The following is a 51,019-nucleotide window of genomic DNA, read 5'->3' as shown; positions in this document are numbered from 1 at the left end:
ACCTGCGACCAATTGATTAAAAGTCAACTGCTCTACCAACTGAGCTAACGACCCGGCTTGGCGGGCTTGCTTAAGCACCCCTGCCAACGGCGGCCTATATTACGGATTTAATTTTACGACGCAACAGCTAAATCATCATTTTATGCTGCTTGATTAAGGAACAAGCGACTCTCTCAAAAAATCGCCAAAGCAGCCCCTGTTTCAGAGGCCGTTGATGTTTTCCTGAGCCAGCCGCGCCGCGCCGGTATTGCCATACTCTTTCAAGACCTGATCAAAGTACTGCCTTGCCTGATCCTTGTCACCCTGTTCGCGGGCAATCAGACCCAGCTTGAGCAACGAGTCGGCCCGCTTGTTGGAATCCTGATAGGCTTCCACCACCCGGGCGAACTGGGCCTTGGCCTGATCAAATCGTTTCTGGGTGAACAGCAGCTGCCCCAGCCAGTAATGGGCGTTGGGTACATAACTGGATTGGGGATACTGGGTGATAAAACGGGCAAAGGCGGGAATGGCGGCGTCGTAGTCCTTGTCCTGTAACACCAGATTGACGGCATTGTCATAGGCCGCCTGTTCATCACCGCTGGCCGGGGTGGCTGACTCCTTGCTCTGCCGGGTCTGAGCAGACGTTTGCTCGCCACCAGACTGAGCCGCCGCCGAGGGCGCATTCTGCGGTTTGTCGGCCGCATCCTGCTGAGCCATCAGCAAGGTACGCTGGCGCTCAATCACCTGCTCCAGACGATAGCTCTGTTCTTCCAGCAGACCGCGCAGCTCGCTCACTTCCTGCTGCATGGCATTCAACTGCCGCTGCTGATCGATTTGTGCCTGGCTTCTGGCGCTGAAGGCCCTTTCCAGCTCAGCCAGGCGATCATTGACGGAACCGCTGCTACCCACACTGGTCACTGGCGCCTGCGCCCAGCTCGATGTGGATAAAACAGCGGCCATCGAAATGGCCGCTAATTTAAATTTCATAACGTCGGATTAAACCTTAGTAAACCAGGACCGCACGACGGTTCTGGGAAAAGGCGGACTCGGTGTGAGAAGTATCAACCGGCTTCTCTTCACCATAGCTGACGATAGCCAGCTGAGCACCGCTCACGCCCAGGCTCTGCAGGTAGCTGGTCACGGCCTTGGCACGACGCTCGCCCAGGGCGATGTTGTACTCGGGAGTACCGCGCTCATCCGCATGACCTTCAACCAGGATGCTGACGGACGGGTTGGAGCGCAGGAAGTTGGCATGGGCTTCCAGTACCTGAGCGTAATGACCGGTCACTTCGTCCTGGTCGAATTCGAAGTAAATCACGTTTTCACGACGCAGTGCTTCGTACTGCTGACGCATCTGCTCTTCGGCTGACAGAGCACCGCCTGCACCACCGGTCAGGGCGCCGCCATTCTGGTAGCTGCCGTCGGTACCGGTCATCGCATCAGAATCGCTGGTAGAGCTACATGCGGCCAGGGTTAACATCGGAAGTGCAACGGCCAGACCTTGAAGCAGTTTTTTCATTTGCATTATTTTTCCTTAGAAATTGCAACGGATTAATTAAGATACGGTGACCATGCCGGTGCACGAACATCACCACTTCGTGCGGGCAGCCTGGCCTTAAAGCGACCATCCATAGACACCAGAGACAGCACCTGGCGTCCCTGATAGGTGGTACTATAGATGATCATAGTGCCGTTAGGTGCAGGGCTTGGCGATTCATCCAGCTGGGTTTCTGTTAACACCTGCAGTTGACCTCCATCCAGCTCCTGACGAGCAATTCGGTATTGTCCCTGTGAGCGGCTGACCAGTACCAGACTGTTGCCATCGCCGGTCATACGGGGACCTAAATTAGTATCACCCTGAAAGGTAACACGACGCGTGTCACCGGAATTCAGATCGGTCCGATATACCTGGGGCCGACCGCCCCGTTCGGACACAAAATAAATCGCCTTGCCATCCGCCGCCCAGGTGGGTTCGGTATCGATGGTACGATTATTGGTCACCCGGTTCAGCTGACGACTGGCCAGGTTGAGCACATAAATTTCCGGCTGACCGTCACGGGACAATACCAGCGCCAGCTTGCTGCCATCCGGTGACCACTGGGGCGCACCGTTGATGCCCGGCTGAGAACTGACCACCTGGCGCTGCTGGCTGTAAATATCCTGTACCACGATTTCGGCTTTCTTGTTCTCGAAAGAAACATAGGCCAGCTTGCGTCCGTCCGGCGACCAGGCCGGCGACATCAGCGGCTCGCGCGAACGTAACAGTACCTGTTCATTGAAACCATCGTAGTCGGCAATCATCAGCTGGTAGGGATACTGGGCCCCGTGCTGCACATTGACGTAGGCGATGCGCGTCAGGAAGGCGCCCTTGATGCCGGTCAGCTTTTCAAACACGATATCGGCAACCCGATGCGCATACTGGCGCAGCTGGGCGGCAGGCACGGTGGCACTGCGGCTTTCCAGCAATTGTGCTCCGTTGCGTCCCAGCACATCGGCCAGTTCGAAACTGATGCGATACTGATTGCCTCCGGCCGGCTCTATGGAGCCCACCAGCACCGCCTCGACCTGATGCGGCCCCCACAGGGTTGCATTCAGCTCGGAGGCCGCAGCCACCTGCTGCGGCAACCGGTTGCGATCCATTGGCCGGAACATACCGCTGTTGCGCAAGTCGTTACCAATCACCTCGGCCAGATCCTGAGGCACGGCACCGCCGCCGGTCCACCTAAACGGTACCACCGCCACCGGGCGGGCACTGTCGATGCCGCCGGTAATCACGATATCCAGTGCCGCCTGTGCCCGACCTGCAAGCAGGATCAGCGGCAACCATAACCATATCCATCGTTTTGTCATCACTAGAGCCTCGGTATCAGCGTCAGATTCAGATTTTGTAATTGCTTGTTCACATCAGGATCCTTCGGCATCGGCAGAGTACCGGTCTTGCGAATCGCCAGCTCGGCCGAACGACACACTTCCGAATCTCCCTGACCGTTGCCTATGTTCAGGATCAAACCGTCTGCAGCGACCCTGATATTGATGCGGCACTGCTTGCCTACCATGGTAGGCCCCACCAGCCAGTTGCGCTGAATGGCAGCCACAATCATGCCGGTATAGCGGTCTACCTCTGCCGCCGACGCCGCTCGTGAAGCACCACCGGCATCCGCTCCCATCAGGCTTCCAGATCTTTCAGCGCCTGCTCGGCTTCGGCCTTGCTTTTCGCTTCCGCCGCCTTGGCCTCGGCCTGCTTCTTCGCTTCCGCCGCCTTGGCCTCGGCCTGCTTCTTCGCTTCCGCCGCCTTAGCCTCGGCTTCTGCCTGCTTTTTGGCGGCTAACGCCTTGGCTTCTGCTGCCGCTTTGGCCTCGGCCGCCTTTTGAGCCGCTTCGGCTTCCGCTTGTTTCCTGGCTTCTGCCGCCTTGGCTTCGGCCTGTTTCTTCGCTTCCGCCGCTTTCTGGGCCGCTTCCGCCTTGCGCTGTTGTTCTACTACCTGTTGCCGTTCAGTCTCGGCCTTGGCTTGCTGAGCGGCTAATGCTTTCTGCTGTTCGGCCAGACGCTCGGCCTCCCTGGCGGCCTGCTGCTGCTCGGCCAACCGAGCGGCCTCTTCTGCCGCTTTCTGTTCCGCTTCGGCGCTGGCCTGTTCTGCCGCTCTCGCTCGCTCCTGCTGAGCCTGCATCTCGGCCAGACGTTCGGCCTGCGCCGACACCATGCCGTCATCGATCATGGTCGCTTCGATGATCGACACCGCCTGGGCTGGCCGCTTGGGTGCACTAAAGTCGATCCCGACCAGCAACACCACCCCGATCAGCAGATGTAACGCCAGCGAAATCAATAACGATTTGCGAATACCGCCTTGCTCCGTCATGAGTCCGCTACTGCTCCGGTTGAGTCATCAGGCCAACCGTCGGCACCCCGGCCGCCTTCAGGGTGGCCATCAACTGGATCACGGCGTCATAGCGCACATTGGCATCCCCTTTCACCACCACCGGTGCCTTGGGGGTGGTATTCAGCTGCGTTTGCACCATGGCCGCCAGCGCCAGCAAGTCCACCGCCTCGTCCCGGCTGTCACCGATATCGAGGAAGTAACGCCCCTCCGCATCGATAGACGCCACCAGCGGCTTGTCGCTGTCTTCCGGCATCATCTCTGCCTCTGCCTGAGGCAAGTCGACCTTGACGCCCTGGGTGATCACCGGTGCGGTTGCCATGAAAATAATCAGCAGCACCAGCATTACATCGATATAAGGCACCACGTTGATCTCGGCAACGCGTTTACGACGTCTGCGTTGATAACCGTGCATCAGTGGCTACCCGCCGCCACCTGGCGGTTGAGAATGGTGGAAAACTCATCCATGAAGTTGGCCAGATGGTTTTCCTGCCGCTCAACCTGGTAGCTGAACCGGTTATAGGCAATGACCGCCGGAATCGCGGCAAACAGGCCCAGCGCCGTGGCGATCAGCGCCTCGGCGATACCGGGCGCCACCATCGACAGCGTCGCCTGCTGTACTTCCGCCAGCGCAATAAAGGCATTCATGATGCCCCATACGGTACCAAACAGACCGATATAGGGGCTGATGGAACCGATAGTCGCCAACAGCGACAGGTTGGTCTCGAGGCGATCCACTTCCCGCGACAGCGCCACGCGCATGGTGCGGTAAGTGCCTTCGAGCATGCTCTCCTGCGAGCGCCCCTGTTTTTGCAGGCGGACGAATTCCTTGAAGCCGGCGTAAAAAATCTGCTCCATGCCGGCCAGGTTATCACGGCGGGCATTGCTCTCATGATAAAGGCGGCTCAGATCGGAGCCAGACCAGAACTTGTCCTCGAACAACTCGGAGTCACTCTGGGCCGTGGTCAGGATCTTGCGCCGGTTGATGATCATGGCCCAGGACAGAATCGACATGCCCATCAGCAACAGCATCACCAGCTTCACCAGCAAACTGGCTTGTAAAAACAGACCTATAAACGATATTTCAGCGTGCACCTGACAATACTCCCATCAGCGGCTCAGGAATGGCAAAGGGTTTCATATGAGCAATTTGGACGCAAGCAATCTGCACCGTCCCCCGAACCAGCGAAAGGCCGGCATCATCCAGAATTTCCTGCTCAAATACAATAGAGGCACGTTTCAGTAATTTCACCGTCACGGTGACTTTTAATGCATCATTGAAACGCGCGGGCCTGAGCAGATCCAGCTCCACTCGCCGCACCACGAAGGCGACCCCCTGATCGAGCAGACTGTCTTGCTCGATGCCCAGGTGACGCAGCCACTCGGTGCGTGCTCTTTCCATAAATTTCAAATAGTTGGCGTTATAAACAATACCACCGGCATCGGTATCTTCGTAATAGATACGCACCGGCCAGCTAAATGTTGTATCAGACATTGTTCGCTCAGCCATACGGCTAAAAAAGATGCCGTTACTATACCTGAGTCAAATTTAGGAAAGAAGAGAGGGCCTTGTCGGCCACGACAGGCGATGACCCGGTAGTCGCCGGAAAAAAGTGGGACTGGGTGACCGGGTACCCAATCCCGGTTTCCTAGCTCCCGAGCCTTGATTCCGGCAAGTCGAAGCCGAAGTGCAGGTAGGCCCGGGGTGTCGCGATACGGCCACGGGGAGTACGTTGCAGAAAGCCCTGCTGGATAAGATAAGGCTCGATCACGTCCTCGATGGTTTCCTTTTCTTCGCCGATGGCTGCCGCCAGGTTGTCCAGCCCCACCGGGCCGCCCATGAACTTGTCGAGCACCGCCACCAGCAGTTTGCGGTCCATGTAATCGAAACCCTGCTTGTCCACGTCCAGCATGTCCAGCGCCTGGGCGGCAATGCCGGCGTCGATGTCGCCACTGCCCTTGACCTCGGCGAAGTCCCGCACCCGGCGCAACAGCCGGTTGGCAATGCGGGGGGTGCCCCGGGCCCGGCGCGCCATCTCGAAAGCGCCATCGTCGTTGATGGTCAGCCCCAGCTTGTCGGCGCTGCGACTGATGATGTGTGCCAGATCCGCCACCTGATAAAACTCCAGTCGCTGCACGATGCCGAAACGATCACGCAACGGCGAGGTCAGCGAGCCGGCACGGGTGGTGGCCCCCACCAGAGTAAAAGGCGGCAGCTCCAGCTTGATGGAGCGGGCGGCCGGGCCTTCGCCAATCATGATATCGAGCTGATAGTCTTCCATCGCCGGATAGAGAATTTCTTCCACCACCGGGCTCAGGCGATGAATTTCATCGATAAAGAGCACATCCCCCGGTTCCAGATTGGTAAGCATGGCCGCCAGATCGCCGGCCTTTTCCAGTACCGGGCCCGAGGTGGTCTTGATGCTGACCCCCATCTCGTTGGCGACGATATTGGCGAGGGTGGTCTTGCCGAGCCCCGGCGGGCCGAAGATCAGCAGATGATCGAGCGCCTCTTCCCGCCGGCGGGCCGCCTCGATGAAAATTTCCATCTGGCTGCGTACATGATCCTGGCCGCGATAATCCGCCAGCGCCTTGGGCCGGATGGCCCGGTCGATGACTTCTTCTTCCCGCTGGGGCGCCGGGTTGATAAAACGATCCGCTTCTATCATGCCTTACACCATGCTGCGCAGGGCTTCGCGAATCAACTGCTCCGCATCCAGCCCGGGTTTGGCGATTTTCTTGACGATCTGCTCGGCCTGGTTCGCCTTGTAGCCCAACGCCTGCAGGGCGGCGATGGCCTCGTCCTTGGCTCCTTCGGCCTGGCCGGCACCGGTAACGGACTCGGGAGCCGGATTGAACAGGTCATAGCCGCCGAAGCCCTTGAGCCGGTCGCGCATCTCCACGATCAGCCGCTCGGCGGTTTTCTTGCCCACGCCAGGCAGCTTGACCAGGGCACCAATTTCGCCCTGCTCGACGTTGTAGATAAACTGATCGGCGGTCATGCCGGAAAGAATGGCCAGTGCCAGCTTGGGGCCGACGCCGTTGGTCTTGATCAGCTCGCGAAACAGGGCCCGCTCGGTCTTGGTATTGAAGCCGAACAGCAGCTGGGCGTCTTCTCGCACCACGAAGTGGGTCAGAATTGTCGCCGCCGCGCCGACATTGGGCAGTTCGTAAAAACAGCTCATCGGCAGCGTCACTTCATAACCGACCCCGCCCACCTCCAGCAGAATTTCCGGTGCCTGTTTTTCGCTGATAATACCTTTCAACCGACCTATCACTGGGGATCCCCGCTAACCAGACTGAATTGTGCCAAGAATAATAAATTACTGGATAAATATCCATGTATCAAAAAAGGGTTTCAACGCAGCCGTCCACGTACCGTGCCCCGGACCTGGCCAGCCATGCTGACCAGACTCTGACGAGTATGGCCGTGACACAGGGCCACCGCCAGGGCATCGGCGGCGTCAGCCTGGGGCGTGCCGGGCAGGCTCAGCAGCTTGACCACCATGTGCTGCACCTGGGCCTTGTCGGCCCCGCCCTGCCCGACCACCGCCTGCTTGATCTGGCGGGCGGAATACTCCGCCACCTCCAGCCCCGCATTGGCGGCGGCAACGATGGCGGCGCCCCGGGCCTGACCCAGCTTGAGTGCGGAGTCCGGGTTGCGGGCCATGAACACCTGTTCGATGGCGAACAGGTCGGGCCGGAACTGCAGCACGATTTCGCTGACGCCGTCGTAGATTTTCTTGAGCCGTGGCGCCAGCTCATCGTCGGTCATTCGGATGCAGCCCGAGCCAGGTATTCCATTTTATTGCCGCTCTGGCGCACCACACCGTAGCCGGTGATGCGCGAGCCGGGATCGATACCGAGAATAATGGACATAAACGGGAAGCTGCTCTTTGGTCAAAGGGTTAAGTCGGATGTTCAGCCGCGTAACTTCGTCGGCCAGAAGGTGCTGCTCAATACAGCACGGCGTCAGTCCGGCGACAACGAAAGCAGACGAAGCAGTAGCAGGGATTGCCGCAGCCGACCATCAAATGCCAGGGATGGCATTTACCGAGCGACACAGGGATGTGCTCGAAGCGTGTCGGCGCAGGCAGCCCTGCTGATGCTTAGTGAGGCTGACCGGTTACAGCTTCTCGGCCAGTTCGTCGGAGATCTCGCCGTTGTGGTAGACCTCCTGCACGTCGTCGGCGTCTTCCAGCATGTCGATCAGGCGCATGAACCTGGGTGCCGTCTCTTCATCAAGCGGTGCGCTGGTCGAGGGGATCATGGTGACTTCGGCATTGTCGGACTCGAGGCCGCTGGCATCCAGCGCATCCTTGACGCTGCCGAACTCGTCCCACTGGGTATAGACGTCGATGGAGCCATCGTCGTTGACCACAACGTCATCGGCGCCGGCTTCCAGCGCCGCTTCCATCACGGTTTCCTCATCGGCATCCGAATAGCTGATCACGCCCTTCTTCTCGAACAGATAGGCCACGGAGCCGTCGGTGCCGAGGTTGCCGCCGTTCTTGGAGAAGGCATGACGCACGTCGGACACGGTACGGTTGCGATTGTCGGTCATGCATTCCACCATCACGGCGGTGCCGCCCGGGCCATAGCCTTCATACACTATGGTTTCCAGCACCTGACCGTCCAGCTCGCCGGCGCCGCGCTTCACCGCCCGGTCGACGGTGTCGCGGGTCATGTTGTTGGACAACGCCTTGTCGATGGCCGCCCGCAGCCGGGGATTGGCCGACGGATCCGAGCCGCCTTCGCGGGCGGCGGTGGTCAGTTCACGAATAAGCTTGGTGAAGATTTTGCCGCGCTTGGCATCCTGCGCCGCCTTGCGATGCTTGATATTGGCCCATTTACTATGACCTGCCATCAGTCTCGTCTCCCTTGTTCTTGCGTGAGTTCTTGCGTGAGTGCTCTCATTGTTGCCGGCGCTGTATCAGCCTGTCGATGGCCAGCTTGTTGGTCCAGGAACTGGCCTGCTCCCGGGCCTCGGCCAACGGCAGCCAGCACTGGGAAAGGTGCTCGGTAAGACACACCTCTCGCGGGCCCGGCAGGTGCAGATGAAATTCGTATTCCCAGTTATGGGTCACCCCGGGGCGGTAACGGTGCCGCCAGCGGGGGTAGATTTCAAAGCGCACCCGGTGTCCGGTTTCCACCAGCCGCAGTCCGTTATCGAGCCGAAGACCGGTTTCCTCTTCCAGCTCGCGCGCCGCCGCCTCAAAGCGGGTTTCGCCCGGCTCCAGGCTGCCGGTAACCGACTGCCAGAAGTCCGGGTTGTCCTGCCGTTGCAGCAACAGTACCTGCTCCTCGGTATGAATGAGGATCAGTACCGATTCCGGGTGCTTGTAAGCCATGCCTTAGCTGTCTGCCTTGTCTGCTGATTCGGCTGCGGATTGGCCTGTCTTGGCCGCCGGCAGTTCGGTACGAATGGCCAGCTCCGTCAGCGAGTCCGGGTTGGCCAGGCTGGGGGCATCGGTCAGCAAACAGGAAGCGGTGGTGGTTTTCGGGAAGGCAATCACATCACGAATGTTGTCGGTGCCGGTCAGCAGCATCACCAGACGATCCAGACCAAAGGCCAGACCGGCATGGGGCGGCGTGCCGTACTTCAGGGCGTCGAGCAGGAAGCCGAACTTCTCCTGCTGCTCGTCGGCGTTGATGCCGAGCAGACGGAACACGGTTTGCTGCATCTCGTTGTTGTGGATACGCACCGAGCCACCGCCCACTTCGTAACCGTTGATCACCATGTCGTAGGCATTGGCCACGGCCGCGGTCGGGTCGGCTTCCAGCGCCTCGGCACTGATGTCCTTGGCGGCGGTAAAGGGGTGGTGCATGGCGTACAGACGGTCGTCTTCTTCCTCGAACATCGGAAAGTCGACCACCCACAGCGGTTTCCAGCTGTTTTCAATCAGGTCCAGATCCTTGCCCAGTTTCAGACGCAGCGCGCCCATGGCATCGCTCACCACCTTGGCGGAGTCGGCACCGAAGAAGATGGCATCGCCATCGGTGGCGCCGGTGCGGGCCAGCAGCTCGGTGACGATCTCTTCGCTCAGGAACTTGGCGACCGGCGACTGTACGCCTTCCAGCCCCTTGGTGGCGTCGTTCACCTTGAGCCAGGCCAGGCCCTTGGCGCCGTAGATACCGACGAACTTGCCGTACTCATCGATTTGCTTGCGCGACAGTGCGGCACCGCCGGGCACCTTGAGCGCGGCCACGCGGCCTTTGGCATCGTTGGCCGGGCCGGCAAACACCTGAAAGTCGACGTTCTTCACCAGATCGGCGACATCCACCAGTTCCATGGCGATACGCAGATCCGGCTTGTCGGAGCCGTAACGGCGCATCGCCTCGGCATAGCTCATCACCGGGAATGGGCCCAGATCCACGCCGGCCACGTCCTGCCACAACTCGTGCACCAGCTGTTCCATCACTTCCCGCACCTGCTCGGCGCTCATGAAGGAGGTTTCCACATCGATCTGGGTGAATTCGGGCTGGCGGTCGGCACGCAGGTCTTCGTCGCGGAAGCACTTGACGATCTGATAGTAACGGTCGAAGCCGCTCATCATCAGCAGCTGCTTGAACAACTGGGGCGACTGGGGCAGCGCGTAGAAATAACCCTTGTGTACCCGGCTCGGCACCAGATAATCGCGCGCGCCTTCCGGCGTAGCCTTGGTCAGCATCGGGGTTTCGATATCCAGGAAGCCCTGCTCGTCCATGAAACGGCGCACCCGGCTGGTGACCCTGGCGCGGGTTTTCAGGTAACGCGCCTGCTCGGGACGGCGCAGATCCAGGTAACGATACTTGAGACGCTGCTCTTCCGAATTGTTCTGGTTGAAGTCGAGCGGCAACGGCTCGGCCTTGTTGATGATGGTCAGTTCGTGGGCGAAGATTTCCACCGCACCGGTGGCCATGTCCTTGTTCACCTGAGACTCGGGACGGGCACGTACCACGCCGGTCATCTGGATACAGAACTCGGCACGCAGCGACGACGCCTTGTCGTAGGCCTCGGCCTTGTCCGGATCGAAGAACACCTGCACTATGCCTTCCCGATCACGCATGTCGATGAAAATCAGACCGCCCAGATCACGACGGCGATGTACCCAGCCACTTAACGTCACGCTCTGGCCAACCAGGGCGGCGTCAACCTGCCCGCAATAATGAGTGCGCATGGAGTCTTCCTATGGTGTTGTCACGCAGCCAACCGGCCGCGAGGCATGAATTTGTCAGTAAATAGCGCGCTAGTATAATGGAAAACCCGAAGGGCCGTAAAATCATGTCTTTATAAAGACGGGAATGGGGATTAGGGACTGGGCAGTGGCAAGTACAAACACGCCGCGGGTTCCTGATCCCGATTCCCCAGTCCCGAGTCCCGTTGTTGAAAGGAAAAACATGTCGTTATATCTGGGCCTCAGCCAGTGGTCCCATCCCGCCTGGCCCGGTCAGCTGCTGGGCCGGGAGCTCAAAGCCACCGAGCATCTGCTCGACTACGGCCGCGTGTTCAATGCGGTCGAAGGCAACACTAGTTTCTATGGTGTGCCCGATGGCGCCAGCCTGCAGCGCTGGGCGGCGCAGGTGCCCGAAGGTTTTCGCTTTACCTTCAAGTTTCCCTCCACCATCAGCCACCAGGGCCGGCTGGCCGACAACATCGCGCCGGCACTGGACTTTATCGAGCAGCTGGCACCGCTGCGCCGGCAACTCGGCATGCTGATGCTGCAGCTGCCCGCCGCCTGCGGGCCCGAGCAACTGGAGGGGCTTGAACAACTGCTGGCCGCGCTGCCCGACGACATCGACTACGGGGTGGAAGTCCGTCACCCGGCCTTCTTCGCCAAGGGCGAAGCCGAGCGTATGCTCAACCGGCTGCTGCTGGAACGGGGGGCCAACCGCATCATCATGGACTCGCGCCCGGTGTTTTCCCGTCCCCCGACCACCCCGGCACTGGCCGATGCCCAGCAGAAAAAACCGAAAGTTCCGGTGCATATCATCAGCACCGGCAACACACCGGTCATTCGCTTCATCGGTCACCCCGAAACGGAGCTGAACCGTCCCTTCTGGCAACCCTGGGTACCGCGCATCCAGGCCTGGCTGGAGGAAGGCAAGTCTGTGTACCTGTTTGTACATACCGCCGACAACCGGCTGGCCCCCCAACTGGCCGCGGAGATAGCGAACGCCCTGCACCAGCCGCTGCCCGAGTTTCCCGGACTGGCCCCCGGGCCTCAGGGCTCGCTGTTTTAAAAAATAAATGTTTACCGCCCCTTGTCACCTGCAAGACATCACCCCGCGCTTCTTTTACAATAGCCGCCATTGTGTGCAGCCACTGCTGCCGTACGCCCAAGGCCGTTATTACCAAAACCATGCAATCTAAAGATCACATCTTCGCCGCTCCCATCGCCCAGCTCGGTGACTTCTGTTTCGACCAGAATGTCGCGAGGTGTTTCCGGACATGATCAAGCGATCCGTGCCCGGATATTCCAATATCATCTCCGCCATCGGCATGATGACCAGCCGCTTCGCCCAGCCCGACAGCCAGCTCTATGATCTGGGCTGTTCGCTCGGCGCCGCGACCCAGGAAATGCGCCGCAACCTGAGCCAGCCGGGCTGCCGCATCATCGCCGTGGACAATTCCGCCGCCATGCTGGAACGGGCTGCCAGCCACCTGGCCGCGTTCAAGTCGGAGGTGCCCGTCACCCTGACCGAAGCGGACATCTGCGACATCGAGATCGATAACGCCTCCGTGGTGGTGCTGAACTTCACCCTGCAGTTCATTGCGCCCGAGCAACGCGAAGCCCTGCTCGGCAAGATCTACCGCGGGCTGAAGCCCGGGGGCGTGCTGATCCTGAGCGAAAAGTTCATCAGCACCGACGACACCGTCAACGAGCTGCTGATCGACCTGCATCACGACTTCAAACGTGCCAACGGCTACAGCGAGCTGGAAATCAGCCAGAAGCGCACCGCGCTGGAAAACGTGATGCGCCCGGACACCCCCGACCAACACAAGGCGCGGCTGCGTCGGGTGGGCTTTGCCCATGTGGATCTGTGGTTCCAGTGCTTCAACTTCGGCTCCATGGTGGCCATCAAATGATCGATTTCAGCGATTTCTATCAGCAGATTGCCAAAAGCCGGCTGAGCCACTGGCTGCACTGCCTGCCCGGACAATTGCACGACTGGCAAAAAACGCACCTGCATGGCGATCTGGCGCGCTGGGTTCGGGCTCTGCACAAACTGCCGAAGATCACCACCGAGCATATCGAGCTGGTCGATGGCGTCAGCATCGGTCGCGAGCGAAATAAGCCCGGGCGAACAAAAGAAAATCGAAAACCTGCTCGGCCAGTTTCACCCCTGGCGCAAGGGGCCGTTCGACATCTACGGCCTGCACATCGATACCGAGTGGCGCTCCGACTGGAAATGGGACCGACTGGTACCCCACATCAGCCCGCTCAAATATCGTTATGTGCTGGATGTCGGCTGTGGCAGCGGTTATCACCTGTGGCGCATGATGGGTGCCGGCGCCAAAATGGCGGTGGGTATCGACCCTTCCCAGTTGTTTCTGTGCCAGTTTGAAGCGATAAAACACTTCGCCAATGGTTATAACGGGATCCAGGTATTACCCTTGGGCATAGAAGAGCTGCCCGAACTCAGGGCCTTCGATACCGTCTTCTCCATGGGTGTGCTCTATCATCGCCGCTCGCCCATCGACCATCTGCTGCAACTCAAGGCGCAGCTGCGCGGTGGTGGCGAGCTGGTACTGGAAACGCTGGTCATCGACGGCGACGAGCATCAGGTGCTGGTGCCGGGCGAGCGCTACGGCAAGATGCGCAACGTCTGGTTTATTCCAAGTTCCGCCGCCCTGGTCGGCTGGCTGCAGAAATGCGGTTTCGAAAACATACGGGTGGTGGACGAAAGCACGACCACCCTGCAGGAACAAAGACGCACCGACTGGATGCGCAACGAATCGCTGGCAGATTTTCTGGACCCCCAGGATGCCAGTAAAACCATCGAAGGCTATCCGGCCCCCAAACGGACGATAATCATCGCCAACAAGCCGGTAGACCCACAATACCAACAACAAGAGGGAAGCTATGAATAACGTCGCGACATCACTGGTATTACCGCTGTTGCTGACCGCCTGTGTCAGCCAGACGTCACCGATGGACGCGCAGCCCGAGCCCCAGCCTGTAACCCAGGCCCAGCTCGATGCTACCCTCGCCAGCTTCGAAGCCCGGCTGGAAGACACCATGTTCCAGCAAAATGCGCAGCTCAGCAGCAACCATCATGCCTTTATGACGGCACTGCAACAGGATATCAAGACATTGAAAAAACGTATCATGACGCCGCCTCCCCTCCCTCCTCGGCCAACTGCTCCGCCGCCGCCAGACACGGCCGAGTACCCGGAGAATGAAACCCGGGACGGCAAACTGGTAGTAGGCGAAACCGAAACCGTCTGGCTGGATGCGGTCAGCGACAGCTTCCCCGCCCGTATCGATACCGGTGCCACCACCTCCTCGCTCAGCGCGCAGGACATCACCGTATTCGAACGCGACGGCAAGCCCTGGGTCAGTTTCAATCTGGCCCACGAAGGGGTGGAAGAAAAGTTGTCGGTCGAAACCCCGCTGGTACGTTATGTACGTATTCGCCAGGCGTCTGCCGACAGCGCCGAGCGTCGCCCGGTGGTGGCGCTGACCATGCGTCTGGGCCGACTGTCGGAAAAAACCGAGTTCACCCTGACCGACCGTAGCCAGATGACCTATCCGGTGCTGCTGGGCCGGGAATTTTTAAAAGACATCGCCGTGGTCGATATTGCCCGCCAGAACGTGCAGGGCAAGCCTAAGCGTCCGACTTCAGCCAACGAGTAACCCTAATGTACTCACGCAAACCCTTTTATATCATCGTCGCCGCCCTGTTCCTGGTTGGCCTGGCATTGATGCTGCACCGTCACTTCGTGTACGAGGTGCCCTGGCTGCCTGGCGAAAAACGCCAGATCTGGTCCATTGAAGCCAAGGTGGAATTTGAAGCCGATGGTCAGCCGGTGAAGGCCTCGCTGGCCATTCCCGGTAGTCAGCCCGGCTTTACCCTGATGAACGAGTCCGCCGCCTCCCCGGGCTACGGTCTGTCGTTTATCGAAGCCAACGGCAGCAGCCGGGCCGAGTGGTCTATTCGTACCGCATCGGGCCCCCAGGAATTGTATTACAAGGTCGACATGATGCTGGATCCCTTCGCCAGGGGGCCACTGTCGACCAAGATCCCGGCCATGATGCCGATAGACGTGGCCGAGCCCTATGCCACCGCCATGGATCAGGTGCTGTCGCTGGCCAAGGAGCGCTCCTCCGATGGCATCACCCTGACCCGGGAGCTGCTGAAAGAGCTGAACAACCGTGGTCAGAATGCCGAGTTGCTGGCCCAGTACAAGGCACCCGGCCCGCTGCTGGTTGAGCTGTTGCACCGCGCCGACGTGCCGGCGCGGCTGCTCAAGGGGCTGCAGCTGGAAGACGGTCGCCGCCGTCAGCCGCTGATCAACATAGTGCAGGTGTACAACGGCGACCAGTACGAAATATTCAACCCGGTCACCGGCGTGCAGGGCCGTCAGGAACAGCTGCTGCTGTGGGAATATCATTCCGCACCGGTACTGGATCTGGTGGGCGGCAGCAGTTCCCGGGTCACCTTTACCATGCTGGAGCAGGAGCAACCGGTAAACGTAGCACTGGCGAAGAAATTCGATCAGCCGCACTGGATCAACGTGTCACTCTACAACCTGCCGCTGGAAGAGCAGGCCCTGTTCAAGGGCATATTGCTGATCCCCATCGGCGTCATGGTGGTGGTGTTCCTGCGTATTATCGTCGGCATCAAAACCTCCGGCACCTTCATGCCGGTGCTGATCGCCATGGCCTTTATCCAGACCAGCCTGCTCACCGGCCTGGTCGGTTTTCTGCTGATCGTCGGCACCGGCCTGGTGCTGCGCTCCTACCTGTCACACCTCAACCTGTTGCTGGTGGCGCGAATATCGGCGGTGATCATCATGGTCATCGGCATGATAGGCTTCTTCAGCATCGTCGCCTATCAGCTCGGCCTGACCGAGGGCATGAAGATCACCTTCTTCCCGATGATCATCCTGGCCTGGACCATAGAGCGGATGTCGATTCTGTGGGAAGAAGAAGGTCCCAAGGAAGTGGTCAAGCAAGGTGGCGGCTCGCTGATGGTCGCGGTAGTGGCGTTTCTGGCGATGAACAGCGAGCTGGTACGCCACCTCACCTTCAACTTCCTCGGCCTGCAGTTGATCGTGATGGCAGCGGTGCTGCTGCTGGGCAACTACACCGGTTACCGCCTGACCGAGCTCAAGCGTTTCAAGCCCCTGGTTGACGAACTGCATGTTGACGAAAAAAAAGTCGGGTGAGCAGAAGCATGATTAAGCGCTGGCTTGAACAATACGCCTCCCCCTTCGCCCTCGGCAAGATGGGCATCATGGGCATGAACCGGCGCAATATTTCCTATATCAGCCGCTATAACCCGCGCCGGCTCTATCCGCTGGTGGATAACAAGCTGAAAACCAAGGAAATTGCGCTGAATGCAGGCGTCACTGTGCCGGACTTGATCGGCGTGATCGAATTTCAGCATCAGGTCAGTCACCTGTGGGAGATGGTCAAGGACTGGCCCGGCTTCTGTATCAAGCCCGCCAAGGGTTCCGGCGGCAAGGGCATAGTGGTGATCGTCAACCACGACCGGCAAAGCTTCGTCAAACCCAGCGGCAAGGCAGAAACTATCGGCGATCTGGAACGGCACGTGTCCAACATTCTGGCCGGGCTGTTCTCGCTGGGCGGCAAGCCGGACGTGGCGCTGATTGAAGCCTTGATCAACTTCGATGATGTGTTCGACGGTTTCTCTTATGAAGGCGTGCCCGACACCCGGGTGATCGTGTTCAAGGGCTTCCCGGTGATGGCGATGATGCGGCTGTCGACCGATGCCTCCGACGGCAAGGCCAACCTGCACCAGGGTGCCGTGGGAGTGGGGCTGGACATCAACACCGGTCGCGCCATCCGCGCGGTGCAGTTCAACCTGCCGATCCGCTATCATCCGGACACCGGCCGGGACCTGCTTGAACTGAAAGTCCCCTACTGGGAACAACTGCTGAGCCTGTCGTCGTCCTGCTACGAGATGTCCGGCCTGGGCTATATCGGCACCGACATGGTACTGGACAAGCAGAAGGGCCCCATGCTGCTGGAGCTGAACGCCCGCCCGGGGCTGGCGATTCAGACCGCCAACGGCGCCGGCCTGGTGCCTCGACTGCGCAAAATCGAAAGGCTGGGCAAGAAGATCACCCTGACCCCGGAAGAACGGGTCGCCTTCTCGCGCAAGGAGTTTGCCAGCGAAGTCGAGTCGTAAGGCGCCCACTAATACGCCGTAAACCAGTAACACGGCGTAAACCGGCCGTCCCCCGTCATCTCCGCGAAGGCGGAGATCCATGGCCTAGAGCACTGGACTCCCGCCTTCGCGAGCATGATGACAAAAACGCCTGACGCGCAGTCGGCTTACAAAAACGGCGCCGGGGTTGCCCCCGGCGCCGTTTTTTCACTTCACGCCTAACACCTCACGGGTTTTACCCCTCCGGGGTTTTACAGCCGGGTCTTGCGCTTCTGGCGTTGGCCGGTGCTGCGCGCGCGGGCCGGGGCGGGCTTTTTCGGGGCCGCTCCGGCACCTGCGCCCTCGCCTTTCACCCGGGAGTTATGCTTGCGTACCGCCTTGCGGATTTGCGCCACCTGCTTGTAACGGTCGGAGGCGTGCACATCGACCTTGCTCTGCTCTTCGGCGGTCAGTCCCACCTCATTACGCAGGTAGTTCACCTGCTCCAGCGCCATTTCGGCCCAGCCGCCACGCGGCAGGTTACGGGGCAAATCAATCTTGCCATAACGCACCCGGATCAGCCGGCTGACCTGCATGCCCTGCGATTCCCACAACCGGCGCACTTCCCGGTTGCGGCCTTCTTTCAGGGTAACGTGGAACCAGTGGTTCATGCCCTCGCCACCGTTGTACTTGATGGTGTCGAACTTGGCCATACCATCTTCCAGCATCACCCCCTTGCGCAACCGTTGCAGCATGGCTTCGTCCACTTCACCGAACACCCGCACCGCGTATTCCCGGTCGATTTCATGACGCGGGTGCATCAGCCGGTTGGCCAGTTCACCATCGGTAGTAAACAGCAGCAAACCGGAGGTGTTCACGTCCAGCCGGCCCACCGCCACCCAGCGTGCGCCTTTCAGCTTGGGCAGACGGTCGAACACCGTGGGGCGCCCCTCCGGATCCTTGCGGGTGCTCACCTCGCCTTCCGGCTTGTGGTAGGCCAGCACCCGACAGATGATCTCGCCTTCGGGCTGGGTGTCCACCACATGGCCATCGACCCGGATTTGCTCGCTGCCGGTGACTCTGTCACCCAGATGCGCCACGTTGCCGTTAACACTGACCCGTCCCTGGCTGATCAGCGTTTCAATTTCGCGGCGTGAGCCCTTGCCCGCGCGCGCCAGTACTTTCTGCAGTTTTTCAGTCATGTCATTCACTTATTCAAAGGGACTAATATCGCCGGCGCCTTCGCGCACGATAACGGGAACATCATCATACAGGTCCACTACAGTGGTCGGCCTGGGATCCAGTACGCCACCGTCGATAATGAGATCCACCTGTTTTTCCAGCTTTTCACGGATCAGATGCGGATCGTATTCCGCCTCGGTTTCACCGGGCAGGATCAGGCTGCAGGACATCAGCGGCTCGCCCAGGGCTTCCAGCAGACCCAGGCTGATGGCGTTGTCGGGCACCCGCAGGCCGATGGTCTTGCGCTTGGGGTTCTGCAGCCGCTTGGGCACTTCCTTGGTGGCCCGCAGAATAAAGGTGTAGGCACCGGGAGTATTGTTTTTCATCAGCCGGAAGGCGACATTGTCGACCCGGGCGTAAAACGACAGCTCGGACAGGTCCCGGCACACCAGGGTAAAGTTGTGTTCCTTTTCGATTTTGCGGATACGACAGATACGCTCCATGGCGTTCTTGTCGCCCACCAGGCAGCCGATGGCATAGCCCGAGTCGGTGGGATACACCAGCACCCCGCCCTGACGAACAATGGCCACCGCCTGATTCATCAGCCGTGCCTGGGGGTTGTCGGGGTGCAGTTCAAAATATTGGCTCATAATTCCTCCCGGAATGATTTAGATAAAGCGTGTCCATACGGCAGTGGCTTCCTTCGGCAACCACAGCTGCCGACCCAGCTCCCGCCACTGGCTGGGGTAATGAAAGTCGGAACCTACCGAGGCTTCCAGCTGATGTTCCTTGCTCCATTGCCCCAACGTAGCACGTTCTTGCGGACTCTGCTGGGCCATGGAGACTTCCATCGCATCGCCACCCGCCTCGGCGAAGGCCGCCAGCATTTTCTTGATCCATTTGTTGGATAACTCGTAGCGGGTCGGGTGCGCCAGCACCGCCACGCCGCCGGCCTGATGAATGGCCGCAATGGCGTCATCGAGCGAACACCAGTTGGGCGGCGCATAGCCGGTATTGCCCCGGCTCAGAAATTTCTTGAAGATCTTGGGAATCGAATCCGCGGCTCCCTGGCTCAGCAGCCACTTGGCCATGTGGGTGCGGGTAATGGGCGCGTCGCCCGCCAGCGCCCGGGCCCCTTCATAGGCGCCGGGAAAGCGCGCCTTTTCCAGCCGCTCGGCCATCAGCCGGGCCCGCTGATCACGGCGCAGCTGCTGTTCGGCCAGCAGCCCATTCAGGCCCGCATGGTGCCGTTCGACATTGAGCCCCACTACATGGATTTCCAGCGCCTGCCACAGGCAGGAGATTTCCACACCGTTGATCAGGCGCACGCCATGGGCGTCGGCCGCCAGGGCCGCTTCTTCCAGTCCGGCGAGGGTGTCGTGGTCGGTCAGCGCCAGCACATCCACCTCTTTTTCGGCGGCCCGGGCCATCAATTCGGTGGGCGTCAACTGGCCATCGGAGGCGGTGGAATGACTGTGCAGATCGATTCGCATAAAAAATCCTGTGTTCGGGGTTGACTTGCACCCCCGAATATCGTTTTACTGTACCCAGTTTCTGATTAACGAGAAGAGCGCGATGTTTAAGCAAAATTCCACTCTACGCATTATCTGGTGGTGGCACACTCCCTAATCGCGGGTGGTGTGATTTGCTGTATTCGTCTTAAAGTCTCAGCGAACATAAAAGCCCGCAACCTTGCGGGCTTTTTTATTATCCAGCAAAAGGTGATGCGATGAAACCGAGCAAGACAGTTTTTTGGCGATGGCAAGCCGGACCGATGCATACCCCGACACAACCGATGTTTGTGTCCATCACCGATGACGACATTGCCAGCCAGGTGATCAGGCAAATCCCTGATGACCGCGACTAACTAAAAAAGGAAAACAAGATGGCGCATGGTCAGCTCCACGTATTACTGCAAGATGCCCCTTATACCGACGATCCGCTCGCGTTATTCGCAGCCCTAACCCACCCCGGCGACAACAGCATGCTGCTGGAGTCCGCCGAAATCGACACCAAGGCCGGTACCCAGAGCCTGCTGATGCTGGATGCCTGTGTGCGCCTGGTGTGCCAGCATCACCAGGTGACCCTGACCGCCCTCAACGCCAATGGCCTGCCCGCCCTTGAGCTGCTCGAACAGACACTGGGCGGCGAACGCCACCAACAACAGCTGGTGGTGACCCTGCCCCAGGCCGACGCCAATCTGGACGAAGACAGCCGCCTCAAGGCCCCTTCCGTGCTGCAAACCCTGCGCCTTATCCTGACTCGCTTCACCGCCAGCCAGGGCCAGCAGCACCTGTTCATGGCCGGCACCTTCTCCTACGACCTGATTGCCTCCTTCGAGCAATTGCCGGAGGTGAATGAGGGCATCAACCACTGCCCCGATTTCTGCTTCTATCTGGCCGAAACCCTGATCACCCTGGATCACAAGCAGGAAACCGGCCGGCTGTCTGCCTGTGTGTTCGACCCGGCCGAACAGGCCCGGCTGCAGGCCCGGCTGGATCAACTGGCCACCGCCTGTGGCCAGACACATCCGGAGCCCCAAGCCGGCGAACGGCTACAGGGCAAGATACAGGCCAGCAAGAGCGATGCGGAATTCCGGGCCGACGTCGAGAACCTCAAACAGCACATTCTGGCGGGCGATATCTTTCAGGTGGTGCCGTCGCGCAGCTTCAGCCTGCCCTGCCCCCATCCGCTGGCCGCCTATCGCAAGCTCAAGCAGACCAACCCCAGCCCCTATCTGTTCTATGTGAACGATCAGGACTTCACTCTGTTCGGCGCCAGCCGGAAAGCTCGGTCAAGTTCGACCACGACAGCCGTCAGGTAGAAATGTACCCCATCGCCGGCACCCGCAAGCGCGGCTTCAACCCGGACGGCAGCATCAATCTGGACTTGGACGGCCGCATCGAGCTGGACTTGCGCCAGGACGCCAAGGAAACCGCCGAACACCTGATGCTGGTGGATCTGGCCCGCAACGACATCGCCCGCATCAGCGAGCCGGGCAGCCGCTATGTGAAGGATCTGCTGAGTGTGGATCGCTACAGCCACGTCATGCACCTGGTGTCGCGCGTGGTGGGTACCCTGCGCCATGATCTGGATGCCCTGCACGGCTACCAGGCCTGCATGAACATGGGCACCCTGACCGGCGCCCCCAAAATCAGCGCCAGCGAGCTGATCCGCCAGGTGGAGCAGCAACGCCGGGGCAGCTACGGCGGCGCCGTGGGCTACATCAACGGCCAGGGCGACATGGACACCTGCATCGTCATTCGCTCGGCCTTTGTCAGCAACGGCGTGGCCCACGTACAGGCCGGCGCCGGCGTGGTGTACGACTCCAACCCCCAGTCGGAAGCCGACGAAACCCGCAACAAGGCGGCGGCGGTGCTCAATGCCATCGCCCTGGCCCACGGCACCACTCTGGCGGAGGTGAGCCATGACTAATACTGCTGTTAGTACCGTATTCCTGCTCGATAACTACGACTCCTTCACCTACAACCTGGTGGATCAGTTCCGCACCCTGGGCGCTACCGTGCGGGTATATCGCAACACGGTGCCGGTGGCACAGTTGCTGGCCGCCATGGAACAGGCCGAACGTCCGGTGCTGGTGCTCTCGCCCGGCCCGGGCAAACCTGCCGATGCCGGCAACATGCCGGCGCTGATCAGGGAATGTCAGGGTCGCTTCCCCATTCTGGGTATCTGTCTCGGCCATCAGGCGCTGGTGGAACATTACGGCGGCACCGTGGAAAGCGCCGGTGAAATCAGGCATGGCAAGAGCTCGCTAATTTCTCACAGCGGCAAAGACATGTTCGCCGGCCTGCCCCAGCCACTGCCGGTGGCTCGCTATCATTCCCTGGTGGGTACCAATATCCCCGCCGGCCTGGAAGTGATTGCCGACTATCAGGGCATGACCATGGCGGTACAGGACAAAGCCAACCGGGTGCTGGGCTTCCAGTTTCACCCCGAGTCCATCATGACCACCGACGGCGCCCGTCTGCTGGCCCAGAGTCTCGATTTCATTACCACACAGGAAACTGCCGCATGAACCAGGCCATGGAACAACTGTATCGGGGTGAAAACATCAGCCGGGAGCAGTCTCAGGAACTGTTCGGCCAGTTGCTGCGCGGCGACATGGACCCCATCGTCATCTCTTCGCTGCTGACCGCGCTCAAGATCAAGGGCGAAAGCCCGGAAGAAATTGCCGGCGCCGCCAGCGCCCTGCTGGCCGCCGCCAATGCCTTTCCGCGGCCGGACTACGCCTTCTGCGACATCGTCGGCACCGGCGGCGACGGCATGAACACCATCAACGTGTCCACCACCTCGGCGCTGGTGGCCGCCGCCTGCGGCATCAAGGTGGCCAAGCACGGCAACCGCGGCGTATCCAGCAAGTCCGGCTCGTCCGACCTACTGGAACAACTCGGTATCCGCCTCGACATTAGCCCGGACACCGCCCGCCGCTGCCTGGACGAAGTGAACGTCTGCTTCCTGTTTGCGCCCCACTACCATGGCGGCATTCGCCATGCCATGCCGGTACGCCAGGCCCTGAAAACCCGCACCATCTTCAACGTGCTGGGCCCGCTGATCAATCCGGCCCGGCCCGACTTCATGCTGCTGGGGGTCTATTCCGAACAGCTGGTGCGGCCCATCGCCGACACCCTGCTGGCCATGGGCCTCACCCGCGGCATGGTGGTGCATGGCAGCGGCCTGGACGAAATTGCCATTCACGGCCCCACTCATGTGGCGGACATCAAGGACGGCCAGGTAACGGAATACGAGATCACCCCCGAAGAGCTGGGCCTGACGCGGTTTGACATCGGCGCCATCGAGGGCGGCAGCCCGAGCGAAAACAAGGAGGTGACCCTGGCCTTGCTGAACGGAGGGGGCACCGAAGCCCAGCAGGGTGTCATTGCCATCAACGTGGCCCCGCTGCTGCTGATGAACGGCCAGGTCGACAGCCTGAAAGAAGGCGTTGAGCAGGTGCTGGCTGTGTTAAAATCCGGCCAAGCAATGGATGTAGCCACCCGACTGGCGGAGTTGAGTCAATGTTAAGTACCGTTCTCGGCAAGATTGTTGCCGACAAGAGAATCTGGGTAGAAGAACGCAAGCAGACCCAGCCGCTGAGCAGTTTTGAAGCCGAACTGGTGCCCAGCGATCGCCCCTTTGTGGCGGCCCTGAGCGCCGGCAAGCCGGCCTTTATTCTGGAATGCAAGAAAGCCTCGCCGTCCAAGGGGCTGATCCGGGAAGACTTCGATCTGGACGCCATCGCCGCCGTTTACGGCCGCCATGCCTCGGCCATTTCGGTGCTGACCGACGAGAAGTATTTTCAGGGCAAGTTCGAATTCGTGACCCGGGTGCGCGGTCAGGTGAAGCAGCCGGTGATCTGCAAGGACTTCATCATCGATCCCTACCAGATCAAGCTGGCCCGCCATCACCAGGCCGATGCCATCCTGCTGATGCTGTCGGTACTGAACGACGATGAATATCGCCGGCTTGCCGCGGTGGCCCGGTCCCTCGACATGGGCGTGCTCACCGAAGTCATCAGCGAAGAAGAAGTGGCACGCGCCATTGCGCTGGATGCCAAGGTCATCGGCATCAACAACCGGGACCTGCGCGATTTGAGTATCGATCTCGATCGCACCCAGGTGCTCTCCGCCCTTATTCCCGACGATCGCATCGTGATATCCGAGTCCGGCATCTACCACCACGGCCAGGTAAAGGCGCTGTCGGCCCATGCCGACGGTTTTCTGGTGGGCAGCTCGCTGATGGCAGAAGACGATCTGGAGCTGGCCGCCCGCCGGCTGATCCTCGGCGACAACAAGGTCTGCGGCCTGACTCGCCCGCAGGACGCCGCCGCGGCCCACCAGGCCGGTGCCGTGTTCGGCGGCCTGATCTTCGTGAGCAAGAGCCCGCGCTGTGTGAACCTGGAGCAGGCCAGAACCGTGATGGCCGCCGCACCGCTGCAGTATGTGGGCGTGTTCCAGAACCACGCCGTTGACGAGGTGGCCAGCACCGCCCGCGAGCTGGGCCTGGCGGCGGTGCAGCTGCACGGCGATGAAGACGACGCCTACATCGGCGAGCTGAAACAACAGCTGCCCGGTGTTCCGGTGTGGAAGGCGGTGCCGGTAACCGACCGCCTGCCCGCCCTGCCGCAACAGGCCGACCGACGGCTGTTCGACACCAAAACCGGCGGCCAGAGCGGCGGCACCGGCCAGGCTTTTGACTGGTCACTGCTGAATGACATCGACAAGGCCAATGCCATGCTGGCCGGCGGTCTGACCCCGGATAACGCGGCCGATGCCGCCGCCCAGGGCTGCATCGGCCTGGACTTCAATTCCGGCGTGGAAAGCGCCCCCGGTCAGAAAGACGCGGCAAAACTGAAAAACGCCTTTGCCACTTTGAGACATTACGGACGCAGGACAACCAAATCATGAGCTTACTGAACCCCTTTTTCGGCGACTTTGGCGGCATGTACGTGCCGCAAATCCTGATGCCGGCGCTGCTGCAACTGGAACAGGCCTTTGTGGATGCCCAGCAGGATCCGGAATTTGACCGCGAGTTTCGCGAGCTGCTGAGCGAATACGCCGGCCGCCCCACCCCGCTGACCCGGGTACGCAACCTGGCCGCCAACACCAAGACCCGCATCTACCTGAAGCGGGAAGATCTGCTGCACGGTGGCGCCCACAAGACCAACCAGGTGCTGGGCCAGGCCCTGCTGGCCAAGCGCATGGGCAAGAAGCGCATCATCGCCGAAACCGGCGCAGGCCAGCACGGCGTGGCCACCGCCCTGGCCTGCGCCCTGATGGGCATGGAGTGCATCGTCTACATGGGTGCCAAAGACTGTGAACGGCAGAAGCCCAACGTATTCCGCATGGAGCTGATGGGCGCCAAGGTGATACCGGTTCACTCCGGCTCCGCCACCCTCAAGGACGCTTGCAACGAGGCGCTGCGTGACTGGACCGCCAACTACGACACCACCCACTACATGCTGGGCACCGCCGCCGGCCCCCACCCCTTCCCCACCATAGTGCGCGAATTCCAGCGCATGATCGGTGAAGAAGCCAAGGTACAGATCATGGAGCACGAAGCGCGCCTGCCCGACGCGGTGATCGCCTGTGTGGGCGGCGGCTCCAACGCCATCGGCATGTTCGCCGATTTCATCGATGAAGAAAGCGTCAAACTGATCGGCGTGGAGCCCGCCGGCAAGGGCATTGAAACCGGCGAACACGGCGCCACCCTGGGCGAAGGCACCAAGGGCGTGTTCTTCGGCATGCTGTCGCTGATGATGCACGACGCCGACGGCCAGGTGGAAGAGTCCTACTCCGTCTCTGCCGGGCTGGACTTTCCCTCGGTCGGCCCCCAGCACGCCTACCTGGCCACCACCGGCCGGGCCCTGTATGTGTCGGTGACCGATGACGAAGCACTGAACGCCTTCCAGGCACTGGCCCGCAACGAAGGCATCATTCCGGCGCTGGAGTCTTCTCACGCTCTGGCCTACGCCCTGAAAATGGCCGAAGCCGAGCCGGAAAAAGAACAGGTGCTGGTGGTCAACCTGTCCGGTCGTGGCGACAAGGACATCTTTACCGTCGCCGATATTCTGGAACAGCAAGGAGAAATGAAATGAGCCGCTACGACCGCCTGTTTGACCGTTTGAAGGCAAAGAACGAAGGCGCCTTCGTGCCCTTCGTGACCCTGGGCGATCCCACCCCCGAGCATTCACTCAAGGTGATTGACGCCCTGGTGGCCGGTGGCGCAGACGCCCTGGAGCTGGGCATTCCCTTCTCCGATCCGGTGGCCGACGGCCCCACCATTCAGGACGCGACCCTGCGCGCCCGGAGTGCCGGCACCAACTCGCAAATCTGTTTCGAGATGCTGAAAAAGGTGCGGGAGAAATACCCCGAGCTGCCCATCGGCCTGCTGGTGTACGCCAACCTGGTATACGCACCGGGGCTGGACAGCTTCTATGGCCGTGCCGCCCAGGCCGGTGTGGACTCGGTGCTGGTGGCCGATGTGCCGCTGGAAATGGCCGAGCCCTTCAAGGCCGCCGCCGACCGGGCCGGCATAGAGACCATTTTCATCGCCCCGCCCAACGGTGACGAAGCCACCCTGAAGGCGGTGGCGGAAATGGGCTCCGGCTACACCTACCTGCTGAGCCGCGCCGGCGTAACCGGCACCGAAACCAAGGCCGGCAAACCGGTAGACACCCTGCTGGCCACCCTGAAGCAATTCAAGGCACCGCCCTCGCTGCTCGGCTTTGGTATCTCCAGCCCCGAGCAGGTACGCGACGCCATTAGCGCCGGGGCCGCCGGCGCCATCTCCGGCTCCGCCGTGGTCAAGCTCATCGAACAGAACCTGAACAACCCCCAGGCCATGCTCGATGCCCTGACCGGCTTCGTGCAAGAGATGAAGGCCGCGACCAGGCCGCTGTAAGCCCGGAAGCTGGAAGTGATAGCAAGTGAAGAGCTTATATCAAAAAGGCCCGTGAAGGGCCTTTTTGAATCTTAGTGAGCTGCTAGAGCTGTGTAGACTTTCGGGTCATCCTGAATCGTAGCAAGCACCTTGGCTGCTAGCCCTGCTGGATTACGGCGTTTGCACTCCCAGCTCTTGATTGTGTCTACGCTTACGCCCATCGTTGCAGCAAATTCGGCCTGAGTTACCTTAAGCACATCTACACGAATTGCCTTAACATCGGCAATCTCGTAACGGGTTACACGGGCGGGCTCTTTGCGACCATGTTGAATTTCTACCGCTTCCTCAAGGGAGGCTTGAAGTTCGTTAAAAATGCTCATTTGTCCTCTCCTTTAAGTGTTTGAACTAGTTTTTTTAGCTGAGACTTCTCTTCATTTGTTAAGCTGTCTTTAACTGATTTCGGATAAGCCAGCACCAAGAAAATTTTGTCGACGTGGGTAAGGACGTAAAGCACCCGTACACTGCCGCTCTTACCCTTGTTGCCGACTGCCATCCGAACCTTTCGTAGGCCGCCGGTATCCCTGATAATGTCGCCCTTTTCAGGCTGAGCAATGAGCTCTACTTGCAAATCCTTTAGTTCGTCGTCCGTTGCAAGCTCCTTGATCTGTTTGGTAAAGATCGAGGTTTCTACGAACTCAATAGCATGACTCACTAAGAGAACTTCCTACGCCATCACATCAAGTGTACAGGGTACACCACACTAACACGGCAAGCAACGTTGATATAGTATGAATCATTATTACTCTTGATCTGGCCTTCGTGAGCCTGATGCGTTTGCTGAGTGCCGGGACTGGCCATACACTACCACTCCTGCTCCCATCCCACGTTATTACTGGGCTGATCCCTTTCTGCCAGATGCAGCTCCAGCCCCATTTCAGACAACAGCTTGAACAGGGTTTCCAGTTTGGTGCCATCCGGATTATTTTCAAACGCGGAAATCGTCGATTGCTTGATAGCAGCCTGCTCAGCCAGAGCCTGCTGGCTGAGTTTACGCTTTTTACGCTCATCCCGAATTGCATGGGCCAGCATGTTGGCGGTAGTAATACGCAAATTATCCCCTCCAGCAAATAAAATAACCTTAACCGCTATAGAGGATAAAATCAATTTTATCCTCTTTAAGGGATAACCTAACCATTCCCGATATCCAGTTTCCGTAGGCGCCCATTCATGCGGCGCAAACCCTCAGCTGATACCTCGGCGTTGTTGTAGGCCCCGTTTCAACGGGGAGATCTTTCCATCACCGGCAAGATTACCCGAATAAATTCGGGTCTACAGCGGACTGATTTTGTCTTACGCCTTACCGCTGTCTTCAATCCCGAAATAGCGCTTGTGCAATTCACGGATCTGCCCGGCCAGTTCGGGCACCGGACCCGCTACGTCAATTTCCGGTGCCACTTCGTTGATGGCCAGCGGCTTCACCGGCGAGTTAGACAGCCCCCACTCGGCACACCATTCGGTAAACTGCGCCGCCGAACTGGCATACACAATGCGCCCCAACCCGGCCCAAGCGTGAGCCGCCGCACACATGGGGCAATGCTCCCCCGAGGTATACAGGGTGGTTTGCGCCCGCTCGGTTTCACTCAAATGCTCGGCGGCCCAGCGTGCCAGCGCAATTTCCGGATGCCAGGTGGGTTCATGACTGTGAATGCGGTTGTGATCCTCCGCCAGCACGGCGCCGGTGGCCGACACCAGCACGGAACCAAAGGCCATGTCGCCCCCGGCCAGCGCCTCTTCCGCCAGTGCCACACAACGGCGCAAATGCCGTAAATCCTGATCGTTCAAAGCCATTAGTCACTCCTGTTTTGTTCGACTGCACAACGTGGGGCTGAGCCCTTGCGCCACCACCCTCCGGCCCGCCACCACAAAGGCACAGACAAGGCGGCAAGGGCTATCCAGCTTCATATTGAGTCTGATAAGGTACTGAACAAACTAAAAATATCAAAGCCGGGAACATGTCTATCAACTATTACCAGCAGCGGGCCGAGCAGTTCTATCAAAGTACCGTCACCGTAGACATGACGCCGCTTTACGATCGCTTTCTGCCAAGGGTGCCGGCCGGCGGCCATGTCGTGGATGCCGGCTGCGGCTCGGGCCGGGACAGCCTGCATTTTTCCCGCCTTGGTTACCGGGTGACCGCCTTCGATGCCAGCCCGGCGCTGGTGGCACTGGCCCGGACCCATAGCGGCCTGCCGGTAATGCAATGCCGCTTCGAAGACTTCAGCACAGCCACACCGGCAGACGCCATCTGGGCCTGTGCCTCTTTGCTGCATGTACCACAGGCCGAGCTGGCCGCCGTAATGGCTCACCTGGCCGCGCAGTTGAAGCCCGGCGGCGTGTTTTACTGCTCGTTCAAATACGGCCGGGGCGAAACCTGCCGCGAGGGCCGCCACTTCACCAACCTCGACGAAGCCGGCCTGCAGCAACTGCTGAACGGGCTGCCGCTGGACGTAGCCGAACAATGGAAAACCGGCGATCTGCGCCCCGGTCGGGAGCAGGAAGCCTGGCTCAACGCCCTGCTGGTGAAGGTGGCATAGTGAGCGCACCGCAACTGTTAGCCGGTGGTGGCCCCAAGGACCCCGGCTTCAACCAGCCGTTACTCGGCCCACTGCTGGCTGCCATCAACGCCACCGGCGAAGACAGCCATATCGGCATTGCCGTGTCCTTTATCCGCCAGAGCGGGCTGGCCCTGCTGCAGGATGCGCTGTTCGAGGCACTGACACGCGGCGTGCAACTCGGGATCATCACCTCCGATTATCTGGATGTGACCGAACCGGTGGCCCTGCGCCAGCTGATGCTGCTGGCCGAGCGGGGTGCCCACGTCGGTATCTACGAAAGCGCCGGCAACCCCGGCTTTCATCTCAAGTCCTACCTGTTTATTCGGCAGCGCACCGACGATCGGCTCAAGGCTCAGGGCTTTGTCGGCTCCAGCAATATCTCCCGCGCTGCCCTTACCGACTCGCTGGAATGGAACTGGCGCCTGCAAGTGGATGATGATGGCACCAGCCCCGCCGCCGCCAGCCTGCTGGCACTACAGGCACAAATGGAGCAACTGGCGCAGGACGCCCGGGTGGTACCACTCAGCCACGGCTGGATAGACGATTATCTACTGCGTTATCGGCAGAGCCCGCTCACCCATCTGCGCCTCATTACCGGTGATAACGCAACCGATGACGAGACCCTGCGCGAAACGCCCCTGCCCAACGCCGTGCAACAATATGCCCTGGCGGCATTGCAGGCCAGCCGCAGCCAGGGCTACAAGCGCGGTTTGGTGGTGATGGCCACCGGCCTTGGCAAAACCTGGCTGGCTGCCTTCGACGCCCGCCAGCTCAAGGCAAAAACACTGCTGTTTGTAGCCCACCGGGACGAGATCATCCGTCAGGCCCAGGACACCTTTATCCGCATGCAGCCCCAGGCCCACACCGGCCTGTATACCGGTCAGCAGCAGGATCAGGCCGACTGGCTGTTCGCCTCGGTGCAAACCCTGGGCCGGGCCGAGCATCTGCGCCGGTTTGCTCCGGAACACTTCGACTACATCATCGTCGACGAATTTCACCATGCCACGGCACCCACCTATCGCCGGTTGCTGGATCATTTTCGCCCTCGTTTTTTGCTCGGGCTCACCGCCACCCCGGACAGAACCGATCAGGCCGATATTCTGGCTCTATGTGACGACAACCTGGTGTTCGAGCGCGGACTGCGCGACGCCATTATCGACCGCCATCTGGTGCCCTTCGTCTATCAGGGCGTGTATGACGAGTACATCAACTACAGTGAGCTTCCCTGGCGCAACGGCCGTTTCGATCCCGAGGCGCTGGACACCGCCTTCGCCAGCCAAAAGCGAGCCAGAAACGCCCTTGATCAATGGCAGAAGTTCAGCCAGAACCGTACCCTGGCTTTCTGCATCTCGACTCGCCATGCCGACTTTATGGCTGGAGTGTTTCGTGATGCCGGCATCCGTGCCGCCGCCGTGTATGCCGACTCGGCCATGCCTCGCAACCAGGCGCTGACCGAACTGGCCGACGGCAAACTGCAGGTAATTTTCTCGGTGGATCTGTTCAACGAAGGCACGGATCTGCCCGCCATCGATACCCTGCTGATGCTGCGCCCCACAGAATCACGCATCGTCTTTCTGCAGCAACTGGGCCGTGGCCTGCGCCTGCACCCGGGCAAGCGGCGGCTGATGGTGGTTGACCTGGTAGGCAACCACAAGGCCTGTCTGTTCAAACCGGAGCTATTGCAGGAGGTCACCGGTATTGAAGGCGGCAGCGGACAAACGACGCCTACACTGCCCGAAGGCTGCTTTATCAACCTGGATCCCAAGCTGATCCCGCTGCTGGAGCAACTGCGCTACGGCGGAAAAGTCAGAGTCGTTGATGACTACCGACGACTTAAAGAGCAACTCGGTCACCGCCCTTCGGCGGCGCAGGTCTTTCAGGCCGGGTTGGACCTCGGCAAGCTGCGCAAACAGCACGGCAGCTGGTTTGAGCTGGCCAACGGCGAAGGTGACCTGAGCGCAGAAGCCGGCAAGGTACTGGCCAGATTGCGGGACTTTCTACTGACCGGCATAGAGACCACCAGACTCACCAAAAGCTTCAAGATCATACTGCTGCAGGCCCTGCTGGAGCTGGACGGATTGCGCCAGCCACCCTCGCTGGCAGCACTTGCCGAGCAGTCGCGCTATGTGCTGGAGCGCCACCCGGACTTGCTGCAGCTCGACCTGCCTGCCAAACAACAAGCCATGATGGCCGACTCCACCGCCTGGCTGCGCTACTGGCAGAGCAACCCGATCAAGTTCAGCACCGGCGGCAACCAGGACTCCCAGGCCGACTACTGGTTCAAGATTAAGGACGACCACTTCTGCCCTCGCTTCGAGTTGCCTATGGATGAGCTGGATACCCTGCATGTGATGATGCAGGAACTGGTGGATTTGCGCCTGGCCGAGTACCGCTTTCGCCACGCTTCAAAGCTGGCGAAAGCGAAACAGCAAACGAATGGCAGCACCGATACACCGGTGGCCGAGGTCATCGAATTACCCTGCTTTCCCGACCTGAAAATAGCCTGCGGCCACTTCAAAAGCGGTAACAGCGACCACGCAAAGCTGATGCCAGTGCCAGTACATCAGTCAGGGTCATTATCGGCCCATTACGGCCGGCTCGATCCAGCGCGCCACTTTCTGGCCCGGGCCAGCGGCCATTCCATGAACGGCGGCAAACAGCCGGTGCAGGACGGCGACCTGTTGCTGCTGGAATGGATAAGCCCGGAAACCGCCGGTGCCATCAGCAATCAGACCCTGGCCATAGAGCGACAGGACGAATCCGGCGACAACCAGTACCTGCTGCGGGTAGTGAAGAAAAACCCGGACGGCAGCTACCGGCTGCACGCCACCAACCCGGATTATGAAGATCTGGCCGTCACCTTTGAGATGAAGCCGTTTGCACGGTTCAGGGGTGTGATTGCAGAGCCGACTCAATAACAAGAAGCAGAAAAACAACAATAAGGGACAGGATGAAAGCACCACTGGCACAAGGACTCTACGATCTGCTCACCACTCAGGGGATAACTGAGGCACTATCAGAAAGCGGGCTCACCGCCCATCCCGAAGATCTAAACCCAGCGTTCAGCCACGAACGCTTAGCCGATGTTCTGGCTGAGCAACTATCTCAGCTATTGTCCGGCGTCGGTGGTGACAAACAGGCCAAGGTGAAGGCTCAAGCTGAACTTATCAACGATATTCTGCAATACTCTCGCCAACGCCTGAACCAGAGTGAAGCGCCAGATCTACTGTGTACACCACCCCAGGTGCTGCGCTCCTTGTATCCTGTCCAGCGAAAGCCCGAGCTTCCTGCCATCGGTTTGGCGCAACCTTGGCTGTTTACCGCCGGTAAAGATTCTCCCGCCCTGTTACATGAACTCACTGCCGAGCTGGCGTCATGTAATAGCGTGGATATTCTGGTGAGCTTTATCACCGTATCTGGGGTGCGCAAGATCATCGAGGTGCTCAAGCAGATCACCAGTACCGATGCCAAGGGACAAAGCCAGGCCAAAATCCGGGTACTGACCACCACCTATGTAGGTGCGACCGAGCAAAAGGCTCTTGATACCCTGGCCCGCTTGCCTAATTGTGAAGTTCGAATATCACTCGACGGACGCCGTACCCGCTTACATGCCAAGGCCTGGATCTTTGAGCGGGAAACCGGCTTTGGCTCCGCCTATGTGGGCAGTGCGAATTTGTCCGGTGCTGCCCTGATGGGCGGGCTGGAATGGACAGTTAAATTCACTGAAAAAGGCCAAAATCAGCTCTACCAGCGAGCTCAGGCACATTTCGAAACCCTGTGGCAAGATGGCGAGTTTCAACCCTATAACCCGGATGATCAAACTCATCGCGACGAGTTGGCTAAAGCGCTCAAGCGCGAGTCCGGCCGAGATCTTATTGCCACGCCCACCTTCTTCGATATCGAGCCCAAGCCCTTTCAGCTAGATATTTTGGAGCAACTGGATAACGAACGAGCCCATGGACGAATGCGTAACCTGCTGGTTGCCGCCACCGGCACCGGTAAAACCGTGATGGCCGCCTTTGATTACCGCCGCCAGGCCCGCCAGCAAGGCGGTCTGCCCCGGCTGTTGTTTGTTGCTCATCGCAAGGAATTACTAACACAGGCCATGAGCACCTTTCGGCTGGTATTGCGCGAGGCAGAATTCGGCGATCTCTTTACCGGTGAGCACCAACCAGACCAGAATCAGCACCTGTTCGCCACCATTCAAAGCCTGAATGCCCGTAAGCTGGTCTCTCAGCAAACTGCAGACTACTGGCACATGGTGATTATCGATGAATGTCATCATATAGAAGCCAACAGCTTCGAAACCCTGCTTTCAAGCATATCCCCGGCTTACTTACTGGGCTTAACCGCCACCCCGGAGCGGGCCGACGGCAAGAATATTCTGCGCCATTTCGATAATCGACCCGATGGCTCCCCAGCAGCCCAATTGCGCTTGTGGCAGGCACTGGATCTACAACTGCTGGCCCCTTTCGAATATTACGCCTGTGACGACGATACTGACTACCGCGAGATCCCCTGGCAACAGGCTAACGAATTCAAAGCGCTGGATAATCTACTGACCGGCAACCATGTTCGTGCTGCGGCAGTGATCCGCGCCTGGCAGCAGTTGGTGGACGATCCCCGGCTCAGCAAAACCTTGGTGTTTTGTGTGAGCATTGCCCATGCGGAATTTATGGCAGATCAGTTTGAAAAGGCAGGCATCATCGCCCGGGTGATCACCGGTAAAAGCTCCGCCCAAGAGCGCCGAGAACTGCCCAAACAGCTGGAACGTGGCGATATTCATGCCATCGTTACCGTGGATCTCTATAACGAAGGTATCGACTTACCTTTTGTCGATACCTTGCTGTTACTACGCCCCACCCAAAGTGCCACCCTGTTTCAACAGCAAATCGGCCGAGGGCTACGGCTGTTCGAGGGTAAAGAAAGCTGCCTGATCCTGGATTTTGTCGGCCAACATAAAGAAGGATTCCGCTTCGATATGCTCTACAGCGCCATTACCGGGCTGTCACGTCGTGAAGTACTCGAAAGCATAGAAAAAGGCTTTGGTCGCCTGCCCAGTGGTTGCCATATCCAGCTACAAAAGCAGGCCAGAGAGCATATTCTTAGCAGTCTGAAACAAGCAATTAATCAGAACTGGCGCCGCCTGCAGCAGGAGCTGCACGCCTACATTAGTCTGACCGGCAATCGCCAGGTCAAGCTGGGCGATTTTCTTAACGAACAACAATTGGAACTGGACGATATCTACCGAGCTGGCCAAAACAGCGGTTGGACTAATCTGCAACGAGATGCCGGGGTTTTGTCGGGAGAAGCCACCGCCGAGGAGCGTTATTTCAGCCGCCGCCTGGGTAGCCTGCTGCATCTGGATGACACTGCACAATTACAGCTGATAAATCAGGTGGCTGAACATAATGCTCATTACGTTATCGACAATGAGCGACAGCAACAGCGAGTACAGATGCTGGCATATCAGATAGACGGCCAACACAGCCAGACCGGCTCGGCCCAAGCTTTTCTCAGCCGGCTGTCCCATACTCCAACCGTGTGCGACGAGCTGGCTCAGCTCAGTAACTATCTGGATGCTCGAACTCAACATCAATACTCGCCCCTACCCGGACTAGAGCACACACCGCTCAAGTTACATGCGGCTTATCACAGCCGAGAGATCCTCACCGCCGTGGGTTTTCTTACTGCAGAAAAGCGCACGCCGTTTCAGGCCGGTGTACTGACACTCAAAGAGAGAAAAATCGAGTTACTGTTCGTGACGCTGGATAAAAGCACGGCGCTACACGAAGGCGTGGCCTATAACGACTACGCCATCAGTCAAACTCAGTTTCATTGGCAATCTCAGAACAGTGCAGGCCCCAGCACCCCAGCCGGTCGCCGTTACATTGAAAGCGAAACCAATGACTGGAGTTTTCAACTCTTTGTACGCATCGATAAAAGCGCACCCTATCGCGCCTGTGGACCGGTTCGTTTTATGCGTTACCACGGCGGCAAGCCGATGAACATCACCTGGCAGTTAGAGCATCCGCTTCCGGTGAGACTGTTCAAGGAGTTCAGCGTGCTGGGCTAAACGTGCTGGGCTAAAAAAACCGCCATTAACAGATGGCGGCTTTGTCTTCTCGGGTCAGCATCTCCTGACCCTCCCTCCTCAGTCCCCTTCCCTCAAATCAGAATGCAGATGCAGTTAACAGTTGTAGACTCGGCACAAACCGGATATACCCCTGCTGTTGAGTGATATTGACTGGTGAGTCTGTGAAGAAGCTATTTTTGATTTGTGGTGTAGCCCTGTTACTGGCAACGGTGCTCAGTGTGGCCGTCCGCCCGGTTCCCATCGAGCAGAAACTGATACGGATACAGGCCGGCGATGTGCTGCAGGGGTTTCCCGGCATTGAACAGGAGCCGGTCAGGGTTCAGGCGGTACTGCTGGATCTGGCCGATGACCCGCTGCTGCTGGTCAAGGCGCAGGCGGCGTTTATTCGTTATCCGGACATGGCCCGCCATGTGTTTTCGCTCTACGGCAAGGAGCCTGAATTTCAGGAAATTCTGCTGCGCTATGGCGAAACGGTGCTGCCACCGATCCATCATTTTCTGACCCGGCCCATCCACACCATCGAGCTGCTAAACCAGGCGGACCAACGCTACCAAGCCATCAAGCAGTACTTTTCCGCTACCCCGGAAAGCGCCAGCACCGCAACCCCAGTCCCGACCCCGGGCCAGTTTCAAACGCTTACCCCGGAAGAACGTGGCTGGTACGCCGTTCATTTCATCAAAAGTGAAGGCCATGATTTTCTCGGCCAGTTTTTGGTGGACGCCGAAGGTGACACCCAGTGGATTGTGACCGAACGCATGCTGGAAGGTCTGAACCAGTTTTTTACCAGTGGCATCCGCGGCCTGGAAACCAAATACCGCGCCGGTGAAGCGCTCACCGCTGGTGATATCGGCTGGGCATCGGTCGATGTGCTGGTGTTAACCAGTGCCGTAAAGGTGTTACGTATGGGGCGTGCGGCAGCCGCCACCACCCAGGGGGCCAGCCTGAGCACCCGCTCGGCGGCCCTGGCCGCCCGGGTAAGCCAGGGCGGGCGTATGGTGCTGGCCAGTGCCCGCTATGCGAAGTGGCCGCTGGTGATCGGTGCCGGCTACCTGGTGATAACCCACCCCAGTCTTGTCAGTGACGTGCTTGCGGGGGTTGCGGAGGTACTGGGCCTCCCCGTGCTGGTCGTGCAGTTTGCCGGATGGCTGTTGCTGTTGATTCCGGTGCTTTACCTTGGCAGCTGGCTGCTCTGGCTGTTTGGCCCGCTGCTCATGGGGTTGCTGCGGGTGGTTCACTTCATGCTGGCCAGGCTGAGTGGCAGAACAGGGCAGATTAGGGGTATGAAGCACGGCAAGATAAGGCAGCGCGGCGAATACTGATAATCAGCGCCTAACCAACGCCTGCCGGGCTCGACTGCAGGTTCACTCCGGCGGGATCCGGCGGGCATCGGTCAGGGTGCGCGGGCGATAAGCGGGCATGCTTTGCCAGCGGGCCCATACGGAAGGATCTATGGTCATGCCCACAACCGGATTGCCCTCCCCGTCCCGGTCCAGCCGCCGGTACAGACGGCCATTACCGGAATGAAACCAGCGCCGGTAGCGGGCATAGATGCCGCCCATGAATTCGCTGAACGAATCGGTAGGCGCCGTCATCCAGGCCTGGGGTTGCGGTGTAACCGGCGTCAGTGCCAGCCCGGCCTCGGTCGCCTTGTCCTGCATCCAGGCCAGCGGCAGGTCGGCCAGCGGATCCGCGCCATAGCCTCCGCCCACATTGGCGTGGGCGCCGATAAACCAGCGCTGCTCCACCTCGATTTGGCCGGGCTTTTTTGCGCCGTCCGGGCTGGTCCAGGGCACCGCATCGTAGGCGGCTCTGTGTTCGTCCAGCGCCAGGGCCTGATAGGCCCGCTCAACGATTTTCGACAGCCGGGTGTCGTGCCAGGAGTAAGTGCCCCGCTCCGAGATCAGGGTGCCCGGGATCCCTAACGCCCCCACCGTGTCCCACACGCCCAGCAGATGAATGTTGATCTCCCGGCTGTATCGAGCCCGAAACGACTGACATAGTGCTCCGTCCGGGGCCGCGCTTTTGTTGCGATACAGCCGTTCGGCGGCGACCAGGCTGGTCGGAGTAATCACATGCAGCAGGCCGCATTTGCGGATCATGCCCACCATGCTCCGTGCCGTATAGGCGCCACGGCTGAAACCGAATACCCAGACCTCATCCCCCGGCTGATAATGCCGGGCCAGCCAGTCGTAACCCTGGCGCAGGTTCTTGCTCAAGCCCGCGCCAAACATGCCCCCGGCCAGCCGCGACAGGGTGCTGGTGCCCACCCCCGCATCGTAGAAAAAGCGCTGGCGCCGCTCGCCATCGAAGGGGGCGATGCTGCGCGCCAGCCTTACCACGTTGGTGTTGTCCTGAGGATCGTTCCAGGTGCCGTCAAACAGCACTATCAGTCGTTGCGGATGTTGAGACATGGGCCTGCTCCCGGAAAGGATAAAGGAGTATATACACAGCCTATGTCAGATCCGCCCAACCGGCCCGGGGCCGGTTGCAACGGGCCCGCCATTGCGGCATTCGCCCACGCACAAAAAAAGCACCTGCCCATAACAGGCAGGTGCTTGTATTCAACTCAAGTGTGTCGGCAAGTGCTCCGGCAGCGGCTTTAGCCGGCGGTGAGCACCCCCTGGGCCAGCCAGCCGGTGTAACCAACATATACCGCCAGCAGCAAGGCACCTTCAGCCCGGTTGATGCGCCCCTGGCGGCCCTTGAAGCCGTAGCCCAGCACAAACAGCGACAGGGTCAGCACTATCATCACCATGAAGTCGCGGCTGATCACCTCGGGCGCCACTTCCAGCGGATGGATAATGCCGGCCAGACCGACCACCGCCAGGGTATTGAACAGGTTGGAACCGATGACGTTGCCAATGGCCAAATCGTGCTCGTTCTTGCGAATGGCGGCGATGGACGACGCCAGCTCCGGCAGCGAGGTACCGATGGCGACGATGGTCAGGCCGATGATCAAATCGCTCACGCCAAAGGCCTGGGCGATATTCACCGCGCCCCACACCAGGAAGCGGGAGCTGACAATCAGCAACAGCAAGCCGGCCACCAGCCAGAAGATCGCCTGTTTCAGGCTCATCAGGTTGTCGTCCAGCTCCTTCACCTCGTCGCCGGTCATGCTGTCGTGGCCGTTATTCATGCCCTGCTTGATGCTCCAGCCCATCAGCAGCACGAAGACGCCCAGCAACACCATGGCATCGGTACGCGCCAGCATGCCGTTCCACAGCAGGCTGAGCGACAGCAGGGTGATCAGCAACAGAATGGGTAATTCCTTGCGCAATACCTGGGAATGCACCGAAATCGGGCTGATCAGGGCGGTAATGCCCAGAATAAGGCCGATATTGGCGATGTTGGAGCCATAACCGTTGCCCAGCGCCAGGCCGGGGTTGCCTTCCAGCGCCGAGATAATGGACACCACGATTTCCGGTGCCGAGGTACCGAAACCAACGATCACCATACCGATGAGCAAGGGCGGCATGCCCGCATAACGGGCGGTGGCCGAGGCACCGTCCACGAAGCGATCGGCGCTCCACACCAGCACGGCCAGGCCAAGTACAATGGCGGCAACAGACATCAGCATGAGGTGCCTCCCGCCGTAGCAAGGCAGGTAACAGAACAGGGGTTAACAGCAGTGGGTAGCATAACAACTCTTCAGGGCGGGATCTTGTACACCGGAGACAGCCCCAGATCCCGCCCGGAACCAGGTCTGCCTCAGGTCTCATCAATCCAACAGGACACCATCACCATAAGCCTTCGGCTTAGAGATTGTTGACAATGGTTTCGGCGGGCGCCGAACGATTACTCCCCCAAGAGGCGCATATTGTGACAGCTTGTTTGGGGGATGAAAAGAGGAGCAAACCCCAAGAATTGAGTGTCACCTCTGCGCAGGCAGGGGCTCGTATATGAAACGGGGCGAAGTGGCCTGTGCCGGGTTCATGGATATGGATGCCGGCCTTCGCAGGCATACCCCGAATATGCAACACCGGCACCTCGCCTGCCCCCTCTCCTGTTCAGATCACATGCTCGGAAAGGCGAAGTCCGAGGCCTGGTGACTGGCCCGTTCCGGCCATTTCTGGGTAATGGTCTTGCGACGGGTATAGAACCGTACCGAGTCGGGGCCGTAGGCGGACAGGTCGCCAAACAGCGAGCGTTTCCAGCCGCCGAAGCTGTGGTAAGACACCGGGACCGGCAGCGGCACGTTGATGCCGACCATGCCCACCTCTATCTCGTCGCCAAACAGCCGGGCGGCCTCGCCGTCGCGGGTGAAGATGCAGGTGCCGTTGCCGTATTCGTGGGCGTTAATCAACTCGATGGCGGCTTCCAGGCTGTCGACGCGCACCACACATAATACGGGGCCGAAGATCTCTTCCCGGTAGATGCTCATCTCGGGCGTGACCCGGTCGAACAGGCAGCCACCGAGGAAGTAGCCTCCTTCATGGCCGGGTACCCTCAGGTCACGGCCGTCCACGGTCAGCGCCGCACCCTGCTCGACCCCGGCGTTGATGTAGCCTTCAATTTTGGCCAGGTGCTCACGGCTGATCACCGGGCCCATGTCCAGACCGCTCTGGGTGCCGGGGCCGATTTTCAGGGCGCGAATTTGCGGCTCCAGCCTGGCAATCAGCGCATCGGCCACCTCATCGCCCACACATACCGCCACCGAAATGGCCATGCAGCGTTCACCGCAGGAACCATAGGCCGCGCCCATCAGGGCACTGACGGCGTTGTCCAGATCGGCATCGGGCATCAGCACCGCGTGATTCTTGGCGCCCCCCAGTGCCTGTACCCGCTTGCCGTTGGCGGTGCCCTGGGCGTAGATGTATTCCGCCACCGGAGTGGAGCCGACAAAGCTCACGGCCTTGACGTCGGCATGGCTCAGTAGCGCATCCACCACCGGCTTGCCGCCATGCACCACGCCCATCACCCCCTTGGGCAAACCGGCCTCTTCCAGCAACTGGGCAATCAGCAGCGAAGCGCTGGGGTCTTTTTCCGACGGCTTGAGAATGAAACAGTTGCCGCAGGCGATGGCCATGGGGTACATCCACAGCGGCACCATGGCCGGAAAGTTGAACGGGGTAATACCGGCCACCACTCCCAGCGGCTGAAAATCGGACCATGCATCGATGCTCGGACCCACGTTGCGGGTGTAGTCGCCTTTCAGCAGCTCGGGCACGCCACAGGCGTATTCCACGTTTTCGATGCCCCGCTGCAGCTCGCCTCTGGCGTCTTCCAGGGTCTTGCCGTGCTCTTCGCTGATCAAGGCGCAGATATCGTCGGCCCGCTCCTCCAGCAGTTGCTTGAAGCGAAACATCACCCGCGCCCGTTTGGCCGGCGGCGTGTCGCGCCAGGCCGGAAACGCCGCCTTGGCGGCAGCCACCGCCTCGGCCACCAGGCTTTCGTCGCCCATGCCGAGCAGGCCACACACCTGGCCGGTAGAGGGGTTATGCACCTCCAGGGTGGTGGTGCTGTGGTGGCGTTCGCCATTGATCAGGTGAGGAATGGTGTTCATCTGGTAATCCTTTTGCTTGTTATGCGAATGAAGTTGACCCCGTAGGCGCCCATTTATGCGGCGTAAACCTGCAGGCTCATCGTCCTTTTCTGGCACGGCGCATGATCTGCAGGTTCGGCGTTCTGGGTATTGCTCAGCGCAGCTGAGCCTGCCGACTAAAGTGGCAGCTACAAAACCACAAGCCTGCCAGCTGAAGCGGCAGCTACATTGGGGCTGCCCCCGGCATTCAGTTCAGGGCTGAGCCTTAAGGGTGCGGTGCACCGCGTTGAACAGTTGCTCCAGCTCGTCCGGGGTAGAAATAAAGGGCGGGCCAAACTGCAGGGTGTCGCCGCCAAAGCGCACGTAATAGCCCTGTTGCCACAGGCTGAGCGCCAGCTCCATCGGACGACGAGCCGGTTCCCCCGCATAAGGCGCCAGCTGCACCGCCCCGGCCAGGCCGCAGTTGCGAATGTCCACCACATGGGGCAGCCCCTTCAGGCGATGAATTTGCTCCTCGAACACCGGCATCAGGGTGCGCACCTGGCCCGGCATGTCTTCGCCGGTCAGCACATCCAGGGCCGCCATGGCGGCGGCGCAGGCCACCGGGTGGGCGGAATAGGTATAGCCGTGGGGAAATTCCACCATGTAATCGGGACCGGGCTGCTCCATGAAGGCCTGATAGATATGATCCCTGGCGATCACCGCCCCCATGGGGATCACCCCGTTGGTGAGCTGCTTGGCCACGTTCATGATGTCGGGCACCACGCCAAAGGCCTCGGCGCCGAACATGGCACCCATGCGGCCGAAGCCGGTGATCACCTCGTCGAAAATCAGCAGAATATCGTGCTGGTCGCACAGTTCGCGCAGCCGCTGCAGGTAACCCACCGGCGGCACTATCACCCCGGCCGAGCCGGCCATGGGTTCCACGATCACCGCGGCAATGTTGGAGGCATCATGCAGCTCAATCAGCTGCAGCAGATGATCCGCCAGCGCCGCGCCCTGCTCGGGCTGGCCCTTGCTGAAAGCGTTTTCTGCCAGCAGGGTATGGGGCAGATGATCCGCATCCAGCAACTGGCCATAGTGCTTGCGGTTGCCGCCGATGCCCCCCAGGCTGGTGCCGCCCATGTTGACCCCGTGATAGCCCCGGGCCCGGCCGATGAGTTTGGTTTTTTCCGGTTTGCCTCTGGCACGCCAGTAGGCCCGGGCCATTTTCAGCGCGGTGTCGGCGCATTCGGAGCCGGAGTTGGTGAAAAATACCCGGTTCAAATCCGCCGGTGCCAGCCCGGCCAGCCGTTCGGCCAGCTCGAAGGCCAGCGGATGCCCCACCTGAAACCCCGGGGCGTAATCCAGGGTATGCAGTTGCCGGCTGATGGCCTCGTTGATTTTGGTATGTCGATGCCCCAGGCCGGTACACCACAGGCCCGAGAGGCTGTCGAACAGCCTGTTGCCCTGGGTGTCGGTAAACCAAGCCCCCTCGGCTTCGGCAATCAGCCGCGGCGCGGCCTTGAAGGCCCGGTTGCCGGAAAAGGGCATCCAGAAGGCGTCCAGATTCAACTGTTGGGCCCTGGCCTCGGCGGTTCGTTGCGTATCAATCATGCTGTTCATCACAGCTCCTTGTTTACCGGTATCCCTGTCACCTGTGGTCGCCGCTCGGGCGCCACGCCATGAATGAATAATGCTCTCCGTCACCACAAGGTTAAATTTAAACTTAATGAACTTCAGTTCAGTGTTTACTTAACTTTAACTCGCCGTTATAAACGTCATTAAACATAGAACCCTCGATGCTGCGGTGTAGCTGCCACTTTCGTCGGCAGGCCTTGCAGCGCAAGGCAATACAGACGACACGACATGCTCGGATCATGGCGCTATGCCTGCCGACACCGGGTCACATGGAGGATTGCGCCGCATAAAGGGGCGCCTACGGGGTTGAGCCGTGAGCAGAGACTCGGGTGCCATCGCTGGCAATGGGAGACACAAGGAGAACACCATGGCAGAAGCAAAACAGCCGGTGCTGAATCAGGTCAGTGATTTCGAGCTGAAGCTGTTGAAGGTGTTTCGCACCGTGGCGGCCTGCGGCGGCTTTTCGGCGGCGGAAGTGAGCCTCGGCATCAGCCGGGCGGCGATCAGCATGCAGATGTCGGATCTGGAAAACCGGCTGGGGTTCAAACTGTGTCAGCGGGGCCGGGCCGGCTTTGCCCTCACCGACGAAGGACGACGGGTACTGGAAGCCAGCGACCGGCTGGTGGGCGCCATCGACCATTTCAAGGCCGAAATCAACGATCTGCACCGACACCTGCGCGGCACCCTGGCCATCGGCATTACCGACAACCTGGTCAGCCACCCGGGCATGAAGATCACCCACGGCCTGGCGGCGCTCAAGGCCCGGGGGCCGGAGGTGAAGATCAACATTCACATGCAGCCGTCGGACGACATCGAGATAGGCGTGCTCGATGGCCGGCTCAATGTGGGCGTGGTACCGCGGGTACGCGATCTGCCGGGGCTGGACTACCTGCCGCTGTACGAAGAAAGCTCCAGCCTCTACTGCGCCGCCGGCCACCCGCTGTTTGCTGCGGACGACGAGACCGTAAAGCTGACCGACCATGAGCTGGTGGTGCCCAGCTTCGCCCAGCCCGCCGAGGCCCAGGCGCTGTATCGCCGTCACCCTCTGGGCGCCAGGGCCAACGATCGGGAAGGCATCATGTTTCTACTGCTCACCGGCTGCTATCTCGGCTACCTGCCCGATCACTACGCCCGCCCCTGGGTAGAACGTGGTCGCTTGAAGGCATTGCAACCGGAGCAAACCGGCTTCACCACCCATTTCTGCGCCATCACCGCCCGCAGCCGCCGGGCCAACCTGGTGCTGGACACCTTTATGGACACCCTGTCCGCCTTTCCCGCCTGAACGTTTTCTTGCCGTTGTCCCGGTGCAGCGGCCCGACCCTTTGCCCGCTTTTGGCTATTACCTATTTAGCGCTTACCGAGGTAATAGCGGCATTTATTGATCTGCATCAGGTGTCAATCCGGGCCAGAGTATAAAGTTACATCTGAAATGAAATATTTATTACCGCATGCAAACAGCACAGCGCCTGGCGCAGGGAGTATGTTATGAAACTGAGTAACCTCGTTACCGCTTTAGGTTTTACCTTCGCCCTGTCGGCCCAGGCAGCCAGTCTGCCGGTGGTGGACGGAGTCTTGACCTCTCCGCCCATGGTGCCGCCCCCCATACAACGGGATCATGCTGCCAGGGTGGTGGTAAAGATGGAAACCGTGGAAAAGGTGATGGAAATCGCCGATGGCGTGGAATACATGTTCTGGACCTTCGGCGGCTCGGTGCCGGGCCAGTTTTTACGGGTACGCGAAGGCGATGAAGTCGAGTTTCACCTTTCCAACCACCCCAGTTCCAAGATGCCGCACAATATCGACCTGCATGCGGTCACCGGCCCCGGTGGCGGGGCCGCCTCTTCCTTCACCGCCCCCGGCCACACTTCGATATTCAATTTCAAGGCGCTCAACCCCGGCCTCTATGTCTATCACTGCGCCACCGCGCCGGTGGGCATGCACATTGCCAACGGCATGTACGGCCTGATCCTGGTGGAGCCCAAGGAAGGCCTGCCGCCGGTAGACAAGGAGTATTACGTGATGCAGGGCGACTTCTACACCAAGGGCGCCTACGGCGAACAGGGGTTGCAGTCGTTCGACATGGACAAGGCCATCAGGGAGCAGCCGGACTATGTGTTGTTCAACGGTGCCGTGGGCGCACTGAACGGCGACAAGGCGCTCACCGCCAACGTGGGTGAAACCGTGCGTCTCTATGTGGGCAACGGCGGACCCAATCTGGTGTCGTCTTTCCATGTTATCGGCGAAATCTTCGACAAGGTGAGCGTGGAAGGCGGCAATCTGTACAATGAAAACGTGCAGACCACCCTGGTGCCCGCCGGCGGTGCCGCCGTGGCCGAGTTCAAGCTGGAAGTGCCCGGCAACTTCATTCTGGTGGACCACTCCATCTTCCGGGCCTTCAACAAGGGTGCGCTGGGTATGCTGGCGGTAGATGGCCCCGAAGACAAAATCGTCTATTCCGGCAAGGTGGCCGAAAATATCTATCTGCCCGAAGGCTCGGCGGTACAAAGCATTCCCAACGGTCATCCCAAACTGGTCGCCAGCAGCAAGGATGATCAGTTGCTGTTTGGCAAGCGCGTGTACGAGGCCAACTGTCAGGCTTGCCACCAGGCCAGTGGCCAGGGTATTCCCGGTGCCTTCCCTCCGCTGGCCGGCTCCGATTTTCTTAATACCGACACCACCCGCGCCATCGACGTGGTGCTGCACGGTCTGAAAGGCCCTATCAAGGTCAATGGTCAGGCATTCGACAGTATCATGCCGGCCATGAGCCTTTCCGATGAGGACGCCGCCAACGTACTGACCTATGTCTTGAACAGCTGGGACAACAGCGGAGGCGTCATCAGCCGGGAACAGGTGGCCAAACGCCGGGATGAAGGCGAAGCCATCATCATGGAGGGGAGCGCACACTGATGAGCCCGATGCTGTGGTCTGGCCTGGCAGTCCTGCAAATGCTGGCCTTGCCGATAGCCGCCGGGCCGATAACAGCACCACAGATGGCCGAACTGCCCGGCGGTAAGGTTCGGCCCCTGTATCTCACCAAAGACAGCCCGCTCACCCCGGTGGCACCATTCCGGCTGGATGTGACCCCGGTTACCAACCGCCAGTTCGCCGACTTTGTGCGCCAGCATCCGCGCTGGCAGCGGAGCCAGGCGGTGGCGCTGTTTGTAGAGCTACCATACCTGAGTCACTGGCCAGGAGGCTGGCCGTCACCGGAGCAGGCGGAACAACCGGTAACCTATGTGTCCTGGTATGCGGCCAGTGCCTATTGCCAGGCTCGAGGCAAACGGCTGCCAACGGTCGCGGAATGGGAATTTGCGGCCCAGGCCTCGGAGCAGGCCGCCAACGGCAGTACCGAGCCGGGCTACACCCGGCGCATTCTGTCCTGGTATGCCCGTCCGGCCACCGCTACCTTGCCAACGGTCGGGCAAAGCCCGGCCAACTACTGGCAAATACAGGATCTGCATGCTCTGGTGTGGGAATGGACCCAGGACTTCAATTCCACTCTGGTGACCGGTGAATCCCGGGGTGACAGCGCCCTGGATCAAGGGCTGTTCTGCGGCTCGGCCGCCGCCGGCAGCGCCGATCCGTCCGACTACGCCGCCTTTATGCGCTTCGGCTTTCGCTCCAGCCTGAAGGCACCTTACACCCTGGGCAATCTGGGGTTTCGTTGCGCACAGGGGATGACCGACCTTCAGGGAGATAACCCATGAGAATACCGATACTGCTGACACTGCTGGCGGCCTTTCATATACAGGCCGCCCTGCCCGGCGACTCGGTTTATCAGCTCGACAGCGAGTGGCAGAACCGCCAGGGAGACAAGCTCAACATTGGGCAACTGGCCGGCAAAAAACAGATATTTGCGCTGATCTACACTGACTGCATCACCGCCTGTCCGGTGATAGTGTCTGACCTCAAGGCCGTTCAGGCGGCCCTGACGCCGGAGCAACAGCAACAGCTGGGGTTTGTGCTGGTATCGCTGACGCCGGCGAAAGATACGCCAAAGGTCATGCGTTATTTCGCCCAAAAAAGAGGGCTGGATGAACACTGGACCCTGCTGAGCGGCAGCGATGAGAAGGTACGCACCCTGGCCATGACGTTAAACATCCAGTATATGGGCATGGCCGACGGCGAAATCGCCCATTCCAACGCCATCACCGTACTGGATGAGCAAGGCCGCCTGCTGTTTCAGCAAACGGGATTGCCCGGCGGACCCGAGGCGCTAATCCGGAAGCTGTGGCCTGAAACAAAGCGGTAAGCCGCCAGTTTTCTCTTTTATTTTTCCAGCTCTTGTATACGGGCCTGCAGCCGGGCCACTTCGGCCTCCAGCTCGGTGATCCGCGCCTGCAACGTCTGTTCCCGGTTGGCGCCGGCAGCGGGGGCCGCCGTGACTTCCTGCTGGTAGTCCACATCGCCAAACAGGTGAGCGTAGCGCGACTCCCGCTTGCCGGGCTGACGTTCCAGCTTGACCACGAAGGGGCCCTTCTCGATCAGGCTTTGCAGACAGGCATCCACCTGGGAAACATCGTTGAACTGATGCAAGCGCGGGGTACGGCTGCGCAGCTCGCCCGGCGTCTGGGGCCCGCGCAGCAGCAGCTCGCACACAATGGCCAGCTCGCCGGGGCTGAAGTGCAGCTCGCCGAACTCGGTATTGCAAAACCGGTGCTGATACTTGGCGGCGCGGGCGTTGAAACCGGCGGTGTTGTTGACCAGACGGCGGGCAATCAGGGTGTTGAGCACCGACTGCACCTCCTGCTCGTCCAGGCTCATCACCGGATCCCGGTTGCTTTTCTGGTTGCAGGCATTGATCAGAGAATTCAGGGTCAGGGGATACACTTCGGGCGTGGACACCTGTTTTTCGATCAGGCAGCCAATAACCCTTTGTTCCAGAAGAGAAAGCATTTCCATAAACAGACTCCTTTGTTTTATCCCAGACTACCCGACAAACCCCGAAACACCAACGACTACCGAGGCTCAGGCCGCGACCGGCTCCAGTTCCAGCGGCGGCAAACCGTAGGCAGCCCGGGCCCGGTTGCAGGCTCCTTCCGCATCGTTGGCCTCAAACTGGCGGCAGGGGCTGGGTCGGTTGGGATAGATGCTGCAAGACACGCAGTCGCCTACCTCCCCTTCCAGCGCCACACAACGGGGCTTTGGCTGATTGGTGCCCTGCATCGCCATCCGGACCGGATTTACCGGCTCGGTCAGGGCTTCAGGCACCATAAAATCGCTGTGGATTTCGCCCCAGTAAAAAGAAACACGAAAAAAGGCGCAGCAGGCGCCACAGGTCAAACAGGGATTGCCACCACTCATCAACGCCTTACCTCCGGGCAAAACTAAAAACAGTGACTACAAAAATCAATAATGTGGGTGTCGGAGCAGGCTCCGTGGGTCTGGAAATACAGGAAAGGATGGGCGTGTCAGACGACTGTCTGTAACACGGCTTGCCGGTGTCTTCTCCTCAGCTGGGATCAAATAGAAAGGCCGTCGCCATGGCGGGATAACCGGTGGCGAATAACGGCGCATATAGATAAATCGAAATCAGTTTGTAATCAAGCTCAAGATGAAGCTGCCGATAACAAAACAGTGAAATTGTCTCGCCGACTGCCTGCGAGGCCGGTATCTCTCGTCATTGTATGAATAAACGGCAAAAAACTGTGTTTCAGCGCAGAATATGACAAAAATGTGATTTTTACCGGTACATTGCCCGGAGAGATAAGACTAAAGTAGCCCCCGCATCAAACAAGACCATAACTAAGGGACCTAGTTGTATGAAAATAGCCCACAAGGTTGGCCTCGCCGCCGCCACCGTACTACTGCTGACCGTCAGCATACTGTCATGGATGCAACTCTCGCAGGTGCGTGACGCCTTGCGCAGCCAGACCACCGCCGCCATTACCGAAACCAGCTCGACCCTAGCCAAACAGATAGAAAACTGGCTCAACGCCAAACTCGATATCATCGACCTGATGGCGCAGAGCATCGACAGCCAGTTCAGCCCGGTGCAGATACAGCAGGTGTTTGACCTGCCGCTGTTAAAGGACGAGTTTATTCTCATCTTTGGCGGTCTGGAAAGTCAGAACGGCCGCCGCATTACCAATGATCCCAGTTGGAATCCCGTCGGCTGGGATGCACGCCAGCGTCCCTGGTATAATGTGGCCATGAATACGGGTCATGCCGCCCTGACCGAACCCTATGCCGACGCCGCCACCGGCGAGATCCTGATCTCGGCGGTGGCCAAGATCAGCGATAACGGACAGAAAAAAGGCGCCTTCGGCGGCGATCTCAGCCTGAAAAACGTGGCCGACGCCATTAACGTCATCGATTTCAATGGTGCCGGCTATGCCTTTCTGGTGGCGGACAACGGCAACATAATCTCTCACCCCGATGCCGCCCTGAACGGCAAGTCACTCGAAGACCTGTTTGAAGGTCGTCGTCCGGACTTCACCCCGTCGATCACCACCTATACGCTGGACGGCCAGCCTCATTGGGTCTCCTTCACCCCGCTCACAAACCTGCAGGGTTCCAAGTGGCACATCGGCGTGGTGTTGAATGAAGCCATGGTGATGGCCAAGGCCGACAGCCTGCAATGGCAGGCGCTGTTGATCTCGGTGCTTGGCGTACTGATCAGTCTGGTGCTGCTGGTGCTGCTGATGACCAGCCTGCTCAAGCCACTGAACGGGCTGCACCAGTCGCTGAAAGACATCAACGGCGGCCAGGGGGATTTGACCAAACGTCTGCCCATTCTGCGCCGCGATGACTTTGGCCTGGTCGCCAATGAATTCAACGGCTTTCTGGGCCATTTGCAGAAGCTGATCGGTGAGGTGATGGACAGCTCCCACAAGCTGAAATCCAGCATCCATGATACCTCCGGGCAATCGGAGCAGGCAGAAAACCAGTTGCAGATGCAATTGCAGGAGCTGGATCAACTGGCCACCGCCATGCATGAAATGGCCGCCACCGCCACCGAGGTGGCCCAGCACGCTCAGCATGCCGCCGAAGCCGCCAACGCCGCCAATCAGGAAACCGAGCAGGGCGCACTGGTAGTGTCCCGCTCGACCCAGGCGATAGAGCGGCTGGCCAGCGACATGGAAGACACCATGGCTTCGGTCAACGAGCTGGCCCAACTGAGTCGTAATATCGAGTCCATTCTGTCGGTGATCACCGGCATTGCCGAGCAGACCAACCTGCTGGCGCTGAATGCCGCCATTGAAGCCGCCCGCGCCGGCGAGTCGGGCCGTGGCTTTGCGGTGGTGGCGGATGAGGTACGCTCTCTCGCCTCCCGCACCCAGCAGTCCACCCAGGAAATCGGCGACATGATAGAACGGCTGCAGAGCGGGGTTCGTCTGGCGGAAAACAAAATGAAACAGAGCCAGGAGCTGGCGGCACTGACCTCGGTGGACGCCGCCGAAGCCAACGAGGTGCTGGCCCGGATCCGCGACGCCATCGGCCGCATCAACGACATGAACCTGCAGATCGCCACCGCGGCGGAAGAGCAAAGCGCCACCAGCGAGGAGATCAACCAGAACACCACCAACATCCGCGATATCAGCCAGGACGTGGCCACCGGCGCCGTGGCCCAGGTAAAACACTGCCAGGCCATGCTGGAGCAGATGCAGCGCCAGAACAACCTGCTGGGCGAATTCAGGGTCTGACCCCGGACTCGGCAACACCAAGCTCAGTCAAAGGCGCCTGCGGGCGCCTTTTTTATGGCCTGGGTTTTGTGTCTCGGTGAATGCCATCATCTGTCCCCTTCCCCACACCTCACTTTTCCTTTGGTCCACAAAGGCGGCATACTGAGCCCGAGCGTGATTCTCAAGGAGCATCAAATGTTAATGGAGTCTGATAAAGCGGCACTGATGGTGGTGGATGTGCAGGAAAAACTGCTGCCGGCCATTCATGAGAGCGAACGCCTCGGCGCCCGTATTCAGTGGCTGGTTTCGGCCTGCCATACCCTGAATACCCCGATATTGTTTACCGAACAGTATCCACGCGGCCTGGGACACACCCTGCCGGCACTCGTCAAGCTGGTGGAGCAGCCCGAGGTAGTGGACAAGCAGCACTTTTCGGTGGTGGCCGCCAACTGTCTGCCCGAACACTGGCAGCAGTATCGGCAGCTCATCGTATGCGGCATGGAAACCCATGTCTGCGTGTTGCAAACGGTAATGGGGTTACTGCAGGCGGGCAAAGAGGTGTTTGTGGTGGCCGATGCCGTGGGCAGTCGCACCGAAGAAAACCGGCAACTGGGGCTGGCGCGCATGCGGGATGCGGGCGCACAGATTGTCAGCCGGGAAATGGTGATTTTCGAACTGATGCGCCAGGCCGGCACCGAACAGTTCCGAACCATCAGCCAGCAGTTTTTAAGAGGTGAGCAGCCTTAAAAGCGGGGAATGGGGAATGGGGAATAGGGAATAGGGAATAGGGAATAGGGAATAGGGAATAGGGAATAGGGAATAGGGAAT

At 59.7% G+C, this 51,019-nt stretch carries 44 protein-coding genes, 5 pseudogenes and 1 other annotated feature; of the genes and pseudogenes, 23 read left to right on the top strand and 26 right to left on the bottom strand.

Annotated elements, in window-relative coordinates; all coding sequences use genetic code 11:
• Window positions 1–201: 201 nt before the first annotated feature.
• The 13 genes and pseudogenes from ybgF to aspS form a co-directional block, all read right to left on the bottom strand.
• Window positions 202–966, bottom strand: coding sequence for a tol-pal system protein YbgF (gene ybgF / locus BFR47_RS08215; RefSeq protein ID WP_071472609.1), 765 nt, complete (start codon window positions 964–966; stop codon window positions 202–204).
• 16 nt (window positions 967–982) lie between these two features.
• Window positions 983–1,504 (bottom strand): peptidoglycan-associated lipoprotein Pal, encoded by a 522-nt coding sequence (gene pal, locus BFR47_RS08210; RefSeq protein ID WP_071472608.1) that lies wholly within the window; start codon window positions 1,502–1,504, stop codon window positions 983–985.
• Between the two features lie 26 nt (window positions 1,505–1,530).
• A complete protein-coding gene (tolB, locus tag BFR47_RS08205) occupies window positions 1,531–2,829 on the bottom strand; it encodes a Tol-Pal system beta propeller repeat protein TolB (protein WP_071472607.1) in 1,299 nt (432 codons plus the stop codon).
• Window positions 2,830–2,831: 2 nt separating this feature from the next.
• A pseudogene (gene tolA / locus BFR47_RS08200) lies at window positions 2,832–3,835 on the bottom strand (cell envelope integrity protein TolA).
• A 7-nt stretch (window positions 3,836–3,842) separates the two neighbouring features.
• Complete coding sequence (gene tolR / locus BFR47_RS08195; protein ID WP_071472606.1) at window positions 3,843–4,268, bottom strand: protein TolR; 426 nt, start codon at window positions 4,266–4,268, stop codon at window positions 3,843–3,845.
• The gene (gene tolQ, locus BFR47_RS08190) at window positions 4,268–4,948 is read right to left on the bottom strand and encodes a protein TolQ (protein WP_071472605.1); all 681 of its coding nucleotides are present in this window, start codon (window positions 4,946–4,948) and stop codon (window positions 4,268–4,270) included. The genes tolR and tolQ overlap by 1 nt, the downstream gene beginning before the upstream one ends.
• Window positions 4,938–5,348, bottom strand: coding sequence for a tol-pal system-associated acyl-CoA thioesterase (gene ybgC, locus BFR47_RS08185; RefSeq protein ID WP_071472604.1), 411 nt, complete (start codon window positions 5,346–5,348; stop codon window positions 4,938–4,940). Before ybgC ends, tolQ begins: the two co-directional genes overlap by 11 nt.
• Window positions 5,349–5,502: 154 nt before the next feature.
• Window positions 5,503–6,522 carry a Holliday junction branch migration DNA helicase RuvB gene (gene ruvB, locus BFR47_RS08180; protein ID WP_071472603.1) on the bottom strand — a complete coding sequence of 340 codons (1,020 nt, stop codon included), beginning with the start codon at window positions 6,520–6,522 and terminating at the stop codon, window positions 5,503–5,505.
• Window positions 6,523–6,525: 3 nt separating this feature from the next.
• Window positions 6,526–7,131: a Holliday junction branch migration protein RuvA gene (gene ruvA, locus BFR47_RS08175; RefSeq protein ID WP_071472602.1), complete on the bottom strand. Its 606-nt coding sequence runs from the start codon at window positions 7,129–7,131 to the stop codon at window positions 6,526–6,528.
• An 80-nt stretch (window positions 7,132–7,211) separates the two neighbouring features.
• A pseudogene (gene ruvC, locus BFR47_RS08170) lies at window positions 7,212–7,732 on the bottom strand (crossover junction endodeoxyribonuclease RuvC).
• 247 nt (window positions 7,733–7,979) lie between these two features.
• Window positions 7,980–8,720, bottom strand: a complete 741-nt coding sequence (locus BFR47_RS08165) for a YebC/PmpR family DNA-binding transcriptional regulator (RefSeq protein ID WP_071472601.1) — start codon at window positions 8,718–8,720, stop codon at window positions 7,980–7,982.
• Between the two features lie 46 nt (window positions 8,721–8,766).
• Window positions 8,767–9,204: a dihydroneopterin triphosphate diphosphatase gene (gene nudB / locus BFR47_RS08160; protein WP_071472600.1), complete on the bottom strand. Its 438-nt coding sequence runs from the start codon at window positions 9,202–9,204 to the stop codon at window positions 8,767–8,769.
• Between the two features lie 3 nt (window positions 9,205–9,207).
• Entirely contained in the window at window positions 9,208–11,013 is a 1,806-nt protein-coding gene (gene aspS, locus BFR47_RS08155) for an aspartate--tRNA ligase (protein ID WP_071472599.1), read from the bottom strand.
• A 220-nt stretch (window positions 11,014–11,233) separates the two neighbouring features.
• On the opposite strand from aspS, the gene BFR47_RS08150 reads away from it, so the two are divergent.
• The 6 genes and pseudogenes from BFR47_RS08150 to BFR47_RS08125 all read left to right on the top strand — a co-directional run bounded on the left by BFR47_RS08150 (window position 11,234) and on the right by BFR47_RS08125 (window position 17,215).
• On the top strand, window positions 11,234–12,076 hold the full coding sequence (locus tag BFR47_RS08150) for a DUF72 domain-containing protein (protein ID WP_071472598.1): 843 nt from the start codon (window positions 11,234–11,236) through the stop codon (window positions 12,074–12,076).
• A gap of 119 nt (window positions 12,077–12,195) precedes the next feature.
• A pseudogene (gene cmoA / locus BFR47_RS08145) lies at window positions 12,196–12,923 on the top strand (carboxy-S-adenosyl-L-methionine synthase CmoA).
• Window positions 12,920–13,928 (top strand): annotated as a pseudogene (gene cmoB / locus BFR47_RS08140) (tRNA 5-methoxyuridine(34)/uridine 5-oxyacetic acid(34) synthase CmoB). Before cmoA ends, cmoB begins: the two co-directional pseudogenes overlap by 4 nt.
• Window positions 13,921–14,694 (top strand): ATP-dependent zinc protease family protein, encoded by a 774-nt coding sequence (locus BFR47_RS08135; protein ID WP_071472597.1) that lies wholly within the window; start codon window positions 13,921–13,923, stop codon window positions 14,692–14,694. Before cmoB ends, BFR47_RS08135 begins: the two are co-directional and overlap by 8 nt.
• 5 nt (window positions 14,695–14,699) lie before the next feature.
• A complete protein-coding gene (locus BFR47_RS08130; protein ID WP_071472596.1) occupies window positions 14,700–16,229 on the top strand; it encodes an inactive transglutaminase family protein in 1,530 nt (509 codons plus the stop codon).
• Window positions 16,230–16,237: 8 nt separating this feature from the next.
• On the top strand, window positions 16,238–17,215 hold the full coding sequence (locus BFR47_RS08125) for an alpha-L-glutamate ligase-like protein (RefSeq protein ID WP_071472595.1): 978 nt from the start codon (window positions 16,238–16,240) through the stop codon (window positions 17,213–17,215).
• Between the two features lie 230 nt (window positions 17,216–17,445).
• Here BFR47_RS08125 and rluB read toward each other — a convergent pair whose 3' ends face one another.
• The 3 genes from rluB to rnm are packed head-to-tail and all read right to left on the bottom strand — an operon-like array spanning window position 17,446 to window position 19,848.
• Window positions 17,446–18,375 carry a 23S rRNA pseudouridine(2605) synthase RluB gene (gene rluB / locus BFR47_RS08120; protein ID WP_071472612.1) on the bottom strand — a complete coding sequence of 310 codons (930 nt, stop codon included), beginning with the start codon at window positions 18,373–18,375 and terminating at the stop codon, window positions 17,446–17,448.
• Window positions 18,376–18,384: 9 nt separating this feature from the next.
• Window positions 18,385–19,005, bottom strand: a complete 621-nt coding sequence (locus BFR47_RS08115; protein ID WP_071472594.1) for an L-threonylcarbamoyladenylate synthase — start codon at window positions 19,003–19,005, stop codon at window positions 18,385–18,387.
• Between the two features lie 18 nt (window positions 19,006–19,023).
• On the bottom strand, window positions 19,024–19,848 hold the full coding sequence (gene rnm / locus BFR47_RS08110; protein ID WP_071472593.1) for an RNase RNM: 825 nt from the start codon (window positions 19,846–19,848) through the stop codon (window positions 19,024–19,026).
• A 112-nt stretch (window positions 19,849–19,960) separates the two neighbouring features.
• Window positions 19,961–20,063, top strand: a sequence feature (Trp leader region).
• 21 nt (window positions 20,064–20,084) lie between these two features.
• Between rnm and BFR47_RS17980 the strand changes: the two genes are divergently transcribed.
• The 7 genes and pseudogenes from BFR47_RS17980 to trpA all read left to right on the top strand — a co-directional run bounded on the left by BFR47_RS17980 (window position 20,085) and on the right by trpA (window position 26,773).
• A complete protein-coding gene (locus BFR47_RS17980) occupies window positions 20,085–20,222 on the top strand; it encodes a hypothetical protein (protein WP_175514080.1) in 138 nt (45 codons plus the stop codon).
• 18 nt (window positions 20,223–20,240) lie between these two features.
• Window positions 20,241–21,790: pseudogene (locus BFR47_RS19430) on the top strand (anthranilate synthase component 1).
• Window positions 21,783–22,391, top strand: a complete 609-nt coding sequence (locus BFR47_RS08100; RefSeq protein ID WP_071472592.1) for an aminodeoxychorismate/anthranilate synthase component II — start codon at window positions 21,783–21,785, stop codon at window positions 22,389–22,391. Before BFR47_RS19430 ends, BFR47_RS08100 begins: the two are co-directional and overlap by 8 nt.
• Window positions 22,388–23,395 (top strand): anthranilate phosphoribosyltransferase, encoded by a 1,008-nt coding sequence (gene trpD / locus BFR47_RS08095; RefSeq protein WP_071472591.1) that lies wholly within the window; start codon window positions 22,388–22,390, stop codon window positions 23,393–23,395. Before BFR47_RS08100 ends, trpD begins: the two co-directional genes overlap by 4 nt.
• Window positions 23,389–24,777, top strand: coding sequence for a bifunctional indole-3-glycerol-phosphate synthase TrpC/phosphoribosylanthranilate isomerase TrpF (trpCF, locus tag BFR47_RS08090; protein WP_071472590.1), 1,389 nt, complete (start codon window positions 23,389–23,391; stop codon window positions 24,775–24,777). The genes trpD and trpCF overlap by 7 nt, the downstream gene beginning before the upstream one ends.
• Window positions 24,774–25,967: a tryptophan synthase subunit beta gene (trpB, locus tag BFR47_RS08085; protein ID WP_071472589.1), complete on the top strand. Its 1,194-nt coding sequence runs from the start codon at window positions 24,774–24,776 to the stop codon at window positions 25,965–25,967. Before trpCF ends, trpB begins: the two co-directional genes overlap by 4 nt.
• A complete protein-coding gene (trpA, locus tag BFR47_RS08080) occupies window positions 25,964–26,773 on the top strand; it encodes a tryptophan synthase subunit alpha (protein WP_071472588.1) in 810 nt (269 codons plus the stop codon). The genes trpB and trpA overlap by 4 nt, the downstream gene beginning before the upstream one ends.
• Before the next feature lie 71 nt (window positions 26,774–26,844).
• Here the strand turns inward: trpA and nadS are convergent, their stop codons facing one another.
• The 4 genes from nadS to BFR47_RS08060 all read right to left on the bottom strand — a co-directional run bounded on the left by nadS (window position 26,845) and on the right by BFR47_RS08060 (window position 28,600).
• The gene (gene nadS, locus BFR47_RS08075) at window positions 26,845–27,132 is read right to left on the bottom strand and encodes a NadS family protein (protein ID WP_071472587.1); all 288 of its coding nucleotides are present in this window, start codon (window positions 27,130–27,132) and stop codon (window positions 26,845–26,847) included.
• Entirely contained in the window at window positions 27,129–27,464 is a 336-nt protein-coding gene (locus BFR47_RS08070) for a type II toxin-antitoxin system RelE/ParE family toxin (protein WP_071472586.1), read from the bottom strand. The genes nadS and BFR47_RS08070 overlap by 4 nt, the downstream gene beginning before the upstream one ends.
• Before the next feature lie 149 nt (window positions 27,465–27,613).
• Window positions 27,614–27,916 carry a helix-turn-helix domain-containing protein gene (locus tag BFR47_RS08065; protein WP_245748857.1) on the bottom strand — a complete coding sequence of 101 codons (303 nt, stop codon included), beginning with the start codon at window positions 27,914–27,916 and terminating at the stop codon, window positions 27,614–27,616.
• Window positions 27,917–28,102: 186 nt separating this feature from the next.
• Window positions 28,103–28,600, bottom strand: coding sequence for a nucleoside deaminase (locus tag BFR47_RS08060; protein WP_071472584.1), 498 nt, complete (start codon window positions 28,598–28,600; stop codon window positions 28,103–28,105).
• 164 nt (window positions 28,601–28,764) lie between these two features.
• Here BFR47_RS08060 and BFR47_RS08055 point away from each other — a divergent pair, with 164 nt between their 5' ends.
• The 4 genes from BFR47_RS08055 (at window position 28,765) to BFR47_RS08040 (ending at window position 36,783) form a co-directional block, all read left to right on the top strand.
• Window positions 28,765–29,346 carry a class I SAM-dependent methyltransferase gene (locus BFR47_RS08055; protein ID WP_071472583.1) on the top strand — a complete coding sequence of 194 codons (582 nt, stop codon included), beginning with the start codon at window positions 28,765–28,767 and terminating at the stop codon, window positions 29,344–29,346.
• On the top strand, window positions 29,346–32,285 hold the full coding sequence (locus BFR47_RS08050) for a DEAD/DEAH box helicase family protein (RefSeq protein WP_245748856.1): 2,940 nt from the start codon (window positions 29,346–29,348) through the stop codon (window positions 32,283–32,285). The genes BFR47_RS08055 and BFR47_RS08050 overlap by 1 nt, the downstream gene beginning before the upstream one ends.
• Window positions 32,286–32,317: 32 nt before the next feature.
• Window positions 32,318–35,443, top strand: a complete 3,126-nt coding sequence (locus BFR47_RS08045) for a DEAD/DEAH box helicase (protein ID WP_071472582.1) — start codon at window positions 32,318–32,320, stop codon at window positions 35,441–35,443.
• Between the two features lie 182 nt (window positions 35,444–35,625).
• Window positions 35,626–36,783 (top strand): hypothetical protein, encoded by a 1,158-nt coding sequence (locus BFR47_RS08040; RefSeq protein ID WP_071472581.1) that lies wholly within the window; start codon window positions 35,626–35,628, stop codon window positions 36,781–36,783.
• Between the two features lie 42 nt (window positions 36,784–36,825).
• On the opposite strand, the gene BFR47_RS08035 is transcribed toward BFR47_RS08040, so the two are convergent.
• The 4 genes from BFR47_RS08035 to aptA all read right to left on the bottom strand — a co-directional run bounded on the left by BFR47_RS08035 (window position 36,826) and on the right by aptA (window position 42,551).
• Window positions 36,826–37,875: a DUF2235 domain-containing protein gene (locus tag BFR47_RS08035; protein WP_071472580.1), complete on the bottom strand. Its 1,050-nt coding sequence runs from the start codon at window positions 37,873–37,875 to the stop codon at window positions 36,826–36,828.
• 188 nt (window positions 37,876–38,063) lie between these two features.
• Window positions 38,064–39,041 (bottom strand): calcium/sodium antiporter, encoded by a 978-nt coding sequence (locus BFR47_RS08030; protein WP_071472579.1) that lies wholly within the window; start codon window positions 39,039–39,041, stop codon window positions 38,064–38,066.
• A 435-nt stretch (window positions 39,042–39,476) separates the two neighbouring features.
• Entirely contained in the window at window positions 39,477–40,967 is a 1,491-nt protein-coding gene (locus BFR47_RS08025) for a CoA-acylating methylmalonate-semialdehyde dehydrogenase (RefSeq protein WP_071472578.1), read from the bottom strand.
• 231 nt (window positions 40,968–41,198) lie between these two features.
• Window positions 41,199–42,551: an omega-aminotransferase AptA gene (gene aptA / locus BFR47_RS08020; protein WP_071472577.1), complete on the bottom strand. Its 1,353-nt coding sequence runs from the start codon at window positions 42,549–42,551 to the stop codon at window positions 41,199–41,201.
• Window positions 42,552–42,933: 382 nt separating this feature from the next.
• On the opposite strand from aptA, the gene BFR47_RS08015 reads away from it, so the two are divergent.
• The 4 genes from BFR47_RS08015 to BFR47_RS08000 all read left to right on the top strand — a co-directional run bounded on the left by BFR47_RS08015 (window position 42,934) and on the right by BFR47_RS08000 (window position 46,818).
• The gene (locus tag BFR47_RS08015) at window positions 42,934–43,848 is read left to right on the top strand and encodes a LysR family transcriptional regulator (protein WP_071472576.1); all 915 of its coding nucleotides are present in this window, start codon (window positions 42,934–42,936) and stop codon (window positions 43,846–43,848) included.
• A gap of 203 nt (window positions 43,849–44,051) precedes the next feature.
• A complete protein-coding gene (gene nirK, locus BFR47_RS08010) occupies window positions 44,052–45,473 on the top strand; it encodes a copper-containing nitrite reductase (RefSeq protein WP_071472575.1) in 1,422 nt (473 codons plus the stop codon).
• Window positions 45,473–46,273 carry a formylglycine-generating enzyme family protein gene (locus BFR47_RS08005; protein WP_083399063.1) on the top strand — a complete coding sequence of 267 codons (801 nt, stop codon included), beginning with the start codon at window positions 45,473–45,475 and terminating at the stop codon, window positions 46,271–46,273. The genes nirK and BFR47_RS08005 overlap by 1 nt, the downstream gene beginning before the upstream one ends.
• Window positions 46,270–46,818 carry an SCO family protein gene (locus BFR47_RS08000; protein WP_071472574.1) on the top strand — a complete coding sequence of 183 codons (549 nt, stop codon included), beginning with the start codon at window positions 46,270–46,272 and terminating at the stop codon, window positions 46,816–46,818. The genes BFR47_RS08005 and BFR47_RS08000 overlap by 4 nt, the downstream gene beginning before the upstream one ends.
• Before the next feature lie 17 nt (window positions 46,819–46,835).
• Here the strand turns inward: BFR47_RS08000 and BFR47_RS07995 are convergent, their stop codons facing one another.
• The gene (locus BFR47_RS07995) at window positions 46,836–47,468 is read right to left on the bottom strand and encodes a YceH family protein (protein ID WP_071472573.1); all 633 of its coding nucleotides are present in this window, start codon (window positions 47,466–47,468) and stop codon (window positions 46,836–46,838) included.
• Window positions 47,469–47,534: 66 nt separating this feature from the next.
• Window positions 47,535–47,870: a YkgJ family cysteine cluster protein gene (locus BFR47_RS07990; protein ID WP_071472572.1), complete on the bottom strand. Its 336-nt coding sequence runs from the start codon at window positions 47,868–47,870 to the stop codon at window positions 47,535–47,537.
• 458 nt (window positions 47,871–48,328) lie between these two features.
• Between BFR47_RS07990 and BFR47_RS07985 the strand changes: the two genes are divergently transcribed.
• Both BFR47_RS07985 and BFR47_RS07980 read left to right on the top strand, forming a co-directional pair.
• Complete coding sequence (locus tag BFR47_RS07985; protein WP_071472571.1) at window positions 48,329–50,212, top strand: methyl-accepting chemotaxis protein; 1,884 nt, start codon at window positions 48,329–48,331, stop codon at window positions 50,210–50,212.
• Window positions 50,213–50,392: 180 nt separating this feature from the next.
• Window positions 50,393–50,938, top strand: coding sequence for a hydrolase (locus tag BFR47_RS07980; RefSeq protein ID WP_245748855.1), 546 nt, complete (start codon window positions 50,393–50,395; stop codon window positions 50,936–50,938).
• Window positions 50,939–51,019 lie beyond the last annotated feature (81 nt).

The organism is Oceanisphaera psychrotolerans (genome assembly GCF_001870485.1).
Taxonomy (GTDB): Bacteria; Pseudomonadota; Gammaproteobacteria; order Enterobacterales; family Aeromonadaceae; genus Oceanimonas; species Oceanimonas psychrotolerans.
Note: the sequence above shows the minus strand (reverse complement) of the source record. Positions and strands in the feature narration are given on the sequence as shown.

What these genes read in the sequence shown, in the direction of transcription:
- tolB (WP_071472607.1), bottom strand. Translation starts at nt 2,829, where the DNA reads ATGACAAAACGATGGATATGGTTATGGTTGCCGCTGATCCTGCTTGCA.
- BFR47_RS08125 (WP_071472595.1), top strand. Translation starts at nt 16,238, where the DNA reads ATGATTAAGCGCTGGCTTGAACAATACGCCTCCCCCTTCGCCCTCGGC.
- BFR47_RS08030 (WP_071472579.1), bottom strand. Translation starts at nt 39,041, where the DNA reads ATGCTGATGTCTGTTGCCGCCATTGTACTTGGCCTGGCCGTGCTGGTG.
- trpD (WP_071472591.1), top strand. Translation starts at nt 22,388, where the DNA reads ATGAACCAGGCCATGGAACAACTGTATCGGGGTGAAAACATCAGCCGG.
- BFR47_RS08100 (WP_071472592.1), top strand. Translation starts at nt 21,783, where the DNA reads ATGACTAATACTGCTGTTAGTACCGTATTCCTGCTCGATAACTACGAC.
- rnm (WP_071472593.1), bottom strand. Translation starts at nt 19,848, where the DNA reads ATGCGAATCGATCTGCACAGTCATTCCACCGCCTCCGATGGCCAGTTG.
- BFR47_RS08115 (WP_071472594.1), bottom strand. Translation starts at nt 19,005, where the DNA reads ATGAGCCAATATTTTGAACTGCACCCCGACAACCCCCAGGCACGGCTG.
- nadS (WP_071472587.1), bottom strand. Translation starts at nt 27,132, where the DNA reads ATGAGCATTTTTAACGAACTTCAAGCCTCCCTTGAGGAAGCGGTAGAA.
- ybgC (WP_071472604.1), bottom strand. Translation starts at nt 5,348, where the DNA reads ATGTCTGATACAACATTTAGCTGGCCGGTGCGTATCTATTACGAAGAT.
- BFR47_RS08025 (WP_071472578.1), bottom strand. Translation starts at nt 40,967, where the DNA reads ATGAACACCATTCCTCACCTGATCAATGGCGAACGCCACCACAGCACC.
- nudB (WP_071472600.1), bottom strand. Translation starts at nt 9,204, where the DNA reads ATGGCTTACAAGCACCCGGAATCGGTACTGATCCTCATTCATACCGAG.
- rluB (WP_071472612.1), bottom strand. Translation starts at nt 18,375, where the DNA reads ATGACTGAAAAACTGCAGAAAGTACTGGCGCGCGCGGGCAAGGGCTCA.
- BFR47_RS08055 (WP_071472583.1), top strand. Translation starts at nt 28,765, where the DNA reads ATGTCTATCAACTATTACCAGCAGCGGGCCGAGCAGTTCTATCAAAGT.
- BFR47_RS17980 (WP_175514080.1), top strand. Translation starts at nt 20,085, where the DNA reads ATGAAACCGAGCAAGACAGTTTTTTGGCGATGGCAAGCCGGACCGATG.
- aspS (WP_071472599.1), bottom strand. Translation starts at nt 11,013, where the DNA reads ATGCGCACTCATTATTGCGGGCAGGTTGACGCCGCCCTGGTTGGCCAG.
- BFR47_RS08135 (WP_071472597.1), top strand. Translation starts at nt 13,921, where the DNA reads ATGAATAACGTCGCGACATCACTGGTATTACCGCTGTTGCTGACCGCC.
- BFR47_RS08015 (WP_071472576.1), top strand. Translation starts at nt 42,934, where the DNA reads ATGGCAGAAGCAAAACAGCCGGTGCTGAATCAGGTCAGTGATTTCGAG.
- BFR47_RS08005 (WP_083399063.1), top strand. Translation starts at nt 45,473, where the DNA reads ATGAGCCCGATGCTGTGGTCTGGCCTGGCAGTCCTGCAAATGCTGGCC.
- trpCF (WP_071472590.1), top strand. Translation starts at nt 23,389, where the DNA reads ATGTTAAGTACCGTTCTCGGCAAGATTGTTGCCGACAAGAGAATCTGG.
- BFR47_RS08035 (WP_071472580.1), bottom strand. Translation starts at nt 37,875, where the DNA reads ATGTCTCAACATCCGCAACGACTGATAGTGCTGTTTGACGGCACCTGG.
- pal (WP_071472608.1), bottom strand. Translation starts at nt 1,504, where the DNA reads ATGCAAATGAAAAAACTGCTTCAAGGTCTGGCCGTTGCACTTCCGATG.
- nirK (WP_071472575.1), top strand. Translation starts at nt 44,052, where the DNA reads ATGAAACTGAGTAACCTCGTTACCGCTTTAGGTTTTACCTTCGCCCTG.
- BFR47_RS07985 (WP_071472571.1), top strand. Translation starts at nt 48,329, where the DNA reads ATGAAAATAGCCCACAAGGTTGGCCTCGCCGCCGCCACCGTACTACTG.
- BFR47_RS08000 (WP_071472574.1), top strand. Translation starts at nt 46,270, where the DNA reads ATGAGAATACCGATACTGCTGACACTGCTGGCGGCCTTTCATATACAG.
- BFR47_RS08060 (WP_071472584.1), bottom strand. Translation starts at nt 28,600, where the DNA reads ATGGCTTTGAACGATCAGGATTTACGGCATTTGCGCCGTTGTGTGGCA.
- trpB (WP_071472589.1), top strand. Translation starts at nt 24,774, where the DNA reads ATGAGCTTACTGAACCCCTTTTTCGGCGACTTTGGCGGCATGTACGTG.
- trpA (WP_071472588.1), top strand. Translation starts at nt 25,964, where the DNA reads ATGAGCCGCTACGACCGCCTGTTTGACCGTTTGAAGGCAAAGAACGAA.
- BFR47_RS07980 (WP_245748855.1), top strand. Translation starts at nt 50,393, where the DNA reads ATGGAGTCTGATAAAGCGGCACTGATGGTGGTGGATGTGCAGGAAAAA.
- BFR47_RS08150 (WP_071472598.1), top strand. Translation starts at nt 11,234, where the DNA reads ATGTCGTTATATCTGGGCCTCAGCCAGTGGTCCCATCCCGCCTGGCCC.
- BFR47_RS07990 (WP_071472572.1), bottom strand. Translation starts at nt 47,870, where the DNA reads ATGAGTGGTGGCAATCCCTGTTTGACCTGTGGCGCCTGCTGCGCCTTT.
- tolR (WP_071472606.1), bottom strand. Translation starts at nt 4,268, where the DNA reads ATGCACGGTTATCAACGCAGACGTCGTAAACGCGTTGCCGAGATCAAC.
- BFR47_RS07995 (WP_071472573.1), bottom strand. Translation starts at nt 47,468, where the DNA reads ATGGAAATGCTTTCTCTTCTGGAACAAAGGGTTATTGGCTGCCTGATC.
- ruvB (WP_071472603.1), bottom strand. Translation starts at nt 6,522, where the DNA reads ATGATAGAAGCGGATCGTTTTATCAACCCGGCGCCCCAGCGGGAAGAA.
- BFR47_RS08165 (WP_071472601.1), bottom strand. Translation starts at nt 8,720, where the DNA reads ATGGCAGGTCATAGTAAATGGGCCAATATCAAGCATCGCAAGGCGGCG.
- BFR47_RS08130 (WP_071472596.1), top strand. Translation starts at nt 14,700, where the DNA reads ATGTACTCACGCAAACCCTTTTATATCATCGTCGCCGCCCTGTTCCTG.
- aptA (WP_071472577.1), bottom strand. Translation starts at nt 42,551, where the DNA reads ATGAACAGCATGATTGATACGCAACGAACCGCCGAGGCCAGGGCCCAA.
- BFR47_RS08045 (WP_071472582.1), top strand. Translation starts at nt 32,318, where the DNA reads ATGAAAGCACCACTGGCACAAGGACTCTACGATCTGCTCACCACTCAG.
- ybgF (WP_071472609.1), bottom strand. Translation starts at nt 966, where the DNA reads ATGAAATTTAAATTAGCGGCCATTTCGATGGCCGCTGTTTTATCCACA.